Here is a 44,925-nt window from a genome sequence, read left to right as displayed (position 1 = left end):
CCACTAATGCGACAGCTCCTTATTATATTTATTGTTATTGTTTTAATTTTTTGCATTCATCACAAACGCCATTTAATTCTAACTTATGTTCTGTTAAGCTAAATCCAACTTTAGCTTTTATGGCTTCTTCTATTTCTTCCATTGGACATGGTATTTCTACACATTTATTACAAACATCACATTTTAAAGTATGTTTGTGACTTTCCTTTTTTAATACATAAATTGCAGGTCCATCTATGTTAATTTTTTTTATTATATCTTTTTCTTCTAACAATTCTAATGTTCTATATATAGTACTAAGGTTTAAGTTTTCATTGTGCTTTTTGCATTGATAATATATATTTTCTGCTGAAAGCCCTTTATCTGAAGACTCTATTATATTTAAAATTGAAATTCTTCCTGCTGTAACTCTCATTCCTTTTTCTTTTAAATAAATTTCCCAGCTCATTTTATTCTCCTAACGTTCTTATATACAAGTTGTACTAAATACTTTTCACTTATCTAAACTACCTTTGAAATTTATACTATATAAGAAAAATCAATATTTAAGTAACCTATATAAAAATTAAATAATCTATGCTTTCAATTTTTCTATTTTGCTTAAGTAATACTATTATCTTATATCATAATACTGCAATAATATAAATTAATAATTGAAACATATATATAATTATAACACTAATATTCTACATATTAAATATTAAAAAATATCATTTCTAATGCTAATATTAATAATATTATTCCACCTAGCAAATCTGCATATTTACATATAAAATCAACCTTTCTTATATATCTACATAAAAAGAAACCTGTGGTACATATTAGTAAAGTTATTAAGCCTACCAAAACAGCATCAATAAATAACAATATTGCATTAATCTCAAAAAAAGATGTAAAACCAACTACTAAAGCATCTACACTTACTGACATTCCTAAAATTAAATACATTGATTTTTTTATTAAAACAGAATCGTCTTTATCATTCTTTTTAAAAGCTTCAAATATCATTATAAGACCTATTAAAGCTATTACAATTCCGCCTATCATATTAGGAATTGCTACAATATATGTATCAAACAAATTTCCTGCTATTCCCCCCAAAAATATAAATAGAAATTGAAAAAATGCAAATGAAGCTATAAATCCCCATTTATTTTTTCTTTTTAATGTGGGATTTATCCCCAAACATATACTAAGTCCAAGTGCGTCCATAGCCATAGCTACACCAATTAAAATTACCTCTCTTAATCCCATCTTTTAGAAACTCCTCCAAATTATATAATTCTACTCTATATATAATTATAAAGTATAGTATTTATGTATTATTTTTTTGAAATAAACCCTTTTAATATTACAAATTTTATTGTATATTATTAAATAGGGTATATAATATTTTAAAAAGTATATCACATTTTGTATTTTTTTATAAAGGAGAGTAGCTTAATGGCGAATTGTATAATTGCTCAATCTGGTGGTCCAACATCTGTTATTAATTCTAGTGTAGTAGGTTTGTTACAATCAAATAAAGATTTAGGTGCCTTTGATAAAGTATATGCAGGTTTAAACGGAATAGAAGGTATATTAAATGGAAATATAATAGAATTATCATCTTTTTCAGATGAAGAAATAAATACATTTAGATACACACCATCTTCTGGATTAGGTTCTTGTAGATATAAAATGAAGAATTTAGAAGATTCAAGTGAGGAATATGATAAACTTTTAGACATATTAAATATAAACAATATAAAAGCCTTCTTTTATGTAGGTGGAAATGATTCTATGGATACCATTGCTAAATTAGGTAAGTATGCGAAAAGTTCAGGAATAGATATAAAATTTATAGGAATTCCTAAAACAATAGATAATGATTTAATGTATACTGATCATACGCCGGGCTTTGGAAGTGCTGCAAAGTTTATTGCTACAACAGCTCTTGAAACATATTTAGATTCATCAGTTTATATTAATAATGGAATCTTTATCTTAGAAACAATGGGGAGAGATACAGGTTGGCTAGCTGCTTCTTCATGCACAGCTAGAATAAATGGAAAGCCAGTTGCAGACTTTATCTATTTACCAGAAGTTGCTTTTAATATAGAACAATTTCTTCTAGATGTTAGAAAGAAATTTCAAGAAAAGAATAAAGTTTTTATAGTTGTTTCTGAGGGTTTAAAAAATTCTGAAGGCCAATTTATTACTGAAGTTACCAGACAAGCTCATGACAATTTCGGACATGCTCAACTTGGTGGTATAGGTAATTACCTTAAAAACTTAATAATATCATCAGGTATAACAAGTAGAGTAAAATCTCTTGAATTAGGAGTTTTACAAAGATGCTCTATTCACTGTGCTTCTGACGTAGACTTAGAGGAAGCCTTTGATGCTGGTTATTCTGCCTTAAAATTTGCTATTGATGGAAATAGTGGCTATATGGTTGGAATTAAAAGAGATTCAAATTCACCATATACTACATCTCATTTTCTTGTTGAAGCTGATAAAATAGCTAACAATGTTAAATATTTTCCAACAGAATTAATTAATGAAGAAGGAAATCACATAAGAGAAGAAGCTTTAGATTATTTCTTACCTCTTATATCTGGAACCCCTTCTCTTGTAATAGATAATCATTTACCAAAATTCAAAACAATTTCTAAATAATAAAAAAGTATGTAAGATTAATAAATTACTCATAGTTTAAGATTTTCACCAATACTATGAAGTAACCTTTAATTCCTACATACTTTTATTTATGTAAACTTCTAAATTACTAACTTAAATATTATCAATTTAAAAATTATTTAATTAACTACAGAATATTTATTATTACTTATAGTTATTTGATTAGTATAATACCTTAGAGTATAATAAAGTTGGAATTATAACTTTATTATATTTATATATATTGTAGATATTTCAAGATAATAATAGGAGGATAAAATGATAGTTTTAAGTTGCAAAGATATATCGAAAAGCTATGGTATAAGAGATGTATTGAAAAATATTACATTTTCAATTAATGAAGGAGATAAAGTTGGAATTATCGGTGGTAATGGCGAAGGAAAATCTACTCTTTTTAAAATAATTTCTAAAGAAATATCTCAAGATTCTGGAGAAATATTTATTGATAAAAATAGAACCATAGGATATTTAACACAACACGTTGATTTAGATTTAAATAATACTATATATGATGAAATGAACTTAGTTTTTAAAGAATTAACCGATATTGAAAATAAACTTCATACTTTAGAAATCAAGATGAATGAGCCTTATGATGAGAATAAAGCTTCATATCATGAAAAAATTATAAAGGACTATACTACTCTTCAAGACTTATATTCTCATAAAGGTGGCTATACATATAAAGGTGAAATTTCTAGAGTTCTTAAAGGTCTTGGATTTTTAGAAGAGGATTTTGATAAAATAATTTATACTTTAAGTGGGGGACAAAAGACTAGAGTTGCTCTTTGTAAATTACTTTTAAAGAATCCTGATATAATTTTACTAGATGAGCCAACAAACCATCTTGACCTACAAGCTATAGAATGGCTTGAGGATTATTTAAAAAATTATAAGGGAACAGTTTTAGTAATTTCTCATGACAGATTTTTCTTGGACACTGTAACTAATAATACATTTGAAGTTATTAATGGTCACATTAATTGCTACAATGTTTCTTATACTAAATTCATTGAGCAAAGAAAGAAAAATTATGAGGCTCAACTTAAAGCCTATAATCTTCAACAAGCAGAAATCAAAAGGCAAGAAGCAATAATAGAAAAGTTTAGAAGCTTTAATAGAGAAAAAAGTATTCGCGCTGCTGAAAGTAGAGAAAAAGCTTTAGATAAGATGGAGAAGATAGATGCTCCTGATAAAGAAAAGGAAGCTACTAAAATTAAATTTGAAACCTCAGTAAAAAGTGGCTATGATGTTCTTCATATCGAAAATTTAGCTAAAAGTTATGGTGATAAAAAACTATTCTATAATCTTAATTTAGATCTTAAAAGAAGTGAAAAAGTAGCTCTAATTGGTGAAAATGGTCGTGGTAAGACTACTTTATTTAAAATCATTTTAGATAGCTTATCACCAGATAATGGTAAAGTAGTTCTTGGGACAAATGTAAATGTTGGATATTATGATCAAGAACAATCTGATTTAAATTTAGATAAAACCATATTAGATGAAGTTTGGGATGAGTTTCCTAATTTAACTACTTCTAAACTAAGAGGTGCTCTAGCATCTTTCTTATTTACAGGAGATGACGTTTTTAAAATTATAAATACCCTTAGCGGTGGTGAAAAGTGTAGAATTAACTTGCTAAAACTTATGTTATCAAGGTCTAATTTATTATTACTAGACGAACCTACAAATCATCTTGATATAATGTCTAGAGAAGCTCTTGAAGATGCTCTATTAAGCTACGATGGCACATTAATAGTTATATCTCATGATAGATACTTTTTAAATAAAGTAATTAATAGAATACTTGAACTTAATGAAGATGGTATTAAAGAGTTTTTAGGAAACTATAGTTACTATCAAGAAAAGAAAATCAATCCAAATAGATTTGAAATTTTAGAAGAGCTTGCTAACGGCAAAACCAAAACTCAATTAAGAGATGAGAAAAGAAAAAAGAAAGAACTTGAAAAAGAAGAGAAATCTTTAAAATTAAAAATTAAAAAACTTGAAGATGATATATCTAAAGGTGAAGACCATTTATTATCACTTCAAGAACAACTTTGCCTTGAAGAAATTTATTCAAATCCTATTGAAAGTGAGCGAGTAAATAAAGAAATTAAGGATTTAGAAGAAAAAATTTCATTTTTATATGAAGAATGGGAAAACTTAAATAAATAGTGCACTCTATTTTTAAAGATTGCGCTGCAATTTATTTTGGTTCACAGAGCATAACTTACAGTTATTGTATAAAATACCATATATAATATAAATTGCTGAGCAATTCATAAATGAAAGATTTAAAAAATTAAAGCCCATCTACTGCAACTTGCTTGAAGTAGATAGGCTTTAATACTAAGCTCAGTTGTAAAGTACTAAACTTGAACTATAAGTGTAAAATACCTTTTATTCAAAATTCTATAAGGATTTTCTTCTTTCAATCGTTAATTATCAATTATGAATTATTTTCCACTTGAGCCAAACCCGCCCTCGGCTCTTTCAGTATCGCTAAGTTCTTCTACCTCTTCAATATCAACATACCATACAGGTTTAACTATCATTTGTGCTATTTTCATTCCTTTTTCTACTATAAATGGCTCCTTACCATGATTTATTAATATTATTCCAACTTCTCCTCTATATCCTTCGTCTATAGTCCCTGGTGTATTTAAAACAGTTATACCATGTTTTAACGCAAGTCCACTTCTCGGTCTAACTTGAGCTTCTGTTTGTGGTGGTAATTCAATTTTTATTCCAGTCTTTATTAATGCAGTTTCTGATGGATTTATTGTTACCTTCTCTACCGAATATAAATCTAATCCAGCATCTCCTTTATGTGCATAACTTGGTATTATAGCTTCATTATGTATTTTTTGAATCTTTAATTTAAATTTATTCATTAGCAATTCCTCCTATAAAAATAATATATAATACAAAACTATTGTCCACTTAACTAAATCATTAATTAACGCATCTATATTTTATCAATTAACTATAGCTTATGTCTACATCAATATTATTAAAATAAAAAGAGATAAATCTTTTATAATTTATCTCTTTTTATAAGTGTATAAACATTATAATATTTATCTATCTTCTGTAATAAGACATTTTTATTCTATTTACTACACATATATCAGCATATTTATTATTTTTATCTATTGTTACCTCATTCCAACTATAGTAAGAAGGTTTTTCGAAAAATCTTCTATCTACTATTGCAATAACTCTATAACATCCATTTTCTAAATTACTAAATATAGCTTTACCATTACTATCTGTAAATTTTGAATCATACAACTTAGGGGATATTCCATTTAATAAATATAAGTTTATTCTTGCTCCTTTAAGCTCTACACCGTCTTTATTAGCAAGCCTTGATGTCACTTGAATTGTCCCCTTTTCCTCTACTATATTTCTATCTGCAAATTCTTCTTTTGCTTTACCTATTTGTGAGTAAAGATTGTCATATACATCTGAATCAGCGTATTTTTCATCTACTAAAAAATCCTCATTAAAATTATTTTCTATTATTTTTTCTTCGGCTTGATTATTGATTATGTTGCCTCTATTAATCGTTCTGCTAGAAGTTTCCTTTTCAATTTCTTCATCAACCTGAATAAATAAATTCAAGTTACCATTTTCATCTACAGTATACTCTTGTTCTCCATAATCGCTATCATCATTATGATATTGATCATCTATTACTATTTTCATATATACCTCCAAATCGTAATATAGTTACATAATATGATGAGCTTATCGATTTGGTGATAAAATTTCAAAAAAATAACTTTAACTTATAAGCATTTTCATTGCATTATTAAATTCAATTGGCTTACTAAAATAATATCCTTGAATAACATCACAACTAATTTTCTTTAAATAATCTAATTGATTCTTATTTTCTACTCCTTCAGCTACAACTAATAAATTTAAGTAATGAGAAAGATCAACAATACTATTTATTATATACTCACTTTTCTGCTCTATCAGTATTCCATCTATAAAACTTTTATCTATTTTTAGTACATCTATCGGCAATGTTCTTAAATAACTTAATGAAGAGTATCCTGTTCCAAAATCATCTAATGCTAAAGTAACTCCTAATTTTTTTAGTTTTTCCAATGTTTTTATATTTTTCTCTGCTGATTTCATTATTATACTTTCTGTAATTTCAAATTCTATATATTTAGCATCTAAATCATATTTTTTTAATGTATCGTTAACAAATGATACTATTTCTTCATCTCTAATTTGAACCTCTGATAGATTAATTGCCATTTTAAAAGTTTTACTAGTATTTTCTGCTAACTCCTTACATTTTTTAAAGCTTTCTTCAATTATATATTCTCCTATAGGTATTATAAGTCCTGAGTTCTCTGCTATTGGTATAAATTCACTTGGTGACACTTCACCAAGCTCCTTACTATGCCATCTTACAAGAGACTCAAAACCTACTATTTCTCCAGTACTTACATTTACCTTTGGTTGATATAATAACTGAATTTCATTTCTATCTATAGCTACTCTTAATCCCTTTTCTATATCAAATTCCCTATTTAAAATTTCTAATATACCTATATCAAAAAACTCATATCTATTTTTTCCATTTACTTTTGCTAGGTACATTGCCATATCTGCTCTTTTTAACAATATAGCCATATCCTTCCCATCTATAGGATATATACTTACGCCTATACTTAATGTACAAAAAACCTCTTTATCATTTATGATTATTGGATTACTTAGCTTCTTTATTATATTATCTAATATCGATTTAATTTGATGTTTTTCTTGTAAATTATATTGAACTATTACAAATTCATCTCCACCATATCTAGCAAAAAGTGAATCTTCTATCTTCATATTTTTTATTATTTTTGTAAATTCAATTAGTAATAAATCCCCTGCATCATGTCCATATGTATCATTTATATATTTAAAATTATCTAAATCTATAAATATAAATGCCATTTTTTCATTTTTATAATGTCTTATACGCTTTGTAACTTCCCTAACAAAATATCTTCTATTTGGAATTCCTGTAACCTCATCATTGAAACTTAAATAATTAATTTCAATTTCCTTTTCCTTCCTCTCTGTTATATCCGAAAGAGCTCCATGTATAAATAAGTCACCATTTTTCTCTAATCTTTTCTTTCCCTTACTTTGGAGCCAAACTGGCTTGTTGTCTTTACTTAAAATTCTATATTCTATTGAATAAAATTCATCCTTCTTAGAATCCATTACTTTTTTTATTTGTTCATTATATCTTTTTATATCATCTTTCAATATGTAGTTTTGCCAACTTGTATCAGTAATTATTAGATCTCCTTCCCCCTCTATATCTAAATACTTTTTTATACTACTATCAATTGATATTATATTTTGATTGACATTCCACCAGAATACTATGTCTTTAGCTCCTTCTATCGCTAATCTATTTTTATTTTCTATAACCTTATTCATGTTTTCTGTCTTTTTTCTTTCTGTTATATCTACAATAAATCCTGATAAATAGAAAATATTTTTCTTTTCTATTCCTTTTCCCTGAATTTTAGCTATTATCTTTCTATCTATCGAATTTCTTAAAGAACATTCTAAAATAAAATTATCACATATTTTATTTTTAATTATATTTTCAATAAAAATTCTTATATCTTCTCTTTCTTCTTCATCTATAAAAGAATACCACTTTTCAAAACTATCTATATTATCATCACTTCTTAAAATATCTTTAATTTTTGTAGACATATAGAGTTTTTTACTTTCACTGTTCCACTCCCAAATTGCACCTTCAAGAGCATCTATAGCCATTATGTATCTTCTTCTATTTGCTTCAGCTAATTTATATATCTTCTTATACCTTTTATCTGTAAATATTAATTTTAATATTAAAACTAATATAACAAATGTCATTATAAATAATATAGGAGGTAGATTATTTAAACCATTTTTAATTAATAATATGATTATAAATAAGTTAGTAAATATGAAAATACTATTGTTTCTTTCTTTTTTCACTATCATCACCAATGCCTTCTTTTTAATAGTACTCATTAATTATTATTTATTTTATCATATTATTCCACTTATTAACATATTTTTACTTGTATAAAATTAAAAACTATATATTTTAATTTTTAAAGTTTACTTAAATAAGCATATTACCGTTATATTATTTTAATTATGCAGATTATTATTTAAAACATATATTATAAAAATTTAGGAATACTAGTACTAGTATTAATTTATTAGGAGGATTTATAATATGAGTTTTAAAATTCAAAGAAAATTTTTGATTTTATTTTTTTTAACTACTATATTTTCGCTATCTTTTATAACTAATGTCAAAGCGAAAGAGGATAGCCAAGATTTAAAGGAAAAAGTTGTTTATCTAACCTTTGATGATGGACCAGGAGGTAAGATTACAAATCAAATCTTAGATACATTAGAAAAAGAAAATGTACCTGCTACATTTTTTGTTATAGGTTGTCAAATTAAGGGACAAGAAGATATTATTTTGAGAATGAAAAATGAGGGCCACAGTATAGGTCTTCATAGCTTTTCTCATAATAGAAACAAACTTTACTGTGAAGATGATAGTTTTTTACAAGAAATGCTTCAAGGCCAAGAAACTTTATTTGAAGTGACAGGAAAAAAGTACAATATCTTAAGATTTCCTTTTGGTTGTAATAATAAATCTTATAAGTTAACAGATAAATTAGTTGAAAAATTACATGAAAATAATTTTAAGATATATGACTGGACTGTAGATAGTGGAGATGGTGCTAATGCCAATTCAGCTCCTGAAAATATAATAAAAAAAGCATGTAAAGCTGGAGATAATGATAAAGTTATAGTACTAATGCATTGTTCTTATATAAATAAAAATTCATCTTTAGCTCTTCCTTCGATAATTAAATACTATAAGAATAACGGATATATTTTTAAATCCATAGATGAAAATACTCCTGAGGTATATAAAATAATGAAAAAATAAAGTTTAGAGTTGCCGTAAGGCAACTCTAAACTTTATTTATCAACTACTATATTAGTTATTTTTAATGCTATAGTAATTGCTTTATATAATATCATTCCTAATAAAATATTCATTAATGCTGCAGGAATTACTACAATAACAATTAAACTTATGAATGGCCCAGGTAAACCTACTAATATACTTGCCGATCCTAAAAATATTAATCCACTTAATATAGTTCCTAAGCTAAGAGCTAGTAATATTTTTATATTATCTGATATCTTTTCACCAACTAAATTAAATATAAAGTATATTATATTGGCTGTTAACAGCTTGTCTATGATATTAGGTAATTGTCCACCTGGAAACTTTGTAGTAATTGCTGTTAATATTCCTAGTATGATACTTGAAATTAATGTAGTCTTATAATCTTTATTTATTATTATAATTATAAACATCATTGCTAATGCAAAATCTGGTTGCATAGGTAATCCTAAAGCTGGTGTAATTTGATGTAATAGAGCTCCAATAGCTATTAATATTGCATTTAGTGTCATTTTTTTTACATTCATACTTCTATTCATATTAAATTCTCCTTTTTTATAAATTTAATTTATATTTTTTAAATCTCCTTTTGTTCACAACATAATTACCAGCTCCTTTAATTATTGATATAAATAAAAAACGCCCTATACAAAAATGTATAGGACGATATTCTCCGCGTTGCCACCTAAATTGCCTTAAAAGGCCTCTTTAATCAGGTACTAACATACCCTATTCCTTATATCGTAGGACTTACGGATCAACTACTCTAATAAAAATTTCGTATCACTCCTCAGAGGCCCATTCACTATTTGTTTTAGTACCGAAATCACACCACCTTCGGCTCTCTTTGACTTTACAAAATAGATACTCTTCCTCATCAATGGAAATCTATTTATTAATTTATTAATATTTTATGATAGTTTTTATTAATTGTCAACAACTTGAGAAAACTTTTTTCTTTTTGGTAATATTACCATAAAAATAAATAACCCTAATAATAATATCCCTTTTACTATGCTTGTACCACTTATGCTCCACCAAACTCCATCTATTCCAAGTAGTGGAATGCTACTTAATAACATAGCTAATGGTATTCTAAGTCCTGTAAAAATTATACTTACCCAAGACGGAGTTAATGTATTACCTAGTCCTGAAAAAGCTCCTGCTGTAGTTATTTCTATGCACATAAATAGTTGAGAATATCCTAAAATCTTAAGATATACAGCTCCTTTGGAAACAATTCCTGCTTCTGGTATAAATGCTGAGAAAACTTTATCTCCTGAAAATACTAGAAGTATGGTAGCAAAAATTCCTACCATTATTGCCATACTCATTGCTACTTTATATCCCTTTAAGATTCTATCCCACTTATTAGCTCCATAATTTTGTCCAATAAAAGCAGTTAATGCTGTAGCAAAGCCTTCTGCAGTCATCCAAGATATAGATTCTATTTGCGAACCAACTTTTTGAACTGCAATTGCTGTTGGACCCCATGCTGAGATAATTCTACCTATTATCATAGCAAAAAATGCAAACATACAATTTTGAAGTGCAGTTGGAATCCCTAGCTTACATATCTTATTCATATTATTTTTATCTATATACTTTTTATTTTTTAATGTTAAACTATATCCATTTCTTATAAATGCTATTATAAATATAAATGTAACTATTGCTTGAGCTCCTACAGTTGCCAATGCAGCTCCTATAACTCCAAGTCTTGGAAATCCCAATAATCCAAATATCAATATTGGATCAAATATTATATTAATAATCAAACCAACTGTATTTATAAAAAATGGAATCTTGCTACTACCGGAAGCATTAAAAATACCACTAAATAATGGATTTAAGAAACTAAATATCATTCCAAAAGAAACTATTACCAAATATTCTATGGACATATTTATTATATTTGCTTCTCCTAGCTTAAAGAATCCTATTAACTGTTTTCTAAATATAATTAATAAACACATATATATTATTGCTGTTATTATATTTATAAATAAACCATTATAAATAAATTTATTTTTTTCCTTAATATCGTCTTTTCCTATGGATTGAGATACTCCTATTTCCGTACCTATTTTAGATATAAATACAAGAGAACTTCCAAACCAAGTAAAAAAACCAGCTGTTCCTACAGCTGCAACTGCATCACTACCAATTCTTCCTACCCACATCATATCGACAAGATTATACGCCATTTGTATAAATGATGTACCTAGTATTGGAATTGATAACTTTAATAATGTATTTACTATATTTCCTGAAACTAAATTTACTGATTTCTTCATATGTACCCCCTTTTAATTGTTATGTTATCTCTAAGATTATATATTTTTTAATATTATTTTTCAACATATTTAGTATATAATAATAATTATTATATACTAAATATGTTGAACTTTATAAACCTCAATTTTACAATGAAAAAAAACTCCAATAGGAGTTTTTTGCATTCAATTTATTTTTAGTAATTCCAAGCAAATTACATATATAGTTGCATATCTTTTATAATTAATAATATTTAATAAAATAGCTTTTCTACTTATTTAACATATTAATTACATTTTCAAAATTTTCTGGTTTACTATAGTAAAAACCCTGAACAGTATCACAATCTATACTTTTTAAATAATCTACTTGCTCTTTTTCTTCAACACCTTCAGCTACAACTGTTATACCTAGCTTATGAGATAATTGTATTATATTTTCAATTATATATCTACTTTTATCATTTTCAGTCATATCAATAACAAAACTTCTATCAATTTTTAAGACATCTATTGGTAATTTAGTTAAATGATTTAATGAAGAGTATCCAGTACCAAAATCATCTAAAGCTATTGATGATCCTAAGTCTTTTATTTGTAATAAACACTCTATATTTCTGTCTACAGATTTCATTATCATACTTTCTGTTATCTCTACCTCTATGTATTTAGGTGAAACATTAAACTCTTTAATTAAAGAATTAAAATATTCTATCAAATCACCCTGCCTTAATTGTATTTCAGATAAATTAACTGCTATTTTAAAATTATCATATCCTTCTGATAATAAATACTTTACTCTTATAAACACTTCTCTTAATACAAATTTCCCAATTGGTATTATAAGCCTAGTATTTTCTGCTATAGGAATAAATTCACCTGGACTTACAAATCCTATTTCATTACTTTTCCATCTAAGTAATGCTTCAAATCCATTAACCTCATCATCAGTAAGCCTTACTTTAGGTTGAAAAACAACGAACATTTCATTATTTTCTAACGCGGTTCTAAGACCTCTTTGAATAGAGTAAATTCTATTTATTTCTCTTGATATATTATTATTAAACATTTGACATTGATTTTTTCCATTTCCTTTTGCTATATACATTGCAGCATCAGCATTTTTTAATAGAACTTCAAAATTTTCGCCATCATCTGGAAAAACAGATATTCCTATACTTGATGAAGAATATATTTTATCGTTATTTATATTATATGGTTTCTTTAATATATCAATAATCTTCCTTGTTGTGTACTTTATTTCATTTAAACTATTTATTGATGGTAGAAATATCAAAAATTCATCTCCACCGAATCTACATAATAGTTTATTATCATCAAATGCATTCTTTAAATCCTCTGAAAATCGTTTCAAAAATATATCTCCACACTTGTGCCCATAAGAATCATTTATAAACTTGAAATTATCTATGTCTATTATAATTAAAGCTCCTCTAGATTCCAATTTAGTATGATTTTTAAGTTCTTCCTCAATTATATCTTTAAAATGTTTTCTATTATTTAGTCCTGTAAGTTCGTCATATTGAGTCATATACTCTAATTTTAAATGAGCTTCCTTTTCTTTGGTTATATTATATAAATATCCTTCAAAGCCTAAGAATTCACCATTTTTATTTATTTTACTTTGCCCTTTAACGCTTATCCATAATTCTTGTCCTAAAGCATTTATTATCTTTACTTCAGTTTCTTCTTCATTATTTATTACTGCTTCAATTAAAATCTTTATATAATCATTGTGCACATATTTTTTACTCTCATCAACAGTAAATATAATAAACTCCTCATCGTATCCAATGATTTCTTTATTATTTCCATAAAGCATAATTGAATCTTGTTCTTTATTTACAGAAATAAATAGTCCTTTAATGGATTTTACAAAAGATTCTTTTGAGCTTAATAAAAATTCTTTATGACTTTGTAAGTCAATAGAATTTTTATTGTTTTTGTTAAGGGGGCTAACATCCTTGTTATAACTATTTTCCCTAATCATACCTTCTTAATCCTTCTCAAAGCATATTTTTCATAAAAAGATTATTTATTTCTCTTCTTCTACTATTTCTTTTTCGTCCTCTACTTTAACTTCATTTTCTAATTTTTCTTTATTATCGTTTATTAATGTAGCAACTAAAGCCGCACCTGCTGCTAATCCAAGTGCTAACTTACTAATATTTTTAAGCTTCATAAATTTTTCCTCCTACCCGCTTACTTAAATTGATTTTGTTCTTTCTCATATTTATACCCTATCAAACTTAATTTCTCTATCAATTCTTCCTCTGTTACATCTATATCTTCACATAATGCTGATAAATTTGAATAAAAATCTCTTAATTTCATATTTACCAGGCTTAATAAAATATTAGGATCCATAGATAAAATACTTTCTCTATCCATAATATTTCTCCTTTAAATATAATTTCTATTTATTTGAAATCACAAATAAAATATACCATATATCCTTTAATAAAAAAAGCATATTATAGATCTTTTTGTATATTTATTGAAATGTTATTTCTTTTATATTATCGTAAATAATTAGATTTTTTTAATATATTTTATCTATTTTTTTAATACATTTTAGTTATTTTTATAAAATCTTGAGAAGCTACTTTGTGAAATTATTATTAGAAGTAGCTTCATCACCTTATATTTTACTTAACTTCTGGTACTTTAGAAGCTTCACTTTTCTTTGGAGATTTATATCTTTTCTTTTCCCAGCTTGCCTCTTGATTCTTTTTAGCCATTTTTTTCACCTCCATTATATTATTAGTATTCATAATCTATTTTTAATTATTCAAAATTCACTCTGATAAATTTTTTAAAAATTAAGTAAAAAAAGATATTATGGCATAAGTTTTTATACCATAATATCTTTTAATAATATATCTATATTTTATTACTCATCATAAACATCTAAATACTTAGTTTTTATACCGTCTTTTTCCCATCCAAGTATGGAATCTAAATTTACATTTTCGGCAGCTTTAAATATTGATTTCTCTACTCCATCAAAATTCTTCTTAAGCTCTTTCACTAATTCTTTTATTTCATATCTCTTATTGCCTATTTTCTCTGCTGCAACCATACATGCACAATTTAAAGGCCAAATTCCTGCATTATTAGTAAATCTTTTTATATAATCTTCTTCAACATAATAAAGGGGTCTTATAAGTTCCATATCTTCAAAATTTGCTGCTTTAAATTTAGGAAGCATAGTTTTAAAATTCCCTGCATAAAGCACGTTTAATAATGTTGTTTCTATAACATCATTATAATGATGTCCTAATGCAAGCTTATTACATCCAAGCTCTCTTGCTTTACTATAAAGAGACCCTCGCCTCATTCTTGCACAAAGATAACATGGATAATCTCTTGCCATCTTATCTATAACTTCAAAAACTTTTCCTTCATATATATGTACTGGGATTCCAAGATGATTACAGTTTTCTATAAGTAATTCTTTTATCTGTGGATGGTATCCAGGATCCATTGCTATAAATTCTAATTCAAAATTCATTTGTCCATGTTTTTTAAGCTCTTGAAAACACTTCGCCATAAGTAGTGAATCTTTACCACCTGAAATAGCTACTGCAATCTTATCTCCTTCTTCTACAAGGTTATAATCCTTGACTGCCCTTACAAACTTAGTCCAAATATGTTTTCTATATTTTTTAACAAGGCTACGCTCAATTTCTTCTAAAGGCTTCTTTTCTTCAGTAGGAATTAATCTTTCACAGCCTTTACCTGCTATACTACTCATTTCATCACCTCACTTAATAATACTTTTCAATTATATCACTTTTTCAACATATTGTCTTTACATAATCGTTCTTAGCTATATACTTTATCTATCAACTCATTAACTCATTCATATTTATATATGGATTTTTATATCTATTTTTATTTATTGTACTTTTCCCAATATTTATAGCTTTTTTAGGGCATAGATTTATACAAGCCATACAATCTGTACACTTTCCATTCCACTTAGGTTTATTATTTTCCATTATAATGTTGTTTACTGGACACACATTTTTACAAACTTCACATCCAATACATTCAGTATTAACTCTGAAATTTTTATCTTTACTTTTGTATATATTTTTCCATGAAAAATAAAGAATTTTATTTATACCAAATTTATAATTAAGTTTCTTTATCTTCCTTAACTTAATTTCATTAATAAACTCTTTTAAAGTTTCCTCATTCTTTTTAATTGCTGTAATTGCTCTTTCTTCACTTGGATTTCTACCTGCTCTAACATAGTTAGAAATATATTTTATACAAACACAATTTGATAAAATATTTGTCTCTTTAATAATTTCATTAATATGTGCAAAGCTACTTTTAGCTTCTCCTCCACCTGATACACCAATTGCAAAAACATATGAATCTTGCTTTAATTTTAACTCTTTTAAAAAATTCAAAACTACTATAGGTAAAGAACCACAATGTATAGGATAAATTAATCCAACTACATCATTATCACAAGTAAAATCATTATTTTTCAATGCCTTACTCATAGATATTAATTCTATATCTTCATTTAGTTCTTCCTTTAATCTTTTGGCAATGTATAAGCTATTTCCTGTTGATGAAAAATAATAAATCTTCATATATATCCCCTATTCAACCTTTATAATCTATAGATAATTATAACACTTATAAGTAAAATTTCTATTATTCATTTCTTATAACTTGAGGATAATTAAATGTATTATACGGATCATAATTCTTTTTAATTTCCTTTAACCTTCTTATGTTTTCTCCATAATACTCATCTTCATAATTATTCAGTTCATGTAAAGGGAAATTAACAAAAGATCCTACTGTCATTAACTCTATAGTTTTGAAGTTTTCTTTAAGCCATTCCTTATTTATATCAGCATATTTATCTTCTTCCCAAACAGATTGAATTCCCATTATAAACTTAGCATCTCTATAATAATACGCTGTATCTAACTTATCTACATCTGAAATGGCTCCACCTGCTCCATAAAAAGATATAGCAGTATAATTTGCTCCTTCAGCCGGATTATCTATTATTTCTATAAGTCTTTTTAATTCAGTATAATTATAATCCTTATAAATAAATCTACCAGTTGACTTATACTTTTCATAGTCTGGATGGCTATCTTGAATATATCTATTACATTCCAATATACTCATATCTTCTATTTTAATTTCCATTGAATTTGTTATATTTTCTAATGGACTAAGTATTTCTCTTGCATCAATAGAATTTCCATAAAATAATCCTGTAAGCTTAACGCCTCTGCCTTTTTCTACTGAATTATATATTGCAGTCTTTAAATTAATTCGTCTATCTAAATTCTTATATAAATTTTGGAGAACTTCAATAACTTTAATATTATCTTCAGTACTAATATTAGGATAATTTATATAAATTAATGTACCCATTTCTATTTTTTCTTTTAGTTTTATGGTCATAGATGTTATGATTCCAAAATTGCATCCTCCACTGCCTTTGCAAGCCCAAAATAAATCACTATTTTCTTGCTCATTAATAATTAGTTTTTCCCCTTTATAATTTATCATTTCAAGTTCAATTAAGCTATCGCAAGCTAATCCTAGAAATCTACTAGAATATCCCCAGCCGCCACCAAGTATCAGTCCTGCTACACCTACTGTCGGGCATCCCCCTCCTGGAAATGCATAACTTTTACTTCCTAATGCCTCATATATTTCTCTATTTCTTACTCCTCCACCTATTTTTACAACACTATTCTCTTCATCTATATAAATTTCATTCATCTTACTTATATCTATAACAGCTACATCATTACCAGTTGAATATCCCTCGTAGCTATGAGCCCCTGATCTTACTCTTATTTCTATAGAGTTTTTTCTAGCCCATACTATTGCATTTATAATATCCTGTTCATTATAACAATATATAATTACTAATGGATACTTTTCAATTGCTCTATTCCAAGATAATCTACTTTCTTCATATTTACAATTATCTTTTGTAACTATTTTACCAGTTAATTCTGTATAAATTATGTTTTCCATAAAATCACCTTCTATATGTCGTTATATATTAGATAATATCATATAGAATATTAAAATCAATAAAAATAGTTATCATAAGAATTTACCTATTTACTTAAATTCTTTCATTATTTAAATTTTAAAACTTTTGGATTTCTATATCTTTTAGGCACATTTCTACTTTTTTCTACATAGTTTATAAATATAGACAATCAACGAAAGGATGTTTAATTATGTATTATCGTGATGATGATAATTGTGAAAAATGTAATGACTGTATAAAAGATCCTAGTAAGCTTTATTGTAATATAACATGTACTGATACAGCTAAAAATTGCCATGAGTCATATAAAGTTTTCGACCCTCCAGTATATGCTAAAGCATTTGTAGCTCTTCAACCATATGAAAAATTATTTAATATAGAAGATGCCTTTGATGCTGGTACAATTTTCAAAGATTTATATAGTCCTTACTGTGATGTTAAATACATTGGAGGTGTTCACAAGTAATGAATAAAAATGAGTATTTAGATAAAATACGAAAGTTACAATTTTTTGCTCTAGACCTAAATTTATATTTAGATAATTTCCCGACTTCTGAAAAAGCAAAACATGATTTCGAAGTAATTTCTTGTGAATTAAAAAAGACAATTTGGGATTATGAAAAAGAATATGGCCCTCTAACTAATTTTGGCTCTTCTTATTTCCAAGATCCTGAAGCTTGGGTTAAAGGCCCATGGCCATGGGAAAATATGAGAGGAGGAAAAAATTAATGTGGTACTATGTTAAAACTTTACAACACCCTGTTAACTTAAAATCTACTGATTTAAAAATGGCTAAAGTTCTAATTACTCAATATGGTGGTCCTGATGGAGAACTTAGTGCTGCTCTTAGATATTTAAATCAAAGATTTTCAATGCCTACAAATAAGTCTAAAGCATTATTAACCGATATTGGAACAGAAGAAATGGCTCACGTAGAAATAATAGCTACTATGGCTCATCAAATTATGGAAAATGCATCAATAGATCAAATAAAAGCTGCTGGCTTAGATGGGCATTATGCCGATCATGGAAAAGCAACTTTCTATACTGATGCTACTGGAAACCCTTGGACTGCTACTTATATCCAAGCTAAAGGTGATGTAATCGCAGACATTCATGAAGATATGGTTGCTGAACAAAAAGCTAGAGCAACTTATGAATGGTTAATGAACTTAACAGATGATGCTGAAATAAAAAAAATATTAGGTTTCTTAAGAGAAAGAGAAGTTGTACATTATCAAAGATTTGGCGAAGCATTAATGGATGTCCAGGATAATACTAAGTTAACAGATTTTTGTAAATAATGTAACAAATAAGGCTATCTTTATTATAGGTAGCCTTATTTGATTTCTGGTTTTTATGGAGTAATTCTAGTTCTATCTCTAGTTATAAAAGAGGCTTCTCTAACATTTTCTAATGACAATAATCGAGCAGTAAATCTTTCTAGTCCTATTGCTAGCCCTCCATGCTTTGGCATGCCATATTTAAAAATATCAGTATAATTCTCATAATGTTCTGGATTTAATCCCTTATTCTTTATACTTTCTATAAGCATATTATAATTATTAATTCTTTCTCCTCCACTAGTAATTTCTACGCCTTTAAAAAGTAAGTCAAAACTTCTACTTCCGCCCTCCTTAAAAGGCATTGTATACATAGCTCTCTTTTTTATTGGATAATTCACTAGAAAAATAAAGTCACAGTTAAATTTTTCTTTTACATAACTACATATAAGCTTTTCTGATTCTGGATCTAAATCATCTTCCAAATTTTCTTTGCCATAAACCTCTCTTAATACACTTATGGCCTCAGAAAAGTCCATTCTTGGAATGCTATTTTCTATTCTTGGAACTTCAACTTTCAATATTTCTAAATATCTCTTTGCCTTTTCTTCTAATGATTTTAACATATATTTTATTAACTTCTCTTCTAAATTAACTATATCAAACTCATCATTAATAAACCCCATTTCTAAGTCCATGCTCACATATTCATTTAAATGTCTACTTGTATTGTGCTCCTCTGCTCTATAAACATGTGCAACTTCAAATACTCTTTCAAATCCAGCTCCTACCATCATTTGCTTATAAAATTGAGGACTTTGTGCTAAATATGCAGTTTTACCAAAATAATCTACTTTAAATAATTCTGTTCCTCCCTCGGTACCCTCCGCTACAATTTTAGGAGTAAATATTTCTGTAAAATCATTTTTAATTAAGAATTCTCTAAAACTCTGTACTATTATATTTTGTATCTTAAATATAGAATTAGTCTTTTCGTGTCTTAAGCTAAGAATTCTATTATTCAATATTGTATCTAAATTAATATTCAGTTCTTTTTTATTTATTTTTATTGGCAATTCTTGTGCTTCACTTATTATATGAAATTCATTTCCTATTATTTCACATGGGTGTAATGAATTATTACTACTTTTTACTATCCCAACAACAGATATTACAGATTCAATTTTTAGTGTATTTAAATCTCTAACTTCATTATCAAATATACATTGTATTAAACCAGATCTATCTTTTATAACTAAAAAAGTAATATTTTTCAGCTTTCTTATTCTATAAACCCAACCTTCTATTTTTATTTCTTTTTCCTGAAAATTGCTAACATTTGTAATTAAAATTCTCTCCATAAACAACACTCCTTTTAAATTTATATTTTTATATTAATAAAAAAATAAATCCCTTGAGTATTACTTTACTCAAGGGACGATAAATTACCGTGGTACCACCCTTATTAACTTTTAATCATAAATTAAATTTAATAATTAAGATATATACTTAAAGCGGCCTTCTTTAAGTATAAAAAGCGGACATACGTAAATTTACTTATTCCGTCACTTCACTCCAAGTCAACTCAAACTTACATATGTCCACTTGAAAACTGAAGAAAGGAAATTACAAAAAATTATTCCTAGGTTAATTTTGATATAATTCCCCCCAAAATATAAAAAGCCCTCACTCCCTATAGGAGTGAAAGCTCTGTTCACGGTGCCATCCTAATTTAACTTAATAAAATGATATTAAAGTTATCTCAATCTATTAACGCTAGAACACGTCTTATCCTAATTAGTTTCAGATAAGCTTCTCCAGGATGTCTTTCAATATCATGTTCTCATGAAGCTTCCACCATCCTTCACTCGCTAAAGATACTTATAGATATTTACTCTTCCTTTCAACAAATTTAACTTTTTATTTATATTATTCCTTTTAATAATAAATGTCAATATAATTTAGAAAAATATTCTATGAAGTATAGGCTAAAAAATCTTATTAAATATCATTCTATAATAATATTTAATAAGATCTTGATTTTTATAATAATTTTATTATCCCTTTAATCCAGATGATGCTACACCTTCAACAAAGAATCTTTGTAAAGCTAGGAAAATAATAAGTACTGGTATTAAAGCAATAAGCGATGCTGCCATAATAAGAGAATATTCTGCTGAATATTGACTTATAAACATTCTTAAACCTACTTGAATAGTTTTTTTAGCCTCTGAGTTTATATAAATTAATGGCCCCATAAAATCATTCCATACACTAACAAATGTAAAAATAGTTAATGTTGATAATGCTGGTTTAGCTAAAGGAAGCATTATTTTATAATAAATTTTATATTCACTATATCCATCTATTCTTGCTGCTTCAAGTAATTCATTTGGAATACTCATGTAGAATTGCCTTATTAAGAAAACTCCAAATGCTGAAAATGCTTGTAATAGTATTAAAGCAAAGTGAGTATCACTTAGATTCAATTCTCTCATCATAATAAATTGAGGTACCATATATACTTGCCATGGAACTGCTATTGTTGCTACATAGCACAAGAATATCTTATCTCTATATTTAAAGTCCAATTTTGCAAAAGCATATGCTGCAAAACTACTAGTAAATAATTGTAATAACGTTATTATTACTGTTAATTTTGATGTATTAAAAATAAATTTTCCTAAAGGTATTTTAGTCCATATTTCTTTATAATTGCTCCATACAGGATTATTAGGTATCCAATCAAATGGGAATTTAAATACATCTTTGTTTAATTGTAGAGATGCTGATAGCATCCATGCAAACGGAACCAGCATTAATATAGTTAGTGCTATTAAAAGTGTATATGTTAATATCTTTGAAATTGTATTTTTGGTTTTCATGTTCACTTTAACTACCTCCTTTTTATTAGTATTACATATAGCTAACCCATTTCTTCTCGCCTCTAAATTGAACTATAGTAACTATCAAGACTATCATGAATAAAACCATAGATATAGCACTTGAATAACCATAACTAAATTCCTTAAATGCCGTATTGTATATATGTGAAACCAATACTGTTGTAGATCTACCTGGTCCACCTTGAGTCATCATATAAACCAAATCAAACACTTTAAAGCAAGAAATAGTAAGCATTATACTAACAAAGAAAGTTGTTGGAGTTAACATAGGCAAAGTTATCTTTTTAAATTGTTGCCATCCGTTAGCACCATCTATACTTGCCGCTTCATATAAATCTCTTGGAATACCTTGAAGTGCTGCTAAATATATTACCATATAGTATCCCATGTTTTTCCAAATACTAACGAAAACTATTACTGGCATTGCCCATGTAGTAGAAGATGTCCATCCTGGTGGATTAGTGATTCCTAAAGACATTAGAAAACTATTAACAACTCCCATTGATGGATTAAAGATCATATTCCAAACAACTGCAACAGCTACTAGAGATGCTACGTATGGAAAGAAAAATACTGTTCTAAAGAAATTTCGTCCAAATATCTTTTTATTTAGTAATATTGCAATCCCTAATGATGCTACTAAAGTTAATGGAACTGTAGCAATTGAGTACACTACTGTATTCTTCAGTGCTATTTTAAATGTTGTATCTGTTATAAGTCTTTTAAAATTATCTAAACCTGCAAAACTTATAGGATTAGCTCCATCCCAATTTAAAAAAGATAGTATAAATGCAAATATAACTGGAATCAATGTAAAGATTGCAAAACCTAAAAAATTAGGAAGGATAAACGAATAAGCAGTTAGATTCTTTTTCATCTGCTTTTTATTTATTTTATGTGATATTTTTTGCTTTGTTTCTTGATTCACTTTTAACTCCATAACAAACCTGCCTTTCTTGGGCATATCCCCCTTAAGATATTTTATTTTTTATTTAGGAGGGAGCTTTTTAAAGCCCCCTTATTTCTTTATTAATAATTTCTACTTATTTAATTCTTCCTTAACACGATTTGCCATTTCTTTTAATCCTGCATCTATATCTACACTACCTGTCATTATAAGGTCATGTTCTTCATTTAATATTATTTCTATTAAAGCTGATTTACTATCTACTGGCATTTCTAAATATGTTTTAACTGTATTTAGTGCTTCTTTACTATTTGCATCTGTAGGGAAACCCTTTGTTCCTGCAATAGTATCTACTATAGTATCAGTTTTAATTGCTGGTAAAGTTCCGCTATCAGCTACAACCTTAGCTCCTTCTTCACCACTAAAGAATTTTATAAAATCCCAAGCTGCATCTTTCTTTGAAGATTTAGAGTTAATACCTAATGATGTTATTGTACCAACTGTTGTACCTGGTTCTACTCCATCTGCATGAGGATATTTAACTATTCCCCAGTTCATATCAGCTGTACCTTTATCATGACTAGCTATTACAGTTCCAATATACCATGATCCCATTGGTAACATTGCAATTTGCTCATTTTCAAATACTCCTGAATAATGTATGCTTCCAGTCTTTAATGAGCCGTAATCCATAACAACTTTATCTTTTTGCATTCCTAATACCATCTCATAGAAAGGTTTCAAGAATGAATAATCTTCTTGTATAATTGAATTCTTACCATCTAATACTGCTGGTAATTGTACTGTAGATCTCCAAGTATGATAGTGGCTGCCATAAACTGCTTCCGCTCCAGAGCCTGAAGTCATTTTTCTTGCAAGAGCTTCGTATTGTTTCCATGTCATATCATTAGTTGGATACTCTACTCCTGCCTTATCAAAAAGATCTTTGTTATAGTATAGAACCCAGAAGTCACTTCTAAATGGAAGTGAATATAATTCGTTATCTATTGTCATTTGTTCAGTTGTTCCTGAATAAAGATTTAAATTGACTTTATCCTTTTCAATATAACTAGTAAGTGGCTCTAATTGTCCTTTATTTACCATTGATGTATAACCTGGTGTATCTTTAACTGTTATAATATCTATGTCATCAGAACCACCTGATAACATAACTGATAACTTGTCTTGATATTCTGCTGAAGAAATATCAACTAATTCAATATTAACATTTTCATTTTTGGCCTTATATGCATCTATTACAGGTTGCAAATAAGCTACTTTATCTTTATCCCAGACTGACATTTTTAATGTAACTTTTTCACCAGATGTATTTCCTTCTGTCTTAGTGTCTTTTTTACTTCCACAACCTATAAAAACACTACTAGCTACTGCTAATGTTAGAAGGACAGAAATAATTTTTTTAGTTTTCATAATTCATTCCCCTCACTTTTCATTGATTCAATTTACAATTTTATTATATTAATTTAGTGTTTGCTTATAAATGGATAATCTTTTTATTTCATTCACTTTTTTGTTAACCTTTTCATTGTTGTTTTTTCTAAATATTTTATTAAGTTTTTCATGTATTATTTTTTTATTTCATTCACTTTTCACTTCTAAGTTTATATTTTTTATATAAAAATATCGTCCATATCTTTATATAGACGATATTTTAATTCTCTATGTCATAATTTTTATATATTCCTTTGGTGAGTATCCTGTTATTTTTTTAAATACTTTACTAAAATAAAATGCACTTTCAAACCCTAATTTATCAGAAACTTCATAAACCTTATGATTTTCTTTAATTAATAGTTCTTTTGCTTTGTTTATTTTCATTTGATTCACATATTCAGAAAATCCCATATTACAATCCTTTTTGAATATTAAGCTTAGGTAACTAGGGCTTATATTATGTATACTGGCAGTTTCATTTAAATAAATTTTTTCTTCTAAATTATCATTAATATATTTTTTAACTTGAGTAACTATATGATGTTTATAATTTCTCTTTCTAAAATCAATATATTCACATAACCTATCCCTTAATAAGGATATCCATTGAACTATTTCTATAACATTCTTCTTTTTATATATACTTCTATATCCTTCTATTTCACTTGAAAACATATCATTTATACAGTCTGTCCCATCGGGTAATAAATTTAACGATATATATAATATATTACATGCACAATCTATTGCTTTTAAATATTCATTATGCGATGAGTTTAACCAATCTATTATATTGCAAAATATTTTATCTAATCTTTCGGAATCATATTCTTCAAAAGATCTTCTTAAATCATCCCTAAATAAATTTATATTAAATCTATCTTCATAATTATCTTCTAACTTTGAATAAACTCTTATATCTTCATTTGTACTTTGCAAATTGTAAGCATATCTAGCTTCTTGAAATGAATTCGAAATCAGCTCCAACTTATCATAAACATTACCTATTCCAATTTTTATACTTACATTAAAATAATTCTTAACTGATTCTGAAATATTATACATAGCTCTTTTAACTGTATTTCTTATATTAAGATCTTCTTCGTCTTCAAAATAACATATAATTGCAAAATGATTTGCATCAAGAAATACATTAAATGATTTTAAGTATTTAATAGAAATTTGTTTTATCATATTAAAGGTACACATATAAATATTTAATAATTTATCCCTATCTAATTCTTCCTTTGAATTAGAGCTTATATCACAAAAACAAGTTATAAACTTCTTTTTTTCTAAATCAAGATTTAACTGTGTAGTTTCTTCATATATCAACTTATTTTCTTCAAATAAGTTATACAGTAACTTTATAAAAAATCTTTCTTTTAAACTACTTATGTCTTGCTTATCATTACTACTCTCTAAATTAATATTTTCTTTTTCTCTCTTTTTTAATTCCTTAATGGAATTTTCTATAGAGCCTTCCAAAACTTGTGGTGTTAATTCAAGCTTCACTAAATAATCATTTACATTATACTTTATAGCTGTTTTTGCAATTTTAAAATCTTCGTAGCTTGTCAAAATTATAAAAACAGGTTGCTTTGAATAATTTTCTCTACAATATTGTATAAGTTCTATTCCACCCATTATTGGCATTTTTACATCTGTAATTATAATATCCGGAAAGCTATTATCCATTATTTTTATTGCTTGTTCTCCATTAGATGCCATTCCAATTACATCTATATCGAACTTGTCCCAACTAATCATAGATTTTACACCTACTTGAACTAGAGGTTCATCATCCACTATTAATAATTTATACATACCTCTCACTCCTCCTAAAGTTATGTCTTTACTTTTTAACTTTATCGTATGGAATTACTATTATTATACTTGTATATTCATTTAAAACACTTGCTATCTTAATCCCGTATTCATTTCCAAAGGTTAATTTTATTCTGTCATTAACATTTTTTATTCCTATATTATTAAAAGATTTTTTATCCAGGCTATTATCTCCACTAAGTATCTTTTTTATCTTGTCATCTGATATTCCTATCCCATTATCTTTTATTTCAATTTTCACTTTATCTTCTTCAAATAGATTAAATGATATATTAATTACTCCTTCATTTCCCTTAGGCTCAATTCCATGAAATATTGCATTTTCTACCATTGGCTGCAAAGTAAATTTTATTATTTTGCTTAAATAAATTTTTTCATCTTCAACATTATATATAACCTTAAGTGCCCCTCCATATCTATATTTTTGAATTGTTATATATTCATTTAATAAGTTTATTTCTTCTTCTATAGATATTATTTGATCTGTACCCTTTGAAATATTTTTTAATAATTTAGCTAAAGCTGATGTCATTTCTGGTATTCCTGTAACATTTTGAATAGTTGCCATCCACTTAATAGAATTAAGAGTGTTATATAGAAAATGTGGATTTATCTGACTCTGAAGCATCTTAAACTCTAAATCTTTTTTTTGTTTTTCATATTCTACTTTAGAAGATATTAAATCTGTTATCTTTTCAGACAAAATATTAATACCTCTTCCTATTGTTCCTATTTCATCTTGCCTCTCAATAGAATAATCTATTGAGAAATCCCCCATTGATATTCTTGCTACCTTATTATTAATTTTTCTAACAGGTTTACTAATCATTTCATTTAATATATAAGTTAATATACCCGCAAGAGAAAATAATAACACTATTATTAATATTGAAAGTGGAATAAATAATGATTTTTCTATAGAAAAATTACTTTTTTTAAGAGCTTGTCCTACTGCCCATCCATCTAAATCTGACTTATACCAAATATAATTTACGTCTTTATTTGAACTATCCTTTGATTTATAAGTAATAATTTTATTATTTTCAACAACATCAGTTTTTTCATATTTATCTAAATCTACTAAAAGCAATTTATTTTCTATATACTTATAAATTTTCCCCCCTATGGATATAAAAATCTCATCACCTTTATTTAAATTATAACTATCTAAAAAATCTGTAATAATTTCTGTATTAATTGAAATATATACCCATCCAACTGAACTATTATCATAATAACTATAAATTGGTCTAATAATAGGTATAATTTTATCTGCACTTAAATCCTTTTTAAATGCATCTTCTTTTAAGCCTATCCATTTGAATCCTCTTTCATTAAATAATTCATCAAAATATGGAACTTCCTTACTAATTCTCCCATCCGTTAGACTTCCCGCTGATGTATCAGTAATTATTTGCAGTAATATTCCCTCTGGATTACTAATTATTAATCTATCCACATATCTGCTTGATCTTGAATTGTTTAATTCTTCTTTTACTCTGTAGTATGTATTTAAACTTACACTGCTATTAATATTACTTGATGTACTACCTACATAGGATGACACTTGATTATTGATGCTACACCATTTAGCTAGTTGAATTATCTCATCAACTCTATTTTCTATGTTCTTACTTACTATTTTTAAATTTGAAGTTGTTGTACTAGTTATTTTCTCATTTAATATGTAACTAAATGTATATAAACATCCATATAAAATTAATATAGTTATTATTGCTGTTAATCCTATCATTATCGAGGTTACCCTAAACATTATTGTTTTGTATGATATATTAGTATTTTTCATAATTCTTCATCTACCTCTTATATATTATTAGAAACCATTACTTTACATATTATTATTTATATTTTATCATTTTTTTCACCTCTTGAAAACATTTACTGAAATAGAAAATAACATTGCATTAAATTTGGCTAATGCAATGTTACTTTTATTGAATACATTTCTAATATACTAGAACTTTTCCTATTCTTTCTTCATTCTTATGTCTATTAAATACTACTACTTGTCCAAACCCTATGCACCCATCCGCATTAAAGCTATCTGTAGGTGAAGCATAATCCTGATGAGCAACTACCACTGTATATTTCTTGTGGCCCTTTTCAATATTTATAGCCTCTATAAGCTTATCTTCAAAAATTATTCCTTTAAAATTAGATTTAACCTTTAATTTCTGTACTTTTACTTTTTCATAATTTTCTTTTGAGTTAGTTGATATAACAGTTATAATGGATGCAAATCCATCTGCTGAAACTTCTGTTACCAAGGTTTCTTTTATCTCATATTCGTTATAATGTTTTGAATACCTTGTTTCTTTTATATTCAAATCAATATTATTTGCTAAAAAGCATAAATCTGTATAATTTTTTTCACTAACATGATTAACCTCATTATTAGATTCCTTAGAAAGCTTGCCTGTATTATTGAAATGGAAATATTGATTATACTTATGCTTTGAACCTGCATAGAATTCATCAACAATTACATATATATCAGGTTTTATATATATAATTCTACGATTTACAAATACTCCTCCACCTTTAATATCATAATATCCTAAATGACCACCTTCAACATAATCATACTCATCACTTTTTACCATTTTTTGATTTATGGATCTTGCTAATTTGCTACAACCCCAAGGATCAACACAAACTATGAAATCTTCTTCATCAACCGTTGTTGTATTATGAGCGCTTGGATCTTTAAATTCATATCTATCTGGCTTATCTACGTAAGTATATCTACCTGAATCAACTAATATATCTTCACCATTTGCAAATAAATCTATATGAAGTTTATCTGAGTGTCCATGACCAGCACCTAAAGTACCACAATAAAAATGGAAGAAGTTTTCATCCTTACTCCAATCCGAATGAAGATAGTAATTTCCACTTTCCTTAAGTTCAATAGCAGTTTCTTTTGGTAGACACTTATCAATTTTTATATATTCTTTTGCAGCTTCAATTCCTAAATCCCATATACAATCAAAATCAAACTCATCATACCCACCAAATTTCAAAACTCCATCTTTATATGAATATGCTGCCTTAGTAATTATATCTCTAACATCTATATCATCGCTGTCTCCCATCATAATTTCATGATGATCTGGCTTTTTATGATAAAATGTTCCATATGCCATACTATATAATTTTCTTTCTATCACTTCTGGTAATTCAATATTATTTCTATCACATAATATTTTTACATCTAAATAGCAGTGTGCTACTTCATTATGATACATTGGTGATTGTTCCCAATGAACACCATCAGCATAAACTTGGATTTCTATTTCCTCTGCCAGTCTTTTTAAGGCTTCTTTTCTATATTCAGCAGTTCTTTCTGATTCTGAAAGCATAACTCCAGCTATAAATAATCCATGATTTTGAAGTACTCCCCAGTTACTAACTAATCTAAAGGTATCATATATTCCCATTAAAAATTCTGCATGTTCTTTTACTGATGCTTCAAAGATTTCAAAAACTTCTTCAGTTAAATGAGAACTATCTTTAAAGTACATAATTGCTTTTAACCAATACTCTAATCTTAATCCTGCTTCTATAGTTCTCCATGCAAGAGCATTTCTTTCATCTTCAAGTTTTACATTTTTAATCCAATGAGTCATTTGCTCAACAAATGCTTTTGCATATTTTTCATCTTTTGTCATCACATATGCTTGACCAAGACAAATCCAAAATCTATGTCTATTAAATTGATATATCCATTCAGGATCATCCTCCGGCATATGAAGCCAGTTAATTTCATCATTAAATACTTCTGGTACAACTGTTCTTTCCATATCCCATCTTAAATTAAATAAAAACTTTTTATTGACAACATCATCAGCTACAGCAAGAATATCCTTAAATTCATTCATGTAATTTTTGCTTACATATTCACATATACCTTCTATATCATCCATAAAAAATTTTTTATTTTGACTAAAAAAAATGCTCTTACTCATAATTAATATCTCCTTTAATTAATTATCATCTTTGAATTTTTGTTCCTTCATTTCTCATAATGCTTTCTATTTCATCAACATCCACACAATTTGCATCTCCAAAAATACTATGCTTTAAAACAGATGCTGAGTTTGCAAAATTACTTATATAATTTCCATCTTTACTTTTTATAATTCCATATAAAGCTCCTGCAGTTAAAGCATCTCCGCCTCCAACTCTATCTACAATATCATCTATTTTCAAAATATTAGATTTGTATAATGTACCATTATTAAAATAATTACATTGAAGATAGTTAATTGAAGAAGATTCTATATCTCTAAAAGATGAAAACATGTGAATTATATTTGGATAAATTTCTTCAAGTTCAGTATAATAATATTTAAGCTTATCATGTTTATTTTCTATATCACATTTCATATTTAAAATATTTTCTGCATCTAAAACTCCAAATGACAAAATATTTACATATGGTAGAATATCTAAAGTAGCTTTTCTAGCTTCTTCTAATGACCATAATTTTGCTCTATAATTTGAATCGTAACTAACTAATATGTTTTTTTCTTTACATTTTACTAAAATATCCTTTACAATTTTTCTTATGTCAGGTGATAATGCTAAAGTTATGCCTGAAAAATGAAATATATCTATCCCTTCTAAAGCTTCATCAATATTAATATCTCCATACTTAAGAGTGCTAAAAGCTGAATTTTCTCTATCATAAATGACTTTAGATACCCTATTACCACTTCCTATTTCCAAAAAATATATTCCCGTCCTTTTATTAACTCTAGTTATATTTTTTGTATCTATTGATTTACTATTCAAGTATGAAATAATTGAGTCTCCAATATAATTACTAGAAAGTCTTGTTATAAAACTAGTGTCAATTCCAAAATTAGATAAAGATATTAAAACATTTGCTTCGCCGCCACCATAATTGGCATTAAAATTATTGGCTTGGCTAATTCTATTTCCTCTATTAGTAGATAAGCGAAGCATAATTTCTCCAAATCCTGCTACCTTCATATTAATTTCCTCTTAAATCCTTTAATTTGTCAGTATATTGGCTGCAAATTTTAGTTATTTCATCATAGTTACCAGCTTCACCAAGAGTATTTAATTCTCCACCAATTCCTATCATGTTAGCACCTGCCTTAAGCCACTCAGATATGTTATTTAAGCCAACTCCACCTGTTACCATAACATTAGCATAAGGTAATGGTCCTTTTAATGCGCATATAAACTTTGTTCCAAGAACACTACCTGGAAATACCTTTACTACATCTACCCCACTTTCATAAGCTTTAACTATCTCAGCTATAGTCATGACCCCTGGTATATATGGTATTTGATATCTATTACAAAGTTTTGCTGTCTCTTCACTAAAAGATGGAGATACAATAAATTTTGCTCCTGCTATAATAGCTTGTCTTGCTGTTTCTGAATCTAAAACAGTTCCTGCACCAATTAATACAGATGTATCTTCTGAATACTTATTACTTAAATCTGATATTATTTCATTGGCAAATTTATTTGTATAAGTGACTTCAATTGCTTTTACTTCACCTCTTATGCAAGCCTGTGATATATTTACTCCTACTTCCTTACTACTTCCTCGTACTACTGCTACAACACCCAAATCATTAAGCCTAGTTAAAATACTGTTTCTTTGCATAAGTTTTCCTCCCAATTAATATAAAATTTATATTTATTTTTTATTAGTTTACCAAAATAGTAGTTCATCGCCATTCAATATAGATATACCTTCAACAAAATAGTAATCTCCATATATTAATGGAACATCTAAATTAGTTTGTTCTGGGAAGTGTCCTGTTCCATTCATAATTAATCCTTCTTCCTTTTCATTATCCTTACTTGAACATTCTATATATAAAGCTTTTAGTATTTCTTCACCTGCATTCTTATATATATAATCCTCAAATTCTCCAGCATACTTAGATAGTAATAATAATCCACACGCTGCTATTGCTCCTGCTGAAGAATCTGGATATCTATATTTCTTTTCTCCATCTTCTGGAACTCTAAAATCCCAAACTGGACATTTATTATCTTGTAAGTTTGATATAAAATAATGTGCTGTTTTCTTTGCTGCATTTAATATTTTTATATCCTTTGTATATTTATAAGAAAGTGTTAATCCATATACAGCCCAAGCACATCCTCTTGCCCAAGCACTATTTGGTGCAAAGCCTTGTCCTCCAAGTTTTTCTACAACTTCTCCTGTTTCAGAATCAAACACTACCATATGTTGAACTGATCCATCTTCTCTTATAAAATGTTCTAAAACCATGTTAACGTGTCTTTTTGCAATATGTTTAAACCTCGGATCACCAGTTTCTTCTGATGCCCAATATAATAGCGGTAGATTCATCAAACAATCTATTATTGCAACGCCACTATTATCTTTTCTTCCAATCCATGCATTCCAGGCTCTAATATAATTTCCTTCTGTGTTAAATCTTGCTGATAACAAATTTGCTGCAAGTAATGCACGTCTCCTCGACTCCTTATTTCCAGTTAATTTGTAATTAGCTAAACTAGTTAGTGTCCACATGAATCCCATATCATGATCTATACATTCTGTATTAGTAAGTAAACGATCCATCTTTTCTTCACATTGTTCTGCTGTTATTTTTAATGAATCATCATTTGTTTGTGAATACACCTTCCACAATAATCCTGGCCAAAAGCCAGCAGTCCACCACTGTTCATTTTCTAATTTATATTTCCCATCATGTGATGCATGTGGAAAATTAACTCCTATTTTTCTATTATTAACTTCTGTTTTTTCTATAATAAAATTTAATGCTTCTTTTTTCCAATTATTATTCATGTTATTTACCTCTCTTTAACTATGTTATTTTTTATGAATTACTAAAATAATAAATGTATTTAAATACTATTAATCACTTATACTTTTTAATTAACTGTTGAATCCTTATCATAACTTATATAAATATTAAATTTTTCTTCCATAGATTGTACATCTTCTTTAGAAATTAGATTACTTCTATAAATAACATTTATTTGATTATAATGATTTATTACTTTTTTCTCTTCTAAAGAATACTTAAATGTATCAGGATTATATTCTAATATTAATTTATCATTATTTATTTCCCACATTATTTTGCCTTCATTAATTAATTTAGAAGGTATTGAGCTAATAAAGCCTTCATTTATTAATATGTTGTTACTGGATTTAAACTTATCTTTAATACTTAAAATATCCTTCTTATACATAACTTCTCTAATGCACGAATTTATTAATTCTTTAGGATATGCATAAGTCAGATCTAACTCAAGTTCAACATTACTACTGCTTATTTTTTTATTTAATATTTCACATTTCTCAGTTCCAACAATCTGCTCTAAGTTGTTTATAAGAGGAACTGAATGCCAATAGGACCTTGTTTGATCATATGAATATCTTTCTTCTCCAAAATATCCTGCAGTATATAATCCAGCCCCTAAATCTGTTAAAACCATATTGCCATTAACAGCCACTATAAAACTTCCTAAATCATTATGATTATGTGGTTCATCATTATTACCGCCTTTTATAGCAAAGGTTATTTTATCTTTCCTAAGTACCATCCATTGAGCATCTTCTAAAAATTCTACTGAATCAGAAGGTTTTTTATTAAATACTTCTTCTGTTGTCCACCATAAATTTCTACTTAAATGTGCCCATCTAAAGCATTGATCAAAGTCAAGTGAACTTATTTTAGTAACAAACGGAACTTTAATATTATAGTTTTTATATAAATATGATAATAATCCTGTTGCAACTGACATATTAACAGGAACATCAGAAAATGGAACGAATTTATTTTCACTAATTTGAATTATATTAGGAAAGTTAGCTATTGTTTTTACCTTATTATAATTTTCATCAAAGATTTCTCCTTTTAATGCTTTATAATAATTGTAATATCCAAATCCATAAGTCCAATATCCTACACCTTCTAGTGATGCACCATCATCTCCAAATCCTAAAAGATAGTATTTTAAAGCTTTTTCTACTTTATATATAATTTCCTTTTGCTTACTCTCATCGGCTATTAATAATCCAACTATTCCTATGCATCCAGAACATACTGCATTCCAGTTATGAGTTTGCTTTTCCCAAGTCCAAGTATTATTTAAAAATGGTTCTATAACTCTTTCATTTATTCTCTTTTTTATATGAGCTTTAAGAGATTTATCTATTTTATCTTCATGGATTATTAACAGTTCACTTAATGCTTGTGCAGTCTCTGCAGAAAATAAATCTATTATCTTATCTGGCTCTTCCGCAAATCCAACTTCATCATATTTTAAATGTGCTGCTAAGCACCAACTAAATTCATTAGATATAGACCACAATAATTCATTAAAATAATTAACGACCTTTTCTAAATCCTCTTCTTCTTCTGAATCTTTAAATTGCAAATATAATCCTAAAGCCGATAGCTGCTTACGTCTGCTAAAGTAGATATCTTCAAATTCTCTTCTAATACCATTCTTATAAAAAGACATATATGACTTATATGATATTTGTGGTATTTCTTCTTTTAATATTTCATCTACATAAATTTTTATTTCTTCTATTAATGGTTTTGTAATTTTATTTGTTGGAATTTTTTTATGAAAATATTCATACACCATATATTTCTCCTTTTTTAAATATAAAAAATTATATTTTTTCTTATACTCTAATTTTATAAAAGTACTCAAATAATAAAAATGTATAATATTTTTATTTCATTCACTTTTTGTTAAACCTTTTCAACTTTACATCTTTTATCACTGTTCACTCTTCAAAATTAAAAATAAATAGCATTTAACTATTTTAAATAAAACATTTCTTTTAAATCTATTGATATAGGACTATTATCTTCATTTGTTTCCATTATATCTGCCATATAAGTCCACCATTTTTTACAAATATCTGTACTAGCACTTTTACTCCAAAGCTCTAAATCTTTAAGTTCTATATATCCATATAGAAAATTAGTTTCTTCATCTAAAAATATAGAATAGTTTTCTCCTCCATATTTATGTATCATATCCTTCATTTCATCCCAAAGATTGTTATGTCTAATTTTATACTCTTCTGCACAACCTTCATTAAGCTTCATTTTAAAACATCTTCTATAACTCATACACAACCCCTCCTAAGTATTACCCTTATTATAAATATAATAATTTTATACTTTAATGTACTTTTTTATTATTTAATATACATATTTATAAAACTTCCTTTAGCCCTTTGTATTCTATAAAATCATATTGTATTATGATTTTATAGAATACAAAGTTATTATAAAATTTTAATATTATTATTTTAGGAGGATAGCTATGGGAAAATTTTTTAGCGTAGATAATATGCTGTTTAGATTTATGGGAAGAGTTTCAGAACTAATAATACTAAATTTTTTATGGATCTTTTCTAGTCTTCCATTATTTACTATAGGAGCTTCAACAAAAGCCCTTTATTCTGTTTCGCTTAACTTAGCAAATGAATCTGAAGGAAGTATTATAAAAGATTATTTTAAAGCTTTTAAAGATAATTTTAAAAAATCAACTATACTTTGGTTAATAATTTTAATTTCATCATTAGTTCTTGCTATCAATTCAATATTTTGGCCAAGATTCCAATCTGCTTTAGGATATTTTGCTATGATAGTAATTGCATTTTTTATTATTATTTTTCTTCTAGTTATTCCTTATGTTTTTCCAACAATAAGTAAAGCTGATATTTCTATTATTAAATCATTAAAACTATCATTTTTACTATCAATGAAACACTTACCATATAGTCTTATCATATCTTTACTTGGTATTTTATTTATTGTTATGAATCTTATTTATCCTTTTTCTATATTCTTCACAATTTTTGTTGGAATCTCACTATACTGTTACTTATCATCATATATATTTAATATGATTTTTAATAAATATCCCTCAAATAATTCTAATTTTAATAGCATTTAATGATTAATGCACAAAAATAGGTATGTGCCAAATACACATACCTATTTTTTATATTTAAATTTATATATTATTTTTAATGTAAAAGAATTGAAATTAATTCATTGTGTTTTCTTTATGACCACATTCTTCACACTTATAATATTTCTTTCCATATTGGTTGTTATCATATGCAAAATTATACTCTTTCATAATCGCCCCGCAAATTGGACAAGTTTTCTCTATATTATTCTTCAATATATTTACTCCTCTAACTTATTAACCTGTAATATTTTTGTATTTATTTAATTATTAACTCTTTAATTTCAGGAATACTATATCCCTTATTCTTTAATTCCTTAATTTCTTCAATTATTTTAACTGTATCTTCACGTTTAAATCTTCTTGTTAAATTCTCTTCTTCTTGCTCAAAAGGTATCATACCTTCTTCAGTATAGTATTTAAGTGTACTATATCTTGAATTAGTAATCTTTACAAGTTCTCCAATTGATACATATTCAGATTCTAGTATTTTTTCCATAGATCGTTGTCTAGACATTAATTATACAACTCCTTTAAATAGGATATCTTCTAAGTCGTACCCCATGAATAGGTATTCTACCTTGAATAGCTTCAGGTATAGCCTCATAAATAATATTATCTATTTTAATTAAAGGCACAGCTCCTTCACGTATAATTATATAATTATGTCCATTTTCCTGAAGTCTTTTTTTTACATCTTCTAATCTTTGGCTTGCTTTAGGAAGCCATTCTTCTGTATCAATGAAAATAGATTGGGATCTCTCTATAATAGGAAATACAAAATTTATTCCTATTCCTGTAGGGGTTTTCATTGCATTTTTTTTCAAATTTAAAAATCCCTTTACAGCCATTTCAACTCCATGGTAAATATGAACATCATAAAGCTTTTTTATCATCTTATTATTTATAATCAATTTATGCATTCTTTTATCTACTATTTCTAAGTCTCCTTTAGAAAAAACATCTTGCATATATCCACTTTCTCTAAGAAGCCACAACATAAGCATATTTTCCTCACTTAAAGTTCCATCTTCTAGAACCTCTGCTCTAAGAAATTCAATTATTTTAGAATATTCATCTATATCACTTCTATATTCCCTTAATGAAAGTCCTGCTGTTTTGTAATATATATCACAACCTAATAAACTTGGTATCTCTTCCATATGGTTATATCCCTTTAAGAAATCTGCCATAGTAACTTCAAGTTTCTTTAGAGATTTATTACCTAAGTTCGACGCTTTAGATAACCACCATTTTAAATCCTCACATATAACATCTTTCTTATTAAAAAGAGGTTTGAAAACTGCTTCCTGATATAAAGTAATATTAGGATTTTCTATATATGATTTTTCTAATAATAGTTTCTCATTAATTTCTGTAAAATCACCATTTAAATAAGATTCTAGAACAACTGCTGCTGCAATGCAATGAAGTGATACTTTTTTAATTGTTGTCATATGAATACTATCTTGTGCATTTAACGCAATCATTGAATAACTTTGAGATAATTTCAAATTTCTCATAAATTTCCCCTCTTTTTTATAATTATTTTCCTTATAATAAGTAAATCATATGCAACTTACTTATTACTTACTACTTACTACTTACTACTTATATCATATGCTTATTATATTAATTTGTAAACAGGTTCCAGAATTTTTTCATAAAAATTTCTAGTTATTATATTATTAAATATAATATTACATTCTATGAAAAATTATTATATGTTAAAATTTTAATATCAATATATAGTTAAAATTATTATAATTTAGAGAGGTTTAAAAATGGGAATAAGAGAACGAATGCAAAATGGACAAATTTATACAGATTTAGAAGAAGGGCTCCCACAAGAACGCCTTTATGGAAAGGAGCTAGTTTATGATTATAATCTTACCCGCCCAAGTGAAGAAGATAAAAGAAATGAAATCTTGAAAAGGTTATTTGGACATGTTGGTAAAAATATATGGATTGAACCACCTTTACGAGTTGCTTATGGTAATCGTACATTTATTGGAGATAACTTTTATGCTAACTTTAACCTTGTATTAGTTGACGATATTAATATATTTATAGGTAATAATGTTATGTTTGCACCAAATGTTACAATCTCCGCAACTGGGCATCCTGTTCATCCTGACTTAAGAAAAAATGGTGAACAATTTTCTTTTCCAGTTAAAATAGAAGACAATGTTTGGATAGGAAGTAATGTTGTTATTTTACCTGGAGTAACTATTGGAGAAAATTCTGTAATAGGTGCTGGTAGTGTTGTTACAAAAGATATCCCTAAAAATGTAGTAGCTGTAGGAAATCCCTGTAAAGTATTAAGACCTATTACTGATAGAGATAGGAAGTATTATTATAAAGACTTAAAAGTAGATGATATTTAAAATATATTCTATTGTTTTATTTAAAATTAAAAAAATAGCTGCTATTTTTTATATTGTCAAAATTAGCTGCTATTTTTTTAATATATAAAATTTCTATATTTCTAATAAAATTTAATTAGGTAGTTGATTTTTATATTGCTCATTACTTATTTTTTCAACTTCTTCAACATAAGTATCATCATCATAATCATATTCATATTCTGAAGAATTTCTTATTTCATTAAACCTTCCAACTGATTGATAACTATCTTCTTCATCAAATCCTATTTCATCTTTATCACCATATTTTGATTTATGACCAAATGGGTGTCCAATTACACTTTCTTCTACTACTCTTTTATTAGAATTATAAGTTTTTATTGTACTAATAACATCTTCACAATCAATGCAATTTAATGCATATGGTAAAAACTCTAATCTACCTTTATCTATATCTTTCCCACAGGTTTTACATTTACCATAACTTCCCTCATCTATAGCTTTTAACGCATCATCTATCTTATCTAATAATGACATCTCATTTGCTTCAAGCGCTCTGCCTTTCTCAACTTCAAAGGTTTCACTTGCTATATCAGATGGATGATTATCATAAAATGATAATTCACTTGCAACTTCTGCATTAAACTTAGTCATCCCATTACTATCCAATTGATTAATAAGATCTGTTATTCTCTTTTTTTCTTGGTTAAGTTTGTTTTTATAATATGTTAATTCTTCTTTATTCATATAAATCATCCTTTCAAAAGTAATGCTTAATTATATTCTTCCTAAAAGATGATTTTTTAGTACATTATTTTATAGAGTTATTATTTTTCATTTTTTAATTTTCTTACTTTTATTTCTGCAAAAGTTGGATAAAAACCTGCCTTTAATGCAACTTTCTGTGAAATTATATGAGATTCGATAGTACCATAAAAAGGTATCTTTCCTCTTCTTAATATTTCATTTTTTAAAGCTTGTACTATTATACTTCCAATCTTTTTACCCTTAGCTACTGGTAAAACATTTACTCCAATTTGCCACATAATATCTGAATCCTTACTAGCACCTGCCATACCTAAAATATTTCCATTATCATCTATAGCTGCAACTGCTAATATATCCGGATAATTATTATTAAAAGCAAAGGCTTCATCAAATCTATCATCACCTTTAAATTGCAATATATCATCTTTTTCATACCATTTCAATTTGAAATCATTAACATCTATATCATTGGTATTATTCGGCAAATAATAGTGATGTGTATTTTCTATTTCATAACCAAATTCATTTAACTTTTTATCTATTCTTCTTAGAACTGAATATAAAAACATCCATTCTCCAGGAATTTTAGATAAGTTTTCAATACACCAATCTTTAATACAATCGTCTGCAGATATAACTGCCTTTCCATTAATTATAAGTATCTTTAATATTTCCTTATCATTACTATATTTTCTTCTACCTTCCATTATCTTAAGTTCTGTAATTATATTTTTATTATTATTAAACTCTTCAGTCTTGCAATTATAATCCTTTGCAAGTTGTTCTTTTACTTTAAATAAAACATTATTATCTTCCATATATTTTCTACCCCTTACTTTTAAGCTATAAATTCTTAAATGATATACAATACTAACAGTTATATACTATCTATATGATATTATTATACACTTATTAAGTATCATTAAAAATATTATGTTTTAAAATACTTCCTCTCATTTGGTAGTATTTGATATCATATGACATTCTAAGATACCTCTTGTGATCCTATGCCATAATATGATGTTATACAGCTTTGACATTGAGCCTTATTAAGCATATACTAAGGATACAAGTTAGCAAAACTTATATGTATTTAATATCGCGGGATGGAGCAGTTGGCAGCTCGTTGGGCTCATAACCCAAAGGTCGTAGGTTCAAGTCCTGCTCCCGCAACCAAAACCTTACTCTTACTGTAGGGTTTTTTGTTATTTAAAAATTATTATTATGAAGGAAGGTGCATATTTAATGAATTATAAAGCTTTTGAAAATAAATTTGATGTTAAAGGGCATATTGCTTATGCCACTGTTTTAAAAAAAGATGGAAGTGAATTAGTTTTCCAAATAGATACTGATGATGTTGAAAGAATTAAATCTATGGGAACTTGGTTTGCTGAATGGCATAAAGACTTTAATGCCTATACAATTCAAAATATCCGTAAATCAAAAGGTACAAAACCTGTTAAGCAAAGTCTTCAAACAGCTGTTTTAAATACTAATCCTAAAGCTCCTGTTAAACATATTAATGGAAATATGCTAGATAACAGAAAAGTGAATTTAGAAATAGTATCAAGATCTCAGCAAAATCAATATGAAAAATTTGATGATAATACAATAGCTATCATCTTAACTAATAAATATGGCATCCCACATTCTAGAGCATTAATTTCTTATGAAGATTTAAATAATGTTATTACCGAAGATTTAAGTTGGGTTGAATATAAGAAAAATGGAGTTGTAATGGTTGTTGCAAATACTCCCCAAGGAAGAATTCATTTAGATAAGTTTATAATGAATCCTAATGAATCTGAAGTCGTACATCACATAAACCTAAATCCTCTAGATTGTAGACGTAACAACTTAGAAAACAAAGTAATAGAATAGTATTATAAAGAAAAGTTCAGTATTCGTTACTGAACTTTTCTCATCTTATTATTTATATAGATATAAAAAACTAACTTTAGGGTCTTCACTTGCTTTATACATTCACAAAATATTTTCTTTAATCTATAGAAGTCATTTCTACTCCATTTTGATAATTTTTATCTTTTTTTCTTTATTAAAATTAATCCCAAAGCTAAAATTATACTTGATATTCCTATTGATGTATTAACTGTTTCATTTCCTGTGTCAGGTAGAGTTCCTGATTTTTCCAAATTTTGTCCTGAGTTCTTTGGATTCTCTCCTGGATTCTCTCCTGGGTTTTCCCCTGGATTCTCTCCTGGATTCTCTCCTGGGTTTTCCCCTGGGTTCTCTCCTGGGTTTTCCCCTGGGTTTTCTCCTGGATTTTCCCCTGGGTTTTCTCCTGGATTTTCCCCTGGATTCTCTCCTGGATTTTCTTCAGCCCCTTTTACCTTTAGTACTACATTATCTATATATACTTCATGTGAAGAATATTCAGCAAATTTACCTAATAGGAAATTTAACTCTACAATTTCACTTCCTGTAGCTTTAAAGGTATTCTCGTATTTTTTCACTTCAGGTGATACCGATATTTTATCCTCAAATACTCTATAATATCCTGAGTTCTGTACTACTACTTCTAATTCCCTATCTATGTTGGATCTTATATCAAAAGATATTTCATATTCTATATCTTTAGTCAATGGTAAATTGGTTTGTCTAAATTGTACTGCCCATGTTTCTATTCCATTGTTTTTAAGTTCTGGTATTGGTATTATGGCTTCGCCATTTTCTACTTTTACATCAGAAATAAAATTATCATTCTTAATCCAATTCCATGCTTTCCAACCTTCAAGCCCATTATCAAACTTTCCATTACTTAATGGGAATTTAACTACATTATCTTCAGGATTTTCTTCCAAGGCTCCTTCAACTTTTAATACTACATTATCTATAGATACTTCATGAGTATTATAATCTCCAAATTTACCTAATAAAAAGTTTAATTCAACAGCTTCGGTTCCTGTTGCTTTAAATGTATATTTGTGTTCCTTCACTTCAGGAGATACTGATATTTTATTTTCGAAAACCCTATAGTATCCTGAATTTTGTAATACAACTTCTAACTCTCTATCTATACTTGAGCTTATATTAAAAGAAAGTTCATATTCTACATCTTTATTTAATAATAAATCTGTTTGTTTAAACTGTACTCCCCAAGTTTGAGAAGCATCTCCTGTTTCGCCTACCTTAGGCACTTCTATAACTGCTTTTCCATCTTTTACTTTAATATCATTTATAAAATCATCATTTTTTTCCCAATTCCAAGCTTTCCATCCTTCAAGTCCATTTTTGAAATCACCATTTTTTATTAAGAATTTTTCTATATCCTTAGGTGGTTCATGTAATCCATCACATTTAAGTTCTATATTATCAATGCTTATTTGAGATTCAATTCCTCCTAATAAAAATTCTATTGTTCCATTATTATCTATACCGCTAGTATTAAATTTAAATTCTAAATTATACTCTTTCAATTCCTTTTCTAATGATATTGTTTTTTCTAATACATTATCACCATTACTATCTTTCATTACTAATTTTATATCTCTATCTTTATCTGCTTTTGCATTAAAAGTTAAAGTATGGTTTGCTTCTCCAACTAGCATTATTCCTTTTTGATTTAAAACTACATCTTCATAATTATTAGTATTATTTTTTACATCTATACATAAATCTCTACTACTCTCAGGAACAAAATAGTTTGCATCACCTGATAAGTTCCAATAAGTTTTTCTATCAACTAATCCCCTATCAAAAGTCCCGTTATAAATATGATTACCGTCACTTAATGGCTTTTTAGGTGCATTATAATCTATGCTTTCTTCAAACTCTTCAACTTTTACATTTCCTATCCATACAGATGGATTAGAAGTTCCAACATTAAACTCTAGTCTTGCTTTTACATCTGAGTTTTGTGCCATTGTAAATACATGTTCAAAATGACTTACATCATTTGTTAATGAATCTGAATAAACATTAGAATATGTTGTCCACCCTCTTTCTTCTCCTCCCGATGCTTTAACAGAAATATTTCTGTTAGAAGAAGCTTTAGCATCATACGATAGTTTGTAAGTCCTTCCTTTTGCTAAAGTTATATATTGAATTAACTGAATCGAATGAACTTCTGATCCTGGTTTACTAATATCTACTTTAGCAAAGGTAGTATTATCTAATTTATCTGTAGATATAGATGCTTCTCCACCAAATTGCTTTAGAGTTAATAAGTTCCATGTATTGGAAAAAGCTTCATCTCCATTTATTATTTTATTAAATCCATTCTCATAATTTGTATCGTATATATAATTACCATCTATAGCTTCCTTTGAGCCTTCCGGCAATTCACCTTTTTCTATGTTTGGTTCTTTAGGGTCTTTGTATTCATATCCATCAGCTTTATCATATACTCTTACATAATCAACTAGCATTTCAGCTGAACTAAAATCATTTTCTGGAAGTATGCCTCCATCATAATTCCCACCAATTGCTAAATTTAAAATAATATAAAAGTCTTGATCAAATGGCGCTGGAAAAGAATATTTAAGATCTTCATTTTTGCCGTAAGTATTCCAATTATCTTGTACTTGATATAATTCATTATCAACATACCATCTAATTTCTCCTGGCTCCCATTCAATTGCATAATCATGAAAATCTGTTATATCTGTACCTTCTTCAAATCTATAATGAGATCCACTATATCTATTATTTGGCCATATTCCTCCATAATGTATTGTTCCATTAACCTCATTAGGAATTCTTCCTTTTGCCTCCATTATATCTATTTCTCCAGAAGCTGCCCATACACCATACTTATCATCATTAGGCATCATCCAAAAGGCCGGCCATATTCCATTTCCTTTTGGCATTTTAATTCTAGCTTCTATCCTTCCATATTTAGCAGTTACTTTATCTTCTGTTTTAATTCTTGTTGATGTGTAATTACAATTATCGTACTTCTCTTTTTCTTTATCCACCTTTTTTGCAGTAATTACTAAATTTCCATCCTTTATAGAAAGATTTTCTCCTTGAGTATAATATTGAGCTTCATTATTTCCCCACCCTTGTGATACTTTATTCCCATTTTCATCTAATATCCAATTGCCTATCTCATAGGTCCAATTGTCCATATTTAAGCTATCTTCATTAAATTCATCTGACCATTTTAATTTCCACTTTTCACTTTGATTATTTTCTTCTGAAATAGTTTCTGCAAAAACAATTTTGAAATTACTTAATAATATACTTAGAGCTAAGGCTCCAACTAAGTATCTTCTAATTTTCTTTTTTGATTTCTCCATTATTTTACTACTCCCATCCTCAATTCTCTTTTATTTTTGGCTCTGTTTTAAAATATTGT

General features: G+C 27.2%; 40 protein-coding genes, 1 tRNA gene and 2 other annotated features. Of the genes, 10 read left to right on the top strand and 31 right to left on the bottom strand.

From position 1 onward, the window contains the following. Nucleotides 1-34: 34 nt before the first annotated feature. Nucleotides 35-448 (bottom strand): Fur family transcriptional regulator, encoded by a 414-nt coding sequence (locus AAT22_RS09880; protein ID WP_016208253.1) that lies wholly within the window; start codon nucleotides 446-448, stop codon nucleotides 35-37. Nucleotides 449-693: 245 nt separating this feature from the next. Continuing rightward, on the bottom strand, nucleotides 694-1,254 hold the full coding sequence (locus tag AAT22_RS09875) for a manganese efflux pump (RefSeq protein WP_016208254.1): 561 nt from the start codon (nucleotides 1,252-1,254) through the stop codon (nucleotides 694-696). Nucleotides 1,255-1,443: 189 nt separating this feature from the next. Between AAT22_RS09875 and AAT22_RS09870 the strand changes: the two genes are divergently transcribed. Next, nucleotides 1,444-2,661, top strand: a complete 1,218-nt coding sequence (locus AAT22_RS09870; RefSeq protein ID WP_047001068.1) for a 6-phosphofructokinase — start codon at nucleotides 1,444-1,446, stop codon at nucleotides 2,659-2,661. A gap of 279 nt (nucleotides 2,662-2,940) precedes the next feature. Beyond that, entirely contained in the window at nucleotides 2,941-4,860 is a 1,920-nt protein-coding gene (locus AAT22_RS09865; protein ID WP_047001067.1) for an ABC-F family ATP-binding cassette domain-containing protein, read from the top strand. 281 nt (nucleotides 4,861-5,141) lie between these two features. Here AAT22_RS09865 and dut read toward each other — a convergent pair whose 3' ends face one another. The 3 genes from dut to AAT22_RS09850 all read right to left on the bottom strand — a co-directional run bounded on the left by dut (nucleotide 5,142) and on the right by AAT22_RS09850 (nucleotide 8,712). Beyond that, nucleotides 5,142-5,579, bottom strand: coding sequence for a dUTP diphosphatase (dut, locus tag AAT22_RS09860; protein WP_016208257.1), 438 nt, complete (start codon nucleotides 5,577-5,579; stop codon nucleotides 5,142-5,144). A 190-nt stretch (nucleotides 5,580-5,769) separates the two neighbouring features. Beyond that, a complete protein-coding gene (locus AAT22_RS18560) occupies nucleotides 5,770-6,396 on the bottom strand; it encodes a SpaA isopeptide-forming pilin-related protein (RefSeq protein WP_016208258.1) in 627 nt (208 codons plus the stop codon). 78 nt (nucleotides 6,397-6,474) lie between these two features. Then, the gene (locus AAT22_RS09850; protein WP_242849804.1) at nucleotides 6,475-8,712 is read right to left on the bottom strand and encodes an EAL domain-containing protein; all 2,238 of its coding nucleotides are present in this window, start codon (nucleotides 8,710-8,712) and stop codon (nucleotides 6,475-6,477) included. Between the two features lie 241 nt (nucleotides 8,713-8,953). Here AAT22_RS09850 and AAT22_RS09845 point away from each other — a divergent pair, with 241 nt between their 5' ends. Continuing rightward, nucleotides 8,954-9,685, top strand: coding sequence for a polysaccharide deacetylase family protein (locus AAT22_RS09845; protein ID WP_047001066.1), 732 nt, complete (start codon nucleotides 8,954-8,956; stop codon nucleotides 9,683-9,685). Between the two features lie 32 nt (nucleotides 9,686-9,717). Here AAT22_RS09845 and AAT22_RS09840 read toward each other — a convergent pair whose 3' ends face one another. From AAT22_RS09840 to AAT22_RS09810, 8 genes are all read right to left on the bottom strand, one after another. Next, nucleotides 9,718-10,236, bottom strand: coding sequence for a tryptophan transporter (locus tag AAT22_RS09840; RefSeq protein WP_040436915.1), 519 nt, complete (start codon nucleotides 10,234-10,236; stop codon nucleotides 9,718-9,720). Between the two features lie 129 nt (nucleotides 10,237-10,365). After that, nucleotides 10,366-10,599 (bottom strand) — a binding site (T-box leader). Between the two features lie 36 nt (nucleotides 10,600-10,635). Continuing rightward, nucleotides 10,636-12,006: an MATE family efflux transporter gene (locus AAT22_RS09835; protein ID WP_047001065.1), complete on the bottom strand. Its 1,371-nt coding sequence runs from the start codon at nucleotides 12,004-12,006 to the stop codon at nucleotides 10,636-10,638. A gap of 250 nt (nucleotides 12,007-12,256) precedes the next feature. After that, on the bottom strand, nucleotides 12,257-13,996 hold the full coding sequence (locus AAT22_RS09830) for a bifunctional diguanylate cyclase/phosphodiesterase (protein ID WP_052953934.1): 1,740 nt from the start codon (nucleotides 13,994-13,996) through the stop codon (nucleotides 12,257-12,259). A gap of 45 nt (nucleotides 13,997-14,041) precedes the next feature. Beyond that, nucleotides 14,042-14,188 carry a hypothetical protein gene (locus AAT22_RS19065; RefSeq protein ID WP_156174308.1) on the bottom strand — a complete coding sequence of 49 codons (147 nt, stop codon included), beginning with the start codon at nucleotides 14,186-14,188 and terminating at the stop codon, nucleotides 14,042-14,044. Between the two features lie 20 nt (nucleotides 14,189-14,208). Next, the gene (locus tag AAT22_RS09825) at nucleotides 14,209-14,397 is read right to left on the bottom strand and encodes a DUF4250 domain-containing protein (protein WP_047001064.1); all 189 of its coding nucleotides are present in this window, start codon (nucleotides 14,395-14,397) and stop codon (nucleotides 14,209-14,211) included. A 502-nt stretch (nucleotides 14,398-14,899) separates the two neighbouring features. After that, nucleotides 14,900-15,763: an ATP-binding protein gene (locus AAT22_RS09820; protein ID WP_047001063.1), complete on the bottom strand. Its 864-nt coding sequence runs from the start codon at nucleotides 15,761-15,763 to the stop codon at nucleotides 14,900-14,902. Nucleotides 15,764-15,854: 91 nt separating this feature from the next. Further along, on the bottom strand, nucleotides 15,855-16,619 hold the full coding sequence (locus AAT22_RS09815; protein ID WP_047001062.1) for an EFR1 family ferrodoxin: 765 nt from the start codon (nucleotides 16,617-16,619) through the stop codon (nucleotides 15,855-15,857). A 64-nt stretch (nucleotides 16,620-16,683) separates the two neighbouring features. Continuing rightward, nucleotides 16,684-18,039, bottom strand: coding sequence for an FAD-binding oxidoreductase (locus tag AAT22_RS09810; protein WP_047001061.1), 1,356 nt, complete (start codon nucleotides 18,037-18,039; stop codon nucleotides 16,684-16,686). A gap of 212 nt (nucleotides 18,040-18,251) precedes the next feature. Between AAT22_RS09810 and AAT22_RS09805 the strand changes: the two genes are divergently transcribed. Genes AAT22_RS09805 through AAT22_RS09795 form a run of 3 tightly spaced genes read left to right on the top strand, consistent with a single transcriptional unit; the run spans nucleotide 18,252 to nucleotide 19,365 of the window. Further along, the gene (locus tag AAT22_RS09805) at nucleotides 18,252-18,527 is read left to right on the top strand and encodes a spore coat associated protein CotJA (RefSeq protein WP_016208268.1); all 276 of its coding nucleotides are present in this window, start codon (nucleotides 18,252-18,254) and stop codon (nucleotides 18,525-18,527) included. After that, nucleotides 18,527-18,790, top strand: a complete 264-nt coding sequence (locus AAT22_RS09800; RefSeq protein WP_016208269.1) for a spore coat protein CotJB — start codon at nucleotides 18,527-18,529, stop codon at nucleotides 18,788-18,790. Before AAT22_RS09805 ends, AAT22_RS09800 begins: the two co-directional genes overlap by 1 nt. Then, the gene (locus tag AAT22_RS09795) at nucleotides 18,790-19,365 is read left to right on the top strand and encodes a manganese catalase family protein (RefSeq protein WP_016208270.1); all 576 of its coding nucleotides are present in this window, start codon (nucleotides 18,790-18,792) and stop codon (nucleotides 19,363-19,365) included. The genes AAT22_RS09800 and AAT22_RS09795 overlap by 1 nt, the downstream gene beginning before the upstream one ends. Before the next feature lie 53 nt (nucleotides 19,366-19,418). On the opposite strand, the gene aspS is transcribed toward AAT22_RS09795, so the two are convergent. The 12 genes from aspS to rhaM form a co-directional block, all read right to left on the bottom strand. After that, nucleotides 19,419-20,705, bottom strand: a complete 1,287-nt coding sequence (gene aspS, locus AAT22_RS09790) for an aspartate--tRNA(Asn) ligase (protein ID WP_047001060.1) — start codon at nucleotides 20,703-20,705, stop codon at nucleotides 19,419-19,421. 333 nt (nucleotides 20,706-21,038) lie between these two features. Beyond that, nucleotides 21,039-21,260 (bottom strand) — a binding site (T-box leader). A gap of 141 nt (nucleotides 21,261-21,401) precedes the next feature. Continuing rightward, the gene (locus tag AAT22_RS09785; protein WP_016208272.1) at nucleotides 21,402-22,229 is read right to left on the bottom strand and encodes a carbohydrate ABC transporter permease; all 828 of its coding nucleotides are present in this window, start codon (nucleotides 22,227-22,229) and stop codon (nucleotides 21,402-21,404) included. Nucleotides 22,230-22,260: 31 nt separating this feature from the next. Next, nucleotides 22,261-23,190: a sugar ABC transporter permease gene (locus AAT22_RS09780; protein WP_047001059.1), complete on the bottom strand. Its 930-nt coding sequence runs from the start codon at nucleotides 23,188-23,190 to the stop codon at nucleotides 22,261-22,263. A gap of 99 nt (nucleotides 23,191-23,289) precedes the next feature. Next, complete coding sequence (locus tag AAT22_RS09775; RefSeq protein WP_047001058.1) at nucleotides 23,290-24,588, bottom strand: sugar ABC transporter substrate-binding protein; 1,299 nt, start codon at nucleotides 24,586-24,588, stop codon at nucleotides 23,290-23,292. 249 nt (nucleotides 24,589-24,837) lie between these two features. Further along, a complete protein-coding gene (locus AAT22_RS09770) occupies nucleotides 24,838-26,439 on the bottom strand; it encodes a response regulator (RefSeq protein ID WP_047001057.1) in 1,602 nt (533 codons plus the stop codon). A 28-nt stretch (nucleotides 26,440-26,467) separates the two neighbouring features. Further along, nucleotides 26,468-28,267, bottom strand: coding sequence for a sensor histidine kinase (locus AAT22_RS09765; RefSeq protein WP_052953933.1), 1,800 nt, complete (start codon nucleotides 28,265-28,267; stop codon nucleotides 26,468-26,470). Between the two features lie 160 nt (nucleotides 28,268-28,427). Continuing rightward, nucleotides 28,428-30,449, bottom strand: coding sequence for an alginate lyase family protein (locus tag AAT22_RS09760; RefSeq protein ID WP_047001056.1), 2,022 nt, complete (start codon nucleotides 30,447-30,449; stop codon nucleotides 28,428-28,430). Nucleotides 30,450-30,474: 25 nt separating this feature from the next. Next, nucleotides 30,475-31,479, bottom strand: coding sequence for a sugar kinase (locus tag AAT22_RS09755; RefSeq protein ID WP_047001055.1), 1,005 nt, complete (start codon nucleotides 31,477-31,479; stop codon nucleotides 30,475-30,477). Nucleotide 31,480: 1 nt separating this feature from the next. Continuing rightward, nucleotides 31,481-32,128 carry a bifunctional 2-keto-4-hydroxyglutarate aldolase/2-keto-3-deoxy-6-phosphogluconate aldolase gene (locus AAT22_RS09750; RefSeq protein WP_016208279.1) on the bottom strand — a complete coding sequence of 216 codons (648 nt, stop codon included), beginning with the start codon at nucleotides 32,126-32,128 and terminating at the stop codon, nucleotides 31,481-31,483. Between the two features lie 48 nt (nucleotides 32,129-32,176). Further along, on the bottom strand, nucleotides 32,177-33,307 hold the full coding sequence (locus AAT22_RS09745; protein WP_016208280.1) for a glycoside hydrolase family 88 protein: 1,131 nt from the start codon (nucleotides 33,305-33,307) through the stop codon (nucleotides 32,177-32,179). A gap of 86 nt (nucleotides 33,308-33,393) precedes the next feature. Then, on the bottom strand, nucleotides 33,394-35,124 hold the full coding sequence (locus AAT22_RS09740) for a heparinase II/III family protein (RefSeq protein ID WP_047001054.1): 1,731 nt from the start codon (nucleotides 35,122-35,124) through the stop codon (nucleotides 33,394-33,396). 179 nt (nucleotides 35,125-35,303) lie between these two features. Beyond that, nucleotides 35,304-35,621, bottom strand: coding sequence for an L-rhamnose mutarotase (gene rhaM / locus AAT22_RS09735; RefSeq protein WP_016208282.1), 318 nt, complete (start codon nucleotides 35,619-35,621; stop codon nucleotides 35,304-35,306). A gap of 196 nt (nucleotides 35,622-35,817) precedes the next feature. Here rhaM and AAT22_RS09730 point away from each other — a divergent pair, with 196 nt between their 5' ends. Then, complete coding sequence (locus AAT22_RS09730; RefSeq protein ID WP_016208283.1) at nucleotides 35,818-36,453, top strand: YesL family protein; 636 nt, start codon at nucleotides 35,818-35,820, stop codon at nucleotides 36,451-36,453. Between the two features lie 93 nt (nucleotides 36,454-36,546). Here AAT22_RS09730 and AAT22_RS19280 read toward each other — a convergent pair whose 3' ends face one another. From AAT22_RS19280 to AAT22_RS09720, 3 genes are read right to left on the bottom strand one after another with little or no spacing between them, the layout of a single operon-like run. Next, the gene (locus tag AAT22_RS19280; protein ID WP_016208284.1) at nucleotides 36,547-36,687 is read right to left on the bottom strand and encodes a hypothetical protein; all 141 of its coding nucleotides are present in this window, start codon (nucleotides 36,685-36,687) and stop codon (nucleotides 36,547-36,549) included. A gap of 43 nt (nucleotides 36,688-36,730) precedes the next feature. After that, nucleotides 36,731-36,988 (bottom strand): helix-turn-helix domain-containing protein, encoded by a 258-nt coding sequence (locus AAT22_RS09725; protein ID WP_047001053.1) that lies wholly within the window; start codon nucleotides 36,986-36,988, stop codon nucleotides 36,731-36,733. 16 nt (nucleotides 36,989-37,004) lie between these two features. Beyond that, nucleotides 37,005-37,994, bottom strand: coding sequence for a hypothetical protein (locus tag AAT22_RS09720; protein ID WP_047001052.1), 990 nt, complete (start codon nucleotides 37,992-37,994; stop codon nucleotides 37,005-37,007). A 261-nt stretch (nucleotides 37,995-38,255) separates the two neighbouring features. Here AAT22_RS09720 and AAT22_RS09715 point away from each other — a divergent pair, with 261 nt between their 5' ends. Continuing rightward, nucleotides 38,256-38,858 (top strand): maltose acetyltransferase domain-containing protein, encoded by a 603-nt coding sequence (locus AAT22_RS09715; RefSeq protein WP_047001051.1) that lies wholly within the window; start codon nucleotides 38,256-38,258, stop codon nucleotides 38,856-38,858. Nucleotides 38,859-38,969: 111 nt separating this feature from the next. Here AAT22_RS09715 and AAT22_RS09710 read toward each other — a convergent pair whose 3' ends face one another. Both AAT22_RS09710 and AAT22_RS09705 read right to left on the bottom strand, forming a co-directional pair. Beyond that, entirely contained in the window at nucleotides 38,970-39,584 is a 615-nt protein-coding gene (locus AAT22_RS09710) for a TraR/DksA C4-type zinc finger protein (RefSeq protein ID WP_047001050.1), read from the bottom strand. Between the two features lie 80 nt (nucleotides 39,585-39,664). Then, nucleotides 39,665-40,423, bottom strand: a complete 759-nt coding sequence (locus tag AAT22_RS09705) for a GNAT family N-acetyltransferase (protein ID WP_047001049.1) — start codon at nucleotides 40,421-40,423, stop codon at nucleotides 39,665-39,667. Between the two features lie 282 nt (nucleotides 40,424-40,705). On the opposite strand from AAT22_RS09705, the gene AAT22_RS09700 reads away from it, so the two are divergent. Beyond that, a tRNA-Met gene (locus tag AAT22_RS09700) sits at nucleotides 40,706-40,781 on the top strand. 69 nt (nucleotides 40,782-40,850) lie between these two features. After that, complete coding sequence (locus tag AAT22_RS09695) at nucleotides 40,851-41,486, top strand: hypothetical protein (protein ID WP_016208290.1); 636 nt, start codon at nucleotides 40,851-40,853, stop codon at nucleotides 41,484-41,486. A gap of 158 nt (nucleotides 41,487-41,644) precedes the next feature. On the opposite strand, the gene AAT22_RS09690 is transcribed toward AAT22_RS09695, so the two are convergent. Next, entirely contained in the window at nucleotides 41,645-44,866 is a 3,222-nt protein-coding gene (locus tag AAT22_RS09690) for a carbohydrate binding domain-containing protein (protein WP_052953932.1), read from the bottom strand. Between the last annotated feature and the right edge of the window lie 59 nt (nucleotides 44,867-44,925).

The organism is Clostridium sp. C8, assembly GCF_001010885.1.
Lineage (GTDB): Bacteria > Bacillota > Clostridia > Clostridiales > Clostridiaceae > Clostridium > Clostridium sartagoforme.
This window is presented reverse-complemented; position numbering and strand designations above follow the sequence as displayed.

Bases quoted from the DNA above. Each gene is read 5' to 3' on its own strand.
- AAT22_RS09765 (WP_052953933.1), bottom strand. From the start codon at position 28,267: ATGAAAAATACTAATATATCATACAAAACAATAATGTTTAGGGTAACC.
- AAT22_RS09820 (WP_047001063.1), bottom strand. From the start codon at position 15,763: ATGAGTAGTATAGCAGGTAAAGGCTGTGAAAGATTAATTCCTACTGAA.
- AAT22_RS09795 (WP_016208270.1), top strand. From the start codon at position 18,790: ATGTGGTACTATGTTAAAACTTTACAACACCCTGTTAACTTAAAATCT.
- AAT22_RS09800 (WP_016208269.1), top strand. From the start codon at position 18,527: ATGAATAAAAATGAGTATTTAGATAAAATACGAAAGTTACAATTTTTT.
- AAT22_RS09755 (WP_047001055.1), bottom strand. From the start codon at position 31,479: ATGAAGGTAGCAGGATTTGGAGAAATTATGCTTCGCTTATCTACTAAT.
- aspS (WP_047001060.1), bottom strand. From the start codon at position 20,705: ATGGAGAGAATTTTAATTACAAATGTTAGCAATTTTCAGGAAAAAGAA.
- AAT22_RS09815 (WP_047001062.1), bottom strand. From the start codon at position 16,619: ATGAAGATTTATTATTTTTCATCAACAGGAAATAGCTTATACATTGCC.
- AAT22_RS09740 (WP_047001054.1), bottom strand. From the start codon at position 35,124: ATGGTGTATGAATATTTTCATAAAAAAATTCCAACAAATAAAATTACA.
- AAT22_RS09770 (WP_047001057.1), bottom strand. From the start codon at position 26,439: ATGTATAAATTATTAATAGTGGATGATGAACCTCTAGTTCAAGTAGGT.
- AAT22_RS09845 (WP_047001066.1), top strand. From the start codon at position 8,954: ATGAGTTTTAAAATTCAAAGAAAATTTTTGATTTTATTTTTTTTAACT.
- AAT22_RS09725 (WP_047001053.1), bottom strand. From the start codon at position 36,988: ATGTCTAGACAACGATCTATGGAAAAAATACTAGAATCTGAATATGTA.
- AAT22_RS09810 (WP_047001061.1), bottom strand. From the start codon at position 18,039: ATGGAAAACATAATTTATACAGAATTAACTGGTAAAATAGTTACAAAA.
- AAT22_RS09705 (WP_047001049.1), bottom strand. From the start codon at position 40,423: ATGGAAGATAATAATGTTTTATTTAAAGTAAAAGAACAACTTGCAAAG.
- AAT22_RS09750 (WP_016208279.1), bottom strand. From the start codon at position 32,128: ATGCAAAGAAACAGTATTTTAACTAGGCTTAATGATTTGGGTGTTGTA.
- AAT22_RS09825 (WP_047001064.1), bottom strand. From the start codon at position 14,397: ATGGATAGAGAAAGTATTTTATCTATGGATCCTAATATTTTATTAAGC.
- AAT22_RS09785 (WP_016208272.1), bottom strand. From the start codon at position 22,229: ATGAAAACCAAAAATACAATTTCAAAGATATTAACATATACACTTTTA.
- AAT22_RS18560 (WP_016208258.1), bottom strand. From the start codon at position 6,396: ATGAAAATAGTAATAGATGATCAATATCATAATGATGATAGCGATTAT.
- AAT22_RS09880 (WP_016208253.1), bottom strand. From the start codon at position 448: ATGAGCTGGGAAATTTATTTAAAAGAAAAAGGAATGAGAGTTACAGCA.
- AAT22_RS09870 (WP_047001068.1), top strand. From the start codon at position 1,444: ATGGCGAATTGTATAATTGCTCAATCTGGTGGTCCAACATCTGTTATT.
- AAT22_RS09760 (WP_047001056.1), bottom strand. From the start codon at position 30,449: ATGAGTAAGAGCATTTTTTTTAGTCAAAATAAAAAATTTTTTATGGAT.
- AAT22_RS09850 (WP_242849804.1), bottom strand. From the start codon at position 8,712: ATGATAGTGAAAAAAGAAAGAAACAATAGTATTTTCATATTTACTAAC.
- AAT22_RS09835 (WP_047001065.1), bottom strand. From the start codon at position 12,006: ATGAAGAAATCAGTAAATTTAGTTTCAGGAAATATAGTAAATACATTA.
- AAT22_RS09775 (WP_047001058.1), bottom strand. From the start codon at position 24,588: ATGAAAACTAAAAAAATTATTTCTGTCCTTCTAACATTAGCAGTAGCT.
- AAT22_RS09720 (WP_047001052.1), bottom strand. From the start codon at position 37,994: ATGAGAAATTTGAAATTATCTCAAAGTTATTCAATGATTGCGTTAAAT.
- dut (WP_016208257.1), bottom strand. From the start codon at position 5,579: ATGAATAAATTTAAATTAAAGATTCAAAAAATACATAATGAAGCTATA.
- AAT22_RS19065 (WP_156174308.1), bottom strand. From the start codon at position 14,188: ATGAAGCTTAAAAATATTAGTAAGTTAGCACTTGGATTAGCAGCAGGT.
- AAT22_RS09780 (WP_047001059.1), bottom strand. From the start codon at position 23,190: ATGGAGTTAAAAGTGAATCAAGAAACAAAGCAAAAAATATCACATAAA.
- rhaM (WP_016208282.1), bottom strand. From the start codon at position 35,621: ATGAGTTATAGAAGATGTTTTAAAATGAAGCTTAATGAAGGTTGTGCA.
- AAT22_RS09875 (WP_016208254.1), bottom strand. From the start codon at position 1,254: ATGGGATTAAGAGAGGTAATTTTAATTGGTGTAGCTATGGCTATGGAC.
- AAT22_RS09715 (WP_047001051.1), top strand. From the start codon at position 38,256: ATGGGAATAAGAGAACGAATGCAAAATGGACAAATTTATACAGATTTA.
- AAT22_RS09690 (WP_052953932.1), bottom strand. From the start codon at position 44,866: ATGGAGAAATCAAAAAAGAAAATTAGAAGATACTTAGTTGGAGCCTTA.
- AAT22_RS09830 (WP_052953934.1), bottom strand. From the start codon at position 13,996: ATGATTAGGGAAAATAGTTATAACAAGGATGTTAGCCCCCTTAACAAA.
- AAT22_RS09745 (WP_016208280.1), bottom strand. From the start codon at position 33,307: ATGAATAATAATTGGAAAAAAGAAGCATTAAATTTTATTATAGAAAAA.
- AAT22_RS09840 (WP_040436915.1), bottom strand. From the start codon at position 10,236: ATGAATGTAAAAAAAATGACACTAAATGCAATATTAATAGCTATTGGA.
- AAT22_RS09805 (WP_016208268.1), top strand. From the start codon at position 18,252: ATGTATTATCGTGATGATGATAATTGTGAAAAATGTAATGACTGTATA.
- AAT22_RS09865 (WP_047001067.1), top strand. From the start codon at position 2,941: ATGATAGTTTTAAGTTGCAAAGATATATCGAAAAGCTATGGTATAAGA.
- AAT22_RS09730 (WP_016208283.1), top strand. From the start codon at position 35,818: ATGGGAAAATTTTTTAGCGTAGATAATATGCTGTTTAGATTTATGGGA.
- AAT22_RS09695 (WP_016208290.1), top strand. From the start codon at position 40,851: ATGAATTATAAAGCTTTTGAAAATAAATTTGATGTTAAAGGGCATATT.
- AAT22_RS09710 (WP_047001050.1), bottom strand. From the start codon at position 39,584: ATGAATAAAGAAGAATTAACATATTATAAAAACAAACTTAACCAAGAA.